This window comes from Dyella lutea, assembly GCF_024158035.1.
Lineage (GTDB): Bacteria > Pseudomonadota > Gammaproteobacteria > Xanthomonadales > Rhodanobacteraceae > Dyella_A > Dyella_A lutea.
The window spans coordinates 1-57458 of the sequence record NZ_JAMZEK010000005.1 but is presented as its reverse complement, the minus strand read 5'-3'; the positions used below and the strand labels follow the sequence as shown (position 1 = coordinate 57458).

The 57458-nt window shown below is 68.4% G+C and carries 50 protein-coding genes (1 of these 50 running past the window's edge); 24 read left to right on the top strand and 26 right to left on the bottom strand.

The features are described 5' to 3' along the window. Both NC595_RS19025 and NC595_RS19020 read right to left on the bottom strand, forming a co-directional pair. Window positions 1-2180, bottom strand: the 5' portion of a protein-coding gene (locus NC595_RS19025; protein ID WP_253568966.1) for a TonB-dependent receptor plug domain-containing protein. Its footprint begins 742 nt before the window's first position; only the first 2180 of its 2922 coding nucleotides appear in the window; its start codon is at window positions 2178-2180; its stop codon lies off the left edge, out of view. A gap of 215 nt (window positions 2181-2395) precedes the next feature. Beyond that, complete coding sequence (locus tag NC595_RS19020) at window positions 2396-3184, bottom strand: AMP nucleosidase (protein ID WP_253568965.1); 789 nt, start codon at window positions 3182-3184, stop codon at window positions 2396-2398. A gap of 256 nt (window positions 3185-3440) precedes the next feature. On the opposite strand from NC595_RS19020, the gene NC595_RS19015 reads away from it, so the two are divergent. Continuing rightward, window positions 3441-4385, top strand: coding sequence for a DegV family protein (locus NC595_RS19015; protein ID WP_253568964.1), 945 nt, complete (start codon window positions 3441-3443; stop codon window positions 4383-4385). 44 nt (window positions 4386-4429) lie between these two features. Next, on the top strand, window positions 4430-5077 hold the full coding sequence (locus tag NC595_RS19010; protein WP_253568963.1) for a DUF4124 domain-containing protein: 648 nt from the start codon (window positions 4430-4432) through the stop codon (window positions 5075-5077). A gap of 223 nt (window positions 5078-5300) precedes the next feature. On the opposite strand, the gene NC595_RS19005 is transcribed toward NC595_RS19010, so the two are convergent. After that, window positions 5301-6083 (bottom strand): SDR family oxidoreductase, encoded by a 783-nt coding sequence (locus NC595_RS19005; protein WP_253568962.1) that lies wholly within the window; start codon window positions 6081-6083, stop codon window positions 5301-5303. Between the two features lie 99 nt (window positions 6084-6182). Here NC595_RS19005 and NC595_RS19000 point away from each other — a divergent pair, with 99 nt between their 5' ends. Both NC595_RS19000 and NC595_RS18995 read left to right on the top strand, forming a co-directional pair. Then, window positions 6183-6407, top strand: coding sequence for a hypothetical protein (locus NC595_RS19000; RefSeq protein ID WP_253568961.1), 225 nt, complete (start codon window positions 6183-6185; stop codon window positions 6405-6407). Beyond that, complete coding sequence (locus NC595_RS18995; RefSeq protein ID WP_253568960.1) at window positions 6404-7222, top strand: ABC transporter ATP-binding protein; 819 nt, start codon at window positions 6404-6406, stop codon at window positions 7220-7222. The genes NC595_RS19000 and NC595_RS18995 overlap by 4 nt, the downstream gene beginning before the upstream one ends. Before the next feature lie 4 nt (window positions 7223-7226). Here NC595_RS18995 and sppA read toward each other — a convergent pair whose 3' ends face one another. After that, the gene (sppA, locus tag NC595_RS18990) at window positions 7227-9095 is read right to left on the bottom strand and encodes a signal peptide peptidase SppA (RefSeq protein WP_253568959.1); all 1869 of its coding nucleotides are present in this window, start codon (window positions 9093-9095) and stop codon (window positions 7227-7229) included. 28 nt (window positions 9096-9123) lie between these two features. Then, window positions 9124-10551, bottom strand: coding sequence for an MATE family efflux transporter (locus tag NC595_RS18985; protein ID WP_253568958.1), 1428 nt, complete (start codon window positions 10549-10551; stop codon window positions 9124-9126). Between the two features lie 111 nt (window positions 10552-10662). On the opposite strand from NC595_RS18985, the gene NC595_RS18980 reads away from it, so the two are divergent. The 3 genes from NC595_RS18980 (at window position 10663) to tal (ending at window position 15509) form a co-directional block, all read left to right on the top strand. Then, window positions 10663-11871, top strand: a complete 1209-nt coding sequence (locus NC595_RS18980) for a DUF3667 domain-containing protein (RefSeq protein ID WP_253568957.1) — start codon at window positions 10663-10665, stop codon at window positions 11869-11871. Between the two features lie 438 nt (window positions 11872-12309). Beyond that, window positions 12310-14490, top strand: coding sequence for a primosomal protein N' (locus NC595_RS18975; RefSeq protein ID WP_253568956.1), 2181 nt, complete (start codon window positions 12310-12312; stop codon window positions 14488-14490). Window positions 14491-14555: 65 nt separating this feature from the next. Next, entirely contained in the window at window positions 14556-15509 is a 954-nt protein-coding gene (gene tal / locus NC595_RS18970; RefSeq protein ID WP_253568955.1) for a transaldolase, read from the top strand. 79 nt (window positions 15510-15588) lie between these two features. Here the strand turns inward: tal and rpoH are convergent, their stop codons facing one another. The 6 genes from rpoH to NC595_RS18940 all read right to left on the bottom strand — a co-directional run bounded on the left by rpoH (window position 15589) and on the right by NC595_RS18940 (window position 21841). Next, window positions 15589-16452, bottom strand: coding sequence for an RNA polymerase sigma factor RpoH (gene rpoH, locus NC595_RS18965; RefSeq protein WP_017463713.1), 864 nt, complete (start codon window positions 16450-16452; stop codon window positions 15589-15591). 199 nt (window positions 16453-16651) lie between these two features. Beyond that, window positions 16652-17362 carry a uracil-DNA glycosylase gene (gene ung, locus NC595_RS18960; RefSeq protein ID WP_253568954.1) on the bottom strand — a complete coding sequence of 237 codons (711 nt, stop codon included), beginning with the start codon at window positions 17360-17362 and terminating at the stop codon, window positions 16652-16654. Beyond that, the gene (locus tag NC595_RS18955) at window positions 17352-18203 is read right to left on the bottom strand and encodes a response regulator (RefSeq protein WP_253569115.1); all 852 of its coding nucleotides are present in this window, start codon (window positions 18201-18203) and stop codon (window positions 17352-17354) included. The genes ung and NC595_RS18955 overlap by 11 nt, the downstream gene beginning before the upstream one ends. 148 nt (window positions 18204-18351) lie before the next feature. After that, a complete protein-coding gene (ftsX, locus tag NC595_RS18950; protein WP_253568953.1) occupies window positions 18352-19332 on the bottom strand; it encodes a permease-like cell division protein FtsX in 981 nt (326 codons plus the stop codon). Next, the gene (gene ftsE / locus NC595_RS18945) at window positions 19329-20006 is read right to left on the bottom strand and encodes a cell division ATP-binding protein FtsE (RefSeq protein ID WP_253568952.1); all 678 of its coding nucleotides are present in this window, start codon (window positions 20004-20006) and stop codon (window positions 19329-19331) included. The genes ftsX and ftsE overlap by 4 nt, the downstream gene beginning before the upstream one ends. A 104-nt stretch (window positions 20007-20110) precedes the next feature. After that, on the bottom strand, window positions 20111-21841 hold the full coding sequence (locus tag NC595_RS18940) for a DEAD/DEAH box helicase (protein WP_253568951.1): 1731 nt from the start codon (window positions 21839-21841) through the stop codon (window positions 20111-20113). A gap of 424 nt (window positions 21842-22265) precedes the next feature. On the opposite strand from NC595_RS18940, the gene trxA reads away from it, so the two are divergent. The 3 genes from trxA to NC595_RS18925 all read left to right on the top strand — a co-directional run bounded on the left by trxA (window position 22266) and on the right by NC595_RS18925 (window position 26101). Next, window positions 22266-22592: a thioredoxin TrxA gene (gene trxA, locus NC595_RS18935; RefSeq protein ID WP_253568950.1), complete on the top strand. Its 327-nt coding sequence runs from the start codon at window positions 22266-22268 to the stop codon at window positions 22590-22592. 151 nt (window positions 22593-22743) lie between these two features. Continuing rightward, the gene (rho, locus tag NC595_RS18930) at window positions 22744-24516 is read left to right on the top strand and encodes a transcription termination factor Rho (protein ID WP_253568949.1); all 1773 of its coding nucleotides are present in this window, start codon (window positions 22744-22746) and stop codon (window positions 24514-24516) included. A gap of 217 nt (window positions 24517-24733) precedes the next feature. Beyond that, window positions 24734-26101: a glutamate--cysteine ligase gene (locus tag NC595_RS18925; RefSeq protein ID WP_253568948.1), complete on the top strand. Its 1368-nt coding sequence runs from the start codon at window positions 24734-24736 to the stop codon at window positions 26099-26101. A 166-nt stretch (window positions 26102-26267) separates the two neighbouring features. On the opposite strand, the gene dcp is transcribed toward NC595_RS18925, so the two are convergent. The 3 genes from dcp to bioD form a co-directional block, all read right to left on the bottom strand. Further along, the gene (gene dcp, locus NC595_RS18920) at window positions 26268-28505 is read right to left on the bottom strand and encodes a peptidyl-dipeptidase Dcp (protein ID WP_253568947.1); all 2238 of its coding nucleotides are present in this window, start codon (window positions 28503-28505) and stop codon (window positions 26268-26270) included. Between the two features lie 102 nt (window positions 28506-28607). Next, window positions 28608-28961, bottom strand: coding sequence for a hypothetical protein (locus NC595_RS18915; protein WP_253568946.1), 354 nt, complete (start codon window positions 28959-28961; stop codon window positions 28608-28610). 61 nt (window positions 28962-29022) lie between these two features. After that, complete coding sequence (bioD, locus tag NC595_RS18910) at window positions 29023-29706, bottom strand: dethiobiotin synthase (protein WP_253568945.1); 684 nt, start codon at window positions 29704-29706, stop codon at window positions 29023-29025. 168 nt (window positions 29707-29874) lie between these two features. Between bioD and NC595_RS18905 the strand changes: the two genes are divergently transcribed. Next, the gene (locus NC595_RS18905; protein WP_253568944.1) at window positions 29875-30591 is read left to right on the top strand and encodes a hemerythrin domain-containing protein; all 717 of its coding nucleotides are present in this window, start codon (window positions 29875-29877) and stop codon (window positions 30589-30591) included. Here NC595_RS18905 and NC595_RS18900 read toward each other — a convergent pair whose 3' ends face one another. Both NC595_RS18900 and NC595_RS18895 read right to left on the bottom strand, forming a co-directional pair. After that, window positions 30592-31938 carry a GAF domain-containing protein gene (locus NC595_RS18900; RefSeq protein WP_253568943.1) on the bottom strand — a complete coding sequence of 449 codons (1347 nt, stop codon included), beginning with the start codon at window positions 31936-31938 and terminating at the stop codon, window positions 30592-30594. Then, on the bottom strand, window positions 31935-32423 hold the full coding sequence (locus tag NC595_RS18895; protein WP_253568942.1) for a pyridoxamine 5'-phosphate oxidase family protein: 489 nt from the start codon (window positions 32421-32423) through the stop codon (window positions 31935-31937). The genes NC595_RS18900 and NC595_RS18895 overlap by 4 nt, the downstream gene beginning before the upstream one ends. A gap of 80 nt (window positions 32424-32503) precedes the next feature. Between NC595_RS18895 and NC595_RS18890 the strand changes: the two genes are divergently transcribed. Further along, window positions 32504-32995: a GAF domain-containing protein gene (locus NC595_RS18890; protein ID WP_253568941.1), complete on the top strand. Its 492-nt coding sequence runs from the start codon at window positions 32504-32506 to the stop codon at window positions 32993-32995. A 15-nt stretch (window positions 32996-33010) separates the two neighbouring features. Here the strand turns inward: NC595_RS18890 and yihA are convergent, their stop codons facing one another. After that, on the bottom strand, window positions 33011-33649 hold the full coding sequence (gene yihA, locus NC595_RS18885; protein ID WP_253568940.1) for a ribosome biogenesis GTP-binding protein YihA/YsxC: 639 nt from the start codon (window positions 33647-33649) through the stop codon (window positions 33011-33013). 117 nt (window positions 33650-33766) lie between these two features. On the opposite strand from yihA, the gene NC595_RS18880 reads away from it, so the two are divergent. From NC595_RS18880 to NC595_RS18860, 5 genes are all read left to right on the top strand, one after another. Beyond that, window positions 33767-34534: a c-type cytochrome gene (locus NC595_RS18880; protein WP_253568939.1), complete on the top strand. Its 768-nt coding sequence runs from the start codon at window positions 33767-33769 to the stop codon at window positions 34532-34534. 85 nt (window positions 34535-34619) lie between these two features. Further along, the gene (locus tag NC595_RS18875) at window positions 34620-35498 is read left to right on the top strand and encodes a thiol:disulfide interchange protein DsbA/DsbL (RefSeq protein WP_253568938.1); all 879 of its coding nucleotides are present in this window, start codon (window positions 34620-34622) and stop codon (window positions 35496-35498) included. A gap of 67 nt (window positions 35499-35565) precedes the next feature. Next, entirely contained in the window at window positions 35566-36222 is a 657-nt protein-coding gene (locus NC595_RS18870; RefSeq protein ID WP_253568937.1) for a thiol:disulfide interchange protein DsbA/DsbL, read from the top strand. Between the two features lie 100 nt (window positions 36223-36322). Then, entirely contained in the window at window positions 36323-37123 is an 801-nt protein-coding gene (locus tag NC595_RS18865; RefSeq protein ID WP_253568936.1) for an endonuclease/exonuclease/phosphatase family protein, read from the top strand. Continuing rightward, complete coding sequence (locus tag NC595_RS18860) at window positions 37123-37542, top strand: hypothetical protein (protein WP_253568935.1); 420 nt, start codon at window positions 37123-37125, stop codon at window positions 37540-37542. Before NC595_RS18865 ends, NC595_RS18860 begins: the two co-directional genes overlap by 1 nt. Here the strand turns inward: NC595_RS18860 and NC595_RS18855 are convergent. Beyond that, window positions 37462-39054 carry a glycoside hydrolase family 17 protein gene (locus tag NC595_RS18855; RefSeq protein WP_253568934.1) on the bottom strand — a complete coding sequence of 531 codons (1593 nt, stop codon included), beginning with the start codon at window positions 39052-39054 and terminating at the stop codon, window positions 37462-37464. The two genes, NC595_RS18860 and NC595_RS18855, sit on opposite strands and share 81 nt — an antisense overlap. Before the next feature lie 134 nt (window positions 39055-39188). Here NC595_RS18855 and NC595_RS18850 point away from each other — a divergent pair, with 134 nt between their 5' ends. Beyond that, on the top strand, window positions 39189-41252 hold the full coding sequence (locus NC595_RS18850) for a transglycosylase SLT domain-containing protein (protein ID WP_253568933.1): 2064 nt from the start codon (window positions 39189-39191) through the stop codon (window positions 41250-41252). Between the two features lie 19 nt (window positions 41253-41271). Next, on the top strand, window positions 41272-42210 hold the full coding sequence (locus NC595_RS18845) for a complex I NDUFA9 subunit family protein (protein WP_253568932.1): 939 nt from the start codon (window positions 41272-41274) through the stop codon (window positions 42208-42210). 12 nt (window positions 42211-42222) lie between these two features. On the opposite strand, the gene NC595_RS18840 is transcribed toward NC595_RS18845, so the two are convergent. Beyond that, the gene (locus tag NC595_RS18840) at window positions 42223-43890 is read right to left on the bottom strand and encodes a trehalase family glycosidase (RefSeq protein WP_425493173.1); all 1668 of its coding nucleotides are present in this window, start codon (window positions 43888-43890) and stop codon (window positions 42223-42225) included. Between the two features lie 100 nt (window positions 43891-43990). On the opposite strand from NC595_RS18840, the gene NC595_RS18835 reads away from it, so the two are divergent. Both NC595_RS18835 and NC595_RS18830 read left to right on the top strand, forming a co-directional pair. After that, entirely contained in the window at window positions 43991-45220 is a 1230-nt protein-coding gene (locus NC595_RS18835; protein WP_253568931.1) for a multifunctional CCA addition/repair protein, read from the top strand. A 61-nt stretch (window positions 45221-45281) separates the two neighbouring features. Next, on the top strand, window positions 45282-47498 hold the full coding sequence (locus tag NC595_RS18830; RefSeq protein WP_253568930.1) for a sulfatase-like hydrolase/transferase: 2217 nt from the start codon (window positions 45282-45284) through the stop codon (window positions 47496-47498). Here the strand turns inward: NC595_RS18830 and NC595_RS18825 are convergent. The 3 genes from NC595_RS18825 to NC595_RS18815 form a co-directional block, all read right to left on the bottom strand. Further along, window positions 47475-47882: a VanZ family protein gene (locus tag NC595_RS18825; RefSeq protein WP_253568929.1), complete on the bottom strand. Its 408-nt coding sequence runs from the start codon at window positions 47880-47882 to the stop codon at window positions 47475-47477. The genes NC595_RS18830 and NC595_RS18825 overlap by 24 nt on opposite strands. Then, complete coding sequence (locus NC595_RS18820; RefSeq protein ID WP_253568928.1) at window positions 47879-49072, bottom strand: class I SAM-dependent methyltransferase; 1194 nt, start codon at window positions 49070-49072, stop codon at window positions 47879-47881. Before NC595_RS18820 ends, NC595_RS18825 begins: the two co-directional genes overlap by 4 nt. Before the next feature lie 127 nt (window positions 49073-49199). Further along, window positions 49200-51356, bottom strand: a complete 2157-nt coding sequence (locus NC595_RS18815; RefSeq protein ID WP_253568927.1) for a TonB-dependent receptor — start codon at window positions 51354-51356, stop codon at window positions 49200-49202. A gap of 176 nt (window positions 51357-51532) precedes the next feature. On the opposite strand from NC595_RS18815, the gene NC595_RS18810 reads away from it, so the two are divergent. From NC595_RS18810 to NC595_RS18800, 3 genes are all read left to right on the top strand, one after another. Further along, window positions 51533-52171 carry a hypothetical protein gene (locus NC595_RS18810; protein ID WP_253568926.1) on the top strand — a complete coding sequence of 213 codons (639 nt, stop codon included), beginning with the start codon at window positions 51533-51535 and terminating at the stop codon, window positions 52169-52171. Between the two features lie 53 nt (window positions 52172-52224). Continuing rightward, window positions 52225-52971: a pteridine reductase gene (locus NC595_RS18805; RefSeq protein WP_253568925.1), complete on the top strand. Its 747-nt coding sequence runs from the start codon at window positions 52225-52227 to the stop codon at window positions 52969-52971. A gap of 143 nt (window positions 52972-53114) precedes the next feature. Beyond that, a complete protein-coding gene (locus tag NC595_RS18800; protein ID WP_253568924.1) occupies window positions 53115-53990 on the top strand; it encodes a lysozyme inhibitor LprI family protein in 876 nt (291 codons plus the stop codon). Window positions 53991-54114: 124 nt separating this feature from the next. On the opposite strand, the gene NC595_RS18795 is transcribed toward NC595_RS18800, so the two are convergent. From NC595_RS18795 to folB, 4 genes are all read right to left on the bottom strand, one after another. After that, window positions 54115-54969, bottom strand: coding sequence for a DUF6159 family protein (locus NC595_RS18795; protein WP_253568923.1), 855 nt, complete (start codon window positions 54967-54969; stop codon window positions 54115-54117). A gap of 58 nt (window positions 54970-55027) precedes the next feature. Next, window positions 55028-55528, bottom strand: coding sequence for a 2-amino-4-hydroxy-6-hydroxymethyldihydropteridine diphosphokinase (folK, locus tag NC595_RS18790; protein WP_253568922.1), 501 nt, complete (start codon window positions 55526-55528; stop codon window positions 55028-55030). A gap of 3 nt (window positions 55529-55531) precedes the next feature. Next, entirely contained in the window at window positions 55532-56797 is a 1266-nt protein-coding gene (locus NC595_RS18785) for a mechanosensitive ion channel family protein (protein WP_253568921.1), read from the bottom strand. Window positions 56798-56922: 125 nt separating this feature from the next. After that, entirely contained in the window at window positions 56923-57282 is a 360-nt protein-coding gene (gene folB, locus NC595_RS18780) for a dihydroneopterin aldolase (protein ID WP_253568920.1), read from the bottom strand. Window positions 57283-57458: the final 176 nt, after the last annotated feature.

Genomic DNA, 57458 nt, shown 5'->3' with positions numbered 1-57458 from the left:
ACCTTCCAGATGTCGGCACTGAACGACAGGCCCGGCACGTAGCTCGGCGAGTACACGAAGCCCCAGTCGAACGACTTGCCGCGCTCCGGACCCAGCGGGAAGTTCGCGTACTGCGAACCGGAGATCACACCCTTGATCTGCTGGCCGAGGGCCACGTCGCGATTGACGAAGCTGCCGTCGGTCGGCACGCCCACGCAGGCCGGGTTGCCGGCGGTGGTGGTGTGGTCGCAGGGATCGCTGGCGAGCTTCGGCGCATCGCTGATCGGCGAGTTGTACACGTCGCCGATGGTCGGCGCACGGAACACCTTGGAGACCGTGCCACGCAGCAGCAGGTCGGAGATCGGGCGGTATTCCACCGCGAACTTGGTGTTGTTGGTGCTGCCGAAGGTGCTGTACTTGGAGTAGCGGTCACCGATGGTGACGTTCAGCGCCTGCACGCCCGGCAGGTCGCTCAGCACCGGGATGAACGCCTCGGCGTAGCCTTCCTTGACGTTGTAGCCACCACGCAGCGGCGACGAGCACTGGCTGCCCAGGGTGCAGTTGCCGGTGGCCGGGTCGATCAGCAGCAGCGGATCGATCTCCGAGCGGGTGTACTCCTTGCGGTAGGACACGCCCGCCGCCAGCTGGACCGTGCCGGCCGGCAGTTCGAACAGGCCGCCGTTGACGTCGGCCGAGTAGGTGCGCTCGATCGAGAACTGATTGCTGATCGCCGGGACGGCGGCGGCCTGCAGGGCGGCGACCGAGTTCGGATCGAACAGGTTGAACGGGTTGAACGGGGTGCAGCCGTTGGCGCCGGAGTCGCAGACCACCTTGCCGGTGGCCGGATCCAGGTGCGACGGACCCAGGTCGGCGTTCAGCATGGTCTGGTTCGGCAGGCCGCGGGTGATGGTCTGGCGCGAGAAGTGGCCGTAACCCATACCCACGTCCCAGTTCCAGTCGTGGTCAAGGAAGGTGAAGTCGCCCTTGAAGCCGGTGTGGATCTGGTCGGTGCTGGTGCCGTAGTTGGCCGAGCGGTTGCCGGCCGCGACCAGGCGTGCGCGGTAGTCATTGCCGGCCGGGGAGAAATCGACACCGAACGGGTTGTAGTACGAATCCTTCGAGATCACCGCGCCGTACGAAACACCGAGAAGCGCCGGAGCCAGCTGGAAGCCCGAGCTGGTCTTGTTGTGGTAGCCGTCGAAGTAGGCCTGGACGTGGTCACCCAGGTTGTAGGTGCCCTTCAGGAACATGCTGGTGCGTTCCTGCGGGGTCTGGATCAGGTTGACCGTCGCGTAGTTGTACTTGTCGGCATTGGTGAAGCAGTGGTAATCCGTCGCCGGGTTCTGGCCGCTGGCGCCCGGGTTCAGCGCAACGTTCGTGCAGCCGTACTGGGCCTGCAGGCCGGCCGGCAGCTGGATGTTGCCGTAGGCCGGGTAGCTGGAGCCGCCGACGTAGCTGTAGACCGGGGTCTGGCTGCTGCCGTACACCGACACCGAGTTCTTCGAGAAGTCGCGGTTCTTCGCGAGCACCGCCTCGGTCTTGTTGTAGTCGATGCCGCCCATGATGCTGCCCTTGTCCGACGTCTGGCCGAACGTGAAGGTGTAACCCTTCGAGCGGCCGTCAGCATGGCCGGACTGGCCGTAGTTCACGGTGAACTGGGCACCCTGGTAGTCCTTCTTCAGGATGAAGTTGACCACGCCGCCGATCGCGTCGGAGCCGTACACCGAGGACGCGCCGTCGGTCAGCACTTCGATGCGCTCGATCATGTCGGCCGGGATCGAGTTCGGATCGCCGTTGATGATGCGCTTGCCGTCGATCAGGATCAGGGTGCGCTGGCTGCCCAGGCCGCGCAGGCCCACGCTGCTGCCGCCGGTGCCGCCGGCGTTGTTCACCTGCGGGTTGACGTTGCCGCCGGTCACCGCCGGGAGCTGCTGGACGATATCGCCCAGGGTCAGCTTGCCGGTGGCCTTGATCTGGGCCGCATCGATGGTGACCACCGGGTTGGAGGTCTCCAGGTCCACGCGACGGATGTGCGAACCGGTGACGGTGATGGTCTGAAGCGTGGTGGCGTCCTTCTGGTCCGCCGGCTTCTGGTTGGCATCCTGCGCAAACGCAGGCATGGCGACGCCGGCCGCAATCACGGCGCCGATGGTCAGGGCCGTCCGCACGGACGTGGCCAGTTTGTTCGTATTGATATTCACAACAACCCTCCCAAGAAAGGCAACACAAAAAAAAGGGGTTTTACGTGGGGATACATATGGTTGCGCAAGAACTTACAGTCTCCTTCTGAAGTTCGAGACTCCCCTTTATCACGTTTTTCTTACATCCGGTCAACGGTTGATTTGTGAATCCGGACGAGGCAGGAGGGGGAGCGACCCTGCCGAAAACCGCGCCAGAACGCCATTCTGGCGGCGTTTCAGGGCTCGATATCTTCCTCGAAGCGCAGGTGCTTCACGCTGCGCCCGTGCCGGCGCACCAGTTTCAGCGCCTCCACGCCGATGCGGATGTGCCGCTCGACGAACTGCCCGGTGACTTTCTGGTCGCTGGCTTCGGTCTTCACGCCCTCGGGGATCATCGGCTGATCGGACACCAGCAGCAGTGCGCCGCAGGGGATGCCGTTGGCGAATCCGGCCGCGAAGATCGTGGCAGTCTCCATGTCGATCGCCATGCAGCGGGTGCGCCGCAGGTAATCCTTGAAGCCGTCGTCGTGCTCCCAGACCCGGCGGTTGGTGGTGTAGACGGTGCCGGTCCAATAGTCGTAGCCGAGGTCGCGGATCATCGTCGACACGCCGCGCTGCAGCTGGAACGCCGGCAGGGCTGGCACCTCCGGCGGCAGATAGTCGTTCGAGGTGCCCTCGCCGCGGATCGCGGCGATCGGCAGCACCAGGTCGCCGATCTGGTTCTTCTTCTTCAGGCCACCGCACTTGCCCAGGAACAGCGCTGCCTTGGGCCCGATGGCACCGAGCAGGTCCATCACCGTGGCGGCGTTCGGGCTACCCATGCCGAAGTTGATCAGGGTGATGCCGTCGGCGGTGGCATTGGGCATGGGCCGGTCGCGGCCGCGTACCTCCACGCCGTGCCATTGTGCGAACAGGTCCACGTAGTGGCCGAAGTTGGTCAGCAGGATGTGCTGGCCGAACTCCTCCAGCGGCGTGCCGGTGTAGCGTGGCAACCAGTTGGAGACGATTTCTTGCTTGTTTTTCATGGGACCTCGGGAGGTCGGCACGGCCAGGACGGCTGCGCGTTACCGGCGACGCCACGCCGGCAAGATGCCAAGTGTCATGGCGCGGCATTCTAGGCGGGCGGCCACCGCGACCGCCAGTGAGGGGCCGCTCAAGACGCCCGGAGCTGAGCCGATATTCCGAAGACGAGGTTCCCACCGGGCGCATGGATGCGAGGTACGTCACGGTACCGGGGGCCGTGTTATGTTCGGCGCGCCTTCCGGGAGGGTTATCACGACTATGCGCATGGGTCTTGCAATCGACGCATCCTGCGACCTGCCGCAGGCGTTCATCAAAGAACATGACATCGCGGTAATGCCGATTGCCGTGCATGTCGACAAGGACACGTTCAAGGACGACCGCAACCCGGCGGAGATCCAGCGCTTCCTCGACCAGAAGATGGGTAGCCGGAGTCACTCCGCGTCGACCGAGCCCTGTTCGGTGGAAGACGTGCAGAAACTGTTCCTCGAGAAGCTGGTGCTGGAGAAGGACTGCGTGTTCTGCCTCACCATCACCGCCACGCGTAGCCCGATCAACGACCACGTCATCAAGGCCAGCTTCGCGGTGCTCAAGCACTACCGCGACGTGCGCGACCAGACCACCATGCCCGGCCCGTTCCTGATGCGGGTGATCGACACGCGCACGCTGTTCGCCGGTGCCGCCCCGGCGATCGTGGAGGCGACCCGCCTGTTCAAGAGCGGCGAAGCGCCGGCGGCGATCCGCGAACGACTGACCTACGTCGCCAACAATTCCTACGGCTACATGCTGCCGCGCGACCTCTATTACCTGCGCGCCCGCGCCAAGACCAAGGGTGACCGCAGCGTCGGCCTGTTCAGCGCGGTGATGGGTTCGGCGCTGGACATCAAGCCGCTGCTGCGCGGCTATCGCGGAGAGACCGCCCCGGTCGGCAAGGTGCGTGGCTTCGAACATGGCGCCGAGACGCTGTTCGACTATGTGAGCAAGCGGGTGCATGCCGGCCTGCTGGTACCGGTGGTCTGCATCAGCTACGGCGGCGACCTCGCCGACGTGCCGAAACTGCCCGGCTTCGAGGCGCTGAAGGCCGCCTGCGAGGAATGCAAGGTGGAACTGATGATCGCCCCGATGAGCATCACCGGCATGGTCAACGTCGGTGAGGGCGCCCTGACCGTCGGCTTTGCCGCGGAAGAGCACGTCGTCGAGTTCTGACCCGACACCGCCCGACCCAGACCCGCGCCTGCACGGCATTCGCCATGGTCCCCCGCCGCTCGCTGCTGATCCTGGTCGCCGCGCTGTTGCCGGCATCGGTCACGGCGGAGACCGCCTACAAGTGCACGACCCCCAACGGCCGGGTGAGCTACCAGGACGCACCGTGCCCTGCCCGGGCAAGGCAGCAGGCGATCACGCTCGCCGCCCCCGGACCGACCGCTCCGCCACCGCCCGATGCCGCGGTCCCGGTGCCGCCTCCGGTGGCCGCCGCGACGCCTGCCGCGGCACCGCCACCTGCCGCGCCCCTGCCCATGCTGTACCGCTGCCAGAAAGCGACGGACGGCACCATCTACACGAGCGCGAGTGGCCAGCCGGCAGCCTATGCCGTTCCGTTCGGAGTGCTCGGAGCGGCAAGCCAGCCGCTGGGGTCGGTCTACGGACTCGGCGGCGCGGGTGCCTCGGCGCCGGAGCTCAACAGGGGCAAGGTGACCGCGGGCCTGGTCGCCAACAACTACGTGTGGGTGCGCGATGCCTGCCGCCCCCTCGACGCCCGGGAAACCTGCGAGGCATTGCAGCAGCAGTACGAGGAGAACGAACACAAGCTCCACCAGGCCTTCGAAAGCGAGCAGGCGCCTTTCGTCAAGCGCGAGGCCGAACTCGAGGCACAACTGGCGAGTTGCAGCGGGCGCTGAGCGATTCCTGCGCAAGGTGATGCAAGTCGCTGCTGTGCGGGCCTTTGCCGACGCAGACACACAGGCTTGTCCACAGGCGATCCCCAGAAGCTGTGGAAAACGCCGACCGGCGCTGGTCAGAACATCGTCGATCCGCTGAAAAACCTTGTGTGACGGGGTGTTGCCGAGCCCGTCCACAAGCTTGTCCGGAAGCTATCCACAGCCGCTGTGGACAACCGCGGCCTCAGAAGCCGTAGCTGACGAAGCCCCCGTCCACCGCCAGCACCTGGCCGGTGATGTAGCTGGCGGCGGGCAGGCACAGGAAGGCGATCGCCGCGGCAACCTCCTCCGGTTCGCCGATGCGCCGCAGCGGCGTGTGATCGAGCACTTCCTCCAGGTAATCCGGATCGGCCAGCGGCCCGTCGGTGCGTTGGGTGCGGATGTACCACGGCGCAACCGCGTTCACGCGGATGCCGTCGGCGGCCCACTCGACCGCCAGGTTGCGCGTCAGCTGGTGCAACGCCGCCTTGGTCATGCCGTACGGCGATCCGGTGCGCACATGGGTCATCCCGGACACCGAGCCGACATTGACGATCGCCGCGTTGCCATGCTCGGCCAGATGCGGGTGCGCCAGCCGGCACATCTCGAAGGCGGAGAAGAGGTTCTGCTCGAAGATCGTTCGATAGTCGCCGGACGCATAATCCAGCGTGGGCTTCGACTGGTTGCCGCCCGCGTTGTTGACCATCAGCGACAACGGCACCTCCAGGTCGCGTACCCAGTCGAACACGGCCAGCCGGTCCTCCGACTCGGCCAGGTCGGCGGCGAAGGCGAGGACCTGGATGTCCGGGAAATCGTCGGCCAGGTCGAGCCGGACCTGCTCCAGGTAGTCCTCGTCGCGCGCGACCAGCAACAGGTCGGCCCCCAGACCGGCCAACTCCCGAGCCGTGGCATAGCCGATGCCCTTGCTGGCCCCGGTGACCAGCGCCGTGTGTCCGTGCAATTGCCAGGCGTCGATACGTGCGTTCATGGGGCGAGCTTAAAGCGCGGTCCGCACGCCGTGCCAGCGACCTTGCCGCTGTCGCCGATGGGCGGGACACTGATCGCATCCACGCCGGGAGTCGATGCCATGAAACTACGTCCGATGATCGTTGCGCTGTCGGCAGCACTGATGCTCGCTGCCTGTTCGGGCAAACCGCCTGCGCCCCGCGCTGCACAGGACGCCCACGCCAAGCGTGTGGCCACGCCGTGGGACGGCATGAAGAAGGACGAGCAGCGCGCCAAGGACGTCCAGAAGGTGGTCGACGAGCAGGCCGCCGAGCAGCGCAAGCAGATCGAAGCCGACAGCCAGTGAGCGGGGCGGCCACGGAGATCGAGCGCGAATCCCTGCTGGAGATCGACGACGCCACCGTGCTGCGGGGCGATCATGCGGCGCTCGATCGCCTGACTTTGCGCATCGACCGCGGCGAGCACACCGCCATCCTCGGCCGCAACGGCTCGGGCAAGTCCACCCTGGTGCGCCTGGTCGCGCGCGAGCTGCACGCACTGGCCCGCAACGGACCGTCGGCACCGGTGCGCGTGCTGGGGCGCGACCGCTGGAACATTGCCGAGCTGCGCGGGCAACTGGGGATCGTCTCGCCCGCCCTGCAGCAGCAATTGGGGAATGAAGCCGGCAGCGAAGTGCTGACCTCGGTGGAATCGGCCTTCTTCGCCGCCCACGACACGTGGGACCGTATGGTGACCCCGACCATGCGCCGGCGCGCGCTGGAGGCGCTGGAACGGGCAGGCGCCTCGTCACTGACCGGTCGTCCGCTGGCCAGCCTGTCCACCGGCGAGGCGCGCCGGGTGCTGATCGCCCGGGCCCTGGTGCACCGCCCCGTGGCGCTGTTGCTGGACGAGCCCTGCGCCGGCCTGGACATGACCGCCCGGCGCGCCTTCCTGGAGCAGCTGCGTGGGCTGGCCCGGAGTGGCACGACGCTGCTGATGGTGACCCACCACGTGGAGGAGATCGTGCCCGAGATCGGCCGCGTGGTGCTGCTGCACCGCGGCCGCGTACTGGCCGACGGCCCGTGCGACCGGGTGCTGCGCGATGAGCCGCTCAGCGCGGCATTCGAGGCGGCGGTATCGGTCGGTCGGCGCGACGGCTGGTACAGCGCCGCGCTGGCCTGAACGGTCAGCGCGGCGTGCAGAAGCAGTAGGCGTAGACGTTCGGCCGGCCCGGCCGCGCATCGCGCAGCAACTGCAGCTCGGGCATCGCCCGCGGCAGCTCGGCCATCCAGCGCGGCAGATGCACGCCGTAGGACAAGGCCGCCTGCACCATCGCGGTCCGGTTGAGACCGACCACGAACTGCTCGAAGCCGCCCAGCGGCTGCTCGATGTAGCGGACCGGATAGCCCTTGGCCAGGCCGGCCTTCTTCGCCGCGTAGGCGACCGCTTCGTCCAGGCCACCGAGCTGGTCGACCAGCCCGCGGTCCAGCGCCTGCTTTCCGGTCCAGACGCGACCCTGGGCGATCGCATCGATGGCGTCGTAATCCTTGCCGCGCGCCTTGGCCACGCCGCCGACGAAGTCGCGGTAGCCCTTGTCGATGATCGCCTGGATCACCTGACCCACCTTCGGATCGAGCGGGCGGGTGATGTCGAACGCGCCGGCCATCGGCCCGGTCGCCACGCCGTCGCTCTGCACGCCGAGCTTCGCCAGCGTGTCGGGGATCGAGTAGTACATGCCGAAGATGCCGATCGAACCAGTGATGGTGTTCGGCTCGGCGAAGATGCGATCGGCGTCCATCGAGATCCAGTAGCCGCCACTGGCCGCCACGTCGCCCATCGACACCACCACCGGGATGCCCGCCTTGCGGGTCAGCTCGACCTCGCGGCGGATCTGCTCGGCGGCGTACACCTCACCGCCGGGCGAGTTCACCCGCAGCACCAGCGCCTTGGTCTTCTTGTCCTCGCGCGCGGCGCGGATCAGGGCGGCGGTGGACTCGCCACCGATCCAGCCCTGCGGCTGCTTGCCGCCGCTGATCTCGCCCTCGGCCACCACCACTGCGACGCCGGGCTTGAACAGCGCGCCGCTGTCGTCCGGCAGCTGAGCGACGTAGCGCGACAGGCCGACCGAGCGGAAACCCTTGCCCTGGCGCCCGGCCGGCACGCCCTCGCGACGCATCATGGCCTCCACATCGGCCTCGGTGGCCAGGCCGTCGACCAGATGCTCGTTGAGCGAGAGCTGGGCCAGGTTGCCCTGGGTGCTGGCGATGTGGTCCGGCAGGTGGTCGACGTCGTCGCGCAGCGTGGCCGGATCGAGCTTGCGCAGTTTGGCGACGGTATCGAGGTAGTTGTCCCACAGCCCGCCCATCCAGTAGCTGTCGGCTTCCTTGGACGCATCCGAGGCGTGGTCGAGGATGTACGGCTCGGCGGCGCTCTTGAACTGGCCGACACGGAACAGGTGCACCTGCACGCCGAGCTTGTCCAGCAGGTCCTTGTAGAACAGCCGATAGTTGGCCAGGCCGGTGATCATCACCCCGCCCTGCGGATCGACCAGCAGGCGGTCGGCATGCGCGGCGAGGTAGTACTGGCCCTGGTCGTAGTTCACGCCCCAGGCGATCACCGGCTTGCCGGCGGCGCGGAAGCGGTCCAGCGCCGCACCCACCTCGCGCAGCGCGGCAAAGCCGCCGGCCTGCAACTGGTCCGGCAGCAGCAGGATGCGGGTGATGTGCTTGTCGGTGGTCGCGGCGTCGATCGCGTGCACCAGGTCGCGCACCTGCACCTCCTTCGGCTCGTCGCCCGACAGTCCGGACAGCACCCGCTGCAGCGGCGCCACGCTGTACTGCTCGACCAGTCGCCCTTCGGGCTTGAGCACCAGCACCGAGTCGGCATCGATGCCCATGCCGGCATGTCGCCCGGCCATCACACCGATCGCCAGCAACAGCACGATAAACAGCAGCGTGAAGAACACCGCATTGATGATGACCAGCCGCACCACGTTGAGGCCGCGCCCGAAGACACGAAGAAAGGCCCAGAAGCCATTGGGGCGCGAAGCGGTCATGCAGCCGTCCTGTTCGGAAAGTGGGAAGTCACGGGTCGAGGGGCAGCGTACCGGCTTGCACCGGCGCGGTCATGTGTGGTTGGTCAGGCTGCCGCGCGCCGACCCAGCGGCCACGGCGGGCGCTGCGCCAGAAGCGGGTGAAAAGCAGGATGGCCGAGGCGCTGAGTCCGGCGATCAGTCCCATCCACATGCCGCGCGCGCCCAGTCCCTGGTGAAAGGCGAGCCACCAACCGACCGGCATGCCGACGCCCCAATAGGAGAACAACGTGATGGCCATCGGCACCCGGGTGTCCTTCAGCCCGCGCAGCGCACCGTTGGATGCCACCTGGACGCCGTCGGAAAACTGGAACACGCCCGCCAGCAGCAGCAACTGCGCAGCCAGGTCGATCACCTCCCGCTGGTGCGTGTAGAGCCCGGCAATGCGATGCGGCAGGCCGAACATCACCGCCGCCGACACCAGTTGCGTGACCAGGCTCAGTCCGATCCCGCAGAAGCCCGCATAGCGCACACCGACCGCATCGCCGCGCCCCACCGCGTTGCCGACCCGCACGGTGATTGCCATGGCGAGGCCCAGCGGGACCATGAAGAACAGAGAAGCCACGTTGATCGCCACCTGGTGGCTGGCCATCACCGTGTCGCCTAGCCGACTGATGCCCAGCGCCACCGCGACGAACAGGCCGGCCTCGGCCAGCAGGCTCACCGCCATCGGCCCGCCGACATGTAGCAGCTCGCCGATGCGACGCCAGTCGGGCCACTCGAAATGATCGACCAGCCCCAGCCCCCGGTAGTTGGGATGGCGCAACACGTAGATCGCGAAGCCGGCCAGCTCCAGCCAGAGCGCCAGGGCCGTGGCCATGCCACAACCGCGCGCGCCCTGCGGCGGCAGGCCCAGCCTGCCGAACATGAACACGTAGCCCAGTGGCACCAGCAGCACCAGCCCAGCCAGGCTGAAGAACATCGACGGCCGGGTCAGCGACAGGCCCTCGGACAGACCGCGCAGGGCGAAATAGCAGGTCAGCGCCGGCGCGCCCCAGCTGATCGCGTGCAGGAAAGCATCCACGTCGGCGCGCAGGTCCGGGGTGACGCCGATCCAGGCGAACAGGGGACTGGCATGCCGCACCGCGAACCACAGCACCACCCCGGTGAGCAGCGCCAGCCAGAGCGCCTGGCGGAACAGTGCGCCGACCTCGTGGCGACGCCGGGCGCCGTCGAGCTGAGCCACCGAGGGCGGCACGGCCATCATCAGCCCGATTCCGGTGACGATGGCCAACGACCACACGTTGGCGCCCACCGCCACCGCACCGAGGACGTGGGTGCTGTAGTGACCGGAAAGCACCGCATCGATCACGTTGGAGCCGATCGCCGCCAGTTGGGCGGCGATCAGCGGCAGGGCAAGGCGTACGGTGGCGCCGACTTCGTGCGCGACGCGCGCGCGGTCGGGACGGAAAGCGGTCATGGCGAGTTCGTTCGGATCGGCTGCGCATTTTAGCGGACCGGGCCTCACCGCAGGGCTGCCTCGACCGCGCCCTTGTGACACCATCCCCCGCTTCCAGGGGAGGAGCCATCGATGGACCAGCTCGACCACGCCAGCGTCGTGCACTGCGCCAACTGCGGCACCGTGATGGAGGGTGAGTTCTGCCATCACTGCGGGCAATCGGTCCACAGTGTGCTCAAGCCGGTGCACCACATGCTTGAGGACGGCCTGGACATGTTCCTGCATGTCGACGGCCGCATCCTGCACACCCTGCCGCCACTGGTCACCCGGCCGGGGTTCCTCACGCTGGAATACTTTGCCGGACGCCGCCAGCGCTACGTGGCACCGTTCCGCCTGATGTTCGTGCTGTGCCTGCTGAGCTTCTTTGCCTTCCACCTCGTGGCCGACAGGCTGCTCGACCACGCCGGCAACCCGGCGGTCGCCGGCAAGCGGGGCCACCAAGACACACCGAATCCGTTTGCCGCCGACGCCACCGCGGCGGACGTGCGCCGGCACCTGGACCGCGAACTGGCCAGTCTGCACACCGCCCAGGCCAGCACAGGAGGCATCCCGGGCGTGGACCAGGGGCTGGAGGTCGCCGAGCGCAGGTTGCGCGGATCGGCCGACAAGCGACTGGTCGAGCTGAAGGGGGGCTCTGCTGCCGGCGCGGCATCGTCCAGCAGCACCGGTACGACACCCGTGCCGAACCGCAGCCAGAGCTCCGCCGACCCGGACGAGGCCGAGTGGGACCGGGTCGAACCGGTCCACATCGCCTGGTTGCCGGAATTCGCCAACGCGCGCCTGACCGAATTCACGCGCCACCTCAAGCTCAACCTCAAGACGGCATTCCACAGCCGCGACGCCAGCGAGCGACAGGAGGCGCGCGAGCGGATGGTCGCCGGCTTCTTCAGCGTGCTGCCGCAGAGCATGCTGGTGATGATCCCGCTGTTCGCGCTGCTGCTGAAGGTGTTCTACCTGTTCCGGCGCAGGCTCTACATGGAACACGTGATCGTCGCCCTGCACAGCCACGCCTTCCTGTTCGTGGCCCTCCTGCTGGTCCTGATGGTCGGCATGCTGTCGACCTGGCTGCACCCCGTGGCCCCATGGATGGCTTATCCACTCGGCGTCGTGCGGTTCGCGCTCATCGTGTGGATGTTCGCCTACTTGCTGGTGATGCAGAAGCGCATCTATCGGCAGGGCTGGGGGATGACGCTGGTGAAGTACTGGTTCGTGGGCTGGTGTTACTTCTGGCTGCTGTCCACGGTGCTCGGCGTTGCCCTGGTACTGGGTGCCGGGCATTGAGACCGCGGTGCGCCGCCAACCGTGACGCTCATCACATCCGGTCATATGACGCGAGCGGCGGCAGCGGGTTTTGCACAGCGTCATCGGAGTGTCAACCCGCGCGACGGTTTCATGGCATCGGCGTGAAGCACAGTTGAATGGTCAATACAAATCACTGAAAAACATCATGTTTTTCTGATGGCCAAATCTTGCGCAGAGTGTCGTGAAGGCCGCCGTGACGGGCCTCAGGGGCCCCCTTCCCCGCTCCATCCACAAAGTTATCCACAGCAGCTGTGGATAAGCGGAAAAATGCCCGGATAGGGGGCACTTATCCCGCCTTCCTAGAGTCGGGCGAAGCAATCCACGGCAACGAACGGACCCACGATCGCTTCCGCCGACGATGCGGCCTGAGCGGGGTCCGGCCGCCGGCCGGCTACACTGGCGCCCCCCGAGGTAGCCATGTCCACCGCCGTCCGCGTAGCCCTGCCCGTCCCCCTCCCGACCCTGTTCGACTATCTGCCACCGGCCGACGGCCAGGTGGTGGTGGCGGGCCAGCGCGTGCTGGTCCCGTTCGGGCGGGGGCAGCAGGTCGGCCTCGTGGTCGACGCGGTCGTGACATCGGAACGGGATGAGTCCCGGCTCAAGCCGGTGCTGAAAGTGCTGGATCACGAGCCGCTGCTGGACGGCGAGCTGCTGCGCACGCTGACCTGGGCCGCCGATTACTGGCTGGGAGCGCCGGGGGAAGCGTTCGCCCAGGCGTTGCCGCTGGCGCTGCGCGAGCCGCGACCGCTGCCGGACATCGCCGAGGAATACTGGCAGCTCACACCGGCCGGGCAACAGGAGCACGGCGCCGGCCGCCGGCGAGGCGGCAGCAGGGACCTGCTTGGCCTGCTGATCGAAGGGCCGCGCCACGCGGACGAGCTGACCGCCGCGCTGCCCGCGTGGCGGACCGCGGCACGTCGACTGGCCGCCGCCCATCTGGTCGAGCGCTGCCCCCCGCCAGCTGCACCACCCCGGCGACAGCCGCCACCTCCCATGCCGCTGAGCGCTGAGCAGCGCGATGCGGTGACCGCCGTCGCTGAGGCATTCGGACGTTTCCAGCCGTTCCTCCTCGATGGCGTCACCGGCAGCGGCAAGACCGAGGTGTACCTGGCATTGATCGAACAGGCACTCGCCGAAGGCCGGCAGAGCCTGCTGCTGGTGCCCGAGATCGGCCTGGCGCCACAGACCCTGCGCCGGCTGCGCGAGAGGCTGGGCGTGCCGGTGGAAGTGCTGCACTCCAACCTGGCCGAGGGCGACCGGGCGCGGGCGTGGCTGCGCGCACGCAGCGGCGAGGCCAAGGTGGTGCTGGGCACCCGCTCGGCGGTGTTCACACCGTTACCGAACGCCGGCCTGATCCTGGTCGACGAGGAACACGACGCTTCCTACAAGCAACAGGAGGGCTTCCGCTACCACGCCCGCGATCTGGCCCTGGTCCGTGCCCGCGACATGGGCGTACCGATCGTGCTGGGCAGCGCCACGCCCTCGCTGGAGACGCTGGCCAATGCCGCCAGCGGCCGGTTCCGGACGCTGCGCCTTCGCAGCCGACCGGGTGCCGCGCGCCCGGCGCCGCAGGTGCAGATCGTCGACGTGCGCGCGCAGTATCTGGACCATGGGTTGTCGCCCGCGCTGCTCGCTGCGGTGAGCGAGACGGTGGCACGGGGCGAGCAAGTGCTGGTATTCCGCAATCGTCGCGGCTATGCGCCGGTGCTCCTCTGTCACGCCTGCGGGTGGCACGCCGACTGCCCGCGCTGCGAGCGCCCGATGACCCTGCACGCCGGGCAGCGCCAGTTGCGATGTCACCATTGCGACCTCCACGCACCGGTGCCGTCGTACTGCCCGGCCTGTGGCGCCGGGGCCCTCTGGCCGCAGGGCCACGGCACCGAGCGACTGGAGGAGGCGCTCGGCGCGCTGTTCCCCGACGTGCCGGTCAGGCGCATCGACCGGGAGACCACCCGTCGCCGCGATGCCTTCGAACATCTGCTGGACGAGCTGCAGCAGGACGGACCGGCGATCCTGGTGGGCACGCAGATGCTGGCCAAGGGACACGATCTGCCCCGGCTGACGCTGGTCGCCATCGTCGGCGTCGACGAAGGCCTGCACAGCGTGGATTTCCGCGCCGGCGAACGGCTCGCCCAACTGCTGGTACAGGTTGCCGGGCGGGCCGGCCGGGCTGACCGGACCGGCCGGGTGCTGCTGCAGACCCATCATCCCGAGCATCCGCTGCTGCGCACCCTGCTCGCTTCGGGCTACGGCACGGCGGCGGCGGCGCTGCTCGCCGAGCGCCAGGCGGTGCAATTGCCTCCCTACAGCCATCAGATCCTGCTCCGCGCCGATGCGCACAGCTGCGACGAGTTGGATACCTTCCTCGCCGCTGCAGCCGCGGCGCTACCGAACGATCCGGAGGTGCAACTGGCAGGGCCGATGCCGGCCCCGATGCCGTTGCGCGCAGGCCGGCATCGCGGCCAGCTGTTGCTGGAGTCCACCCTTCGTGCCCGACTGCATTCGGCCGCACGGCCGTGGCGGCTCCGGCTCGGCGCCCTGCCGTCATCACGGCGGGTGCGCTGGTCGCTGGACGTGGACCCCATCGACCTCTACTGAACCTTGCCCTCACGGCAGAACGACCAGCGGGCCTTATAATTTGCGGTCAACCCGAAGGAGGCTCCATGGCATCGCAGCTCGAACAACTCCGCCAGTACACCACCGTGGTTGCCGACACCGGTGACATCGAGGCGATCGCCCGCTACAAGCCGGTCGACGCCACGACCAATCCGTCGCTGCTGCTCAAAGCTGCCGGCATCCCGGCCTACGCTTCCCTGCTTGACGAAGCCGTGGCGTTCGCCAAGGACCGCGGCAATGACCGCGAGCGGCAGCTCGCCGACGCCAGCGATCACCTCGCCGTCGCGGTGGGGCGCAAGATCCTCGACCTGGTGCCGGGTCGCGTTTCCACCGAGGTGGATGCACGCCTGTCCTTCGATACCGACGCAACCATCGCCAAGGCCGAGCGGTTGATCGGCCTGTACGAGGATGCCGGGGTGAAGCGCGACCGGATCCTGATTAAGGTCGCATCCACTTGGGCCGGCATCCGCGCCGCCGAGCAACTGGAGCGCCGCGGCATCCAGTGCAACCTGACCCTGCTGTTCTCGTTCGAGCAGGCCGTGGCCTGCGCCGAGGCCGGTGTGTTCCTCATCTCGCCGTTCGTCGGCCGCATCTACGACTGGTACGTCGCCAACACCGACGCGAATGGCTTCGAGCCGCACGAAGACCCCGGCGTGAAATCGGTGCGCCGCATCTATGACTGGTACAAGCGGCACGGCTTCGGGACCGTGGTGATGGGAGCCAGCTTCCGTAACACCGGGCAGATCCGCGCACTGGCCGGCTGCGACCGCCTCACCATCAGCCCTGAGCTGCTGGAGAAGCTCGATGCCAGCCACGATCCGCTGCCGCGCGTGCTTGAGGACGGCGGGCAGCAGGCAACGCCGCCGGATCCCCTCAGCGAACCGGCTTTCCGTTGGGGCCACAACGAAGATCCCATGGCCACGGACAAGCTGGCCGATGGCATCCGCAAGTTTGCCGCCGATCAGCTCAAGCTGGAAAAGCTGCTCGCCGACAAGCTTTAACACAGGCCCCGGACGACGCAACGAAAAACGGCCCCTGAGGGGCCGTTTTTTCTTTCTCCCGATTCGCCCGACCGGCGGATCAGGCCGCGGCGGCGAACAGGCCGCGCATCTTCTTCATCGCGTTCGCCTCGACCTGGCGGATGCGCTCGGCAGAGACGCCGTACTCGTCGGCCAGATCCTGCAGGGTTGCCTTCTCGTCGTTCAGCCAACGCCGCTGGATGATGTCACGCGAACGGTCGTCCAGCTTCTCCAGTGCCGCGGAGAGCGTCTCGAGTTCGTTGTCGGACTGGTCTGCGTCGGACACCGTGTCGTACGGATCGGCACCGTCGTCGACCAAGAACGCAGCCGGGGCCGGCTTGGCGTCCTCGTCGGCATCGACTGGGGCCTCGAAGCCCACGTCACGGCCAGACAGGCGCGACTCCATCTCGCGCACCGTGGCCTCGGGCACGCCGAGATCCTTCGCCACCGTGCGCACTTCCTCGGCATTCATCCAGCCCAGGCGCTTCTTGCTCTTGCGCAGGTTGAAGAACAGCTTGCGCTGCGCCTTGGTGGTGGCGACCTTGACGATGCGCCAGTTCTTGAGGATGAACTCGTGCATCTCGGCACGGATCCAGTGCACGGCGAAGCTGACCAGGCGCACGCCCTGGTCCGGATCGAAACGCTTCACCGCCTTCATCAGGCCGATGTTGCCTTCCTGGATCAGATCACCCAGCTGCAGGCCGTAGCCACTGTAGCCGCGGGCCACGTGTACGACGAAGCGCAGGTGCGACATCACCAGCTTGCGGGCGGACGACAGGTCGTTCTCTTCGAGGTAGCGACGCGAAAGCGCCTGCTCCTCTTCCTGGCTGAGCACCGGGATGCGGTGCACCGCCGAGATGTAGGCATCCAGGCTGCCGACGACGCTGGGAACCGGGATGTTGGCGGTGACCAAAGCTTGGGACATGGACGGAACCTCCTGATGAGGGGCAGCTTAGCACTCGCATCATTGGAGTGCTAAAGCCACCGCAAAGTTCCGGCGCGGCGAATCGGTCGCCGCGTCGACTTAATGAACCAAATGGTACAGAAACTGCGCCGCACTGTCCAGTGCTCCGGGGCAGGCCCGCCATTGTGCACGCTCGGTGTGCGGCGCCCGTGAAACCGGACTAAGCGTAAGCGCCCAGCTGGGCCCTTGGTGGCAGCGACCAGTCGATCGGAGCCTGGCCATGCTGGTCCAGCCAGGCGTTGGCGGCGGAAAAGTGCCCGCAGCCGATGAATCCGCGATGCGCGGACAGCGGGGAAGGGTGTACCGCGGTCAGCACGCGATGGCGCCGGGTATCGATCAGCCGCCCCTTGCGCTGGGCGTAGCTGCCCCAGAGCATGAACACCAGCCCGTCGCGCTCCCGGTTGAGGGCATCGATCGCGGCGTCGGTGAAACCTTCCCAACCCTTGCCCTGATGCGAACCGGCCAGGCCTCGCTCGACCGTCAGCACCGCGTTGAGCAGCAGCACCCCGCGATCGGCCCACGGGGTCAGGCAGCCATGATCCGGCCGCGGCAGCCCGAGGTCGCGGCTGATTTCCTTGAAGATGTTGTCCAGCGACGGCGGGATCCGCACGCCTGGACGCACCGAGAAGCACAGGCCGTGGGCCTGCCCGGGGCCGTGATACGGATCCTGACCGAGGATCACCACGCGCACCGCGCCGAACGGGGTGTGGTCAAACGCCGCGAAGATCTCCGGCCCCGGGGGATAGATCACCTTCCCGGCGCGCTTTTCCTCCCTCAGGAACGCCGCCAGCGCCTGCATCTCGGGCCGCTCCAGATAGTCGCCGATACGGGCTTTCCAACCCGGCTCCAGGCGCACACGGTCACCGCTCATGCGACGGATCGTTGAGCGAGCGCATATGCTGGGCCACGCGCAGCTGGAACAGCAGCTTGGTGATGAGCAGGCTTTCCTCGACCGGCTTCTCGACCAGATCGTTGGCGCCCGCCTTGAGCAGGGCGGCCTGGTTGGCGGGATTCTCGTCACCGGTCATCACCAGCACGGGCAGCCGACCCTTGCCGTAACCGAAGACGGTGCGGATGTGCTCGAGCAGATCACCTCCGGTGAGCTTGCCCTTGAGACTGACATCGGTAAGGACGACGTCCGCCCCGACCCAGCCCAATTCCCGGTCGGCCTCGAGCAACGCGATCGCATCCTCCACGCTGACCACGTGGCGCACGGTCAGCCCGCAACGCTCCATCATGCGACGGGTAGCAAGGGCCACGACGCGGCTGTCTTCCACGTAAAGCACGGTGCCCGTGGCCGTGGCCTCCGGACTGACATAGCCGCGAATGAAGGCTCCCAGGGCGGGAAAACCCAGCGACTTGTCGAAATAGTCGGTGACATGTTCACCAAGCGCCCGACGATGCAGTCGGTCGTCGACGTCGCCGGAAACCACCACGATCGGTACATAGGCCTGCGGCGCCGACTCGCGCACGTAGCGCGCCAGTTCCAGGCCATCCATGTCGGGCAGGCGCAGGGCAACGGTGATGAAATCGAAGGCGCCGGACTGCAGTTCGCGCTGGGCTTCCTCGCCCGTCGCACAACCAACCACTTCGGCGGCCGGCAGCTCGGCGGCCAGAACCCGGGTGATCAGCTGGCGAACCACTTTGGAGCCGTCGACGACGAGCACGCGAGGCGCCTCACCGATACTGCGGGTGCTGATACTGGTATTCATGCGGACACTCCGCGCCACCGGGTCGTCGTCCACGGTTTCCCACTCACGATCTTTCCCGCCCCCGTCGCCGTTGTCGCAGCCACCGATCCTGCCTTATCGATGCATCTACTGGCTGCGACCGCCATCACCGCAGTGCGACACCGGCGCATCAGGCCACCCGCCGCAACTGCCATGCACTGACCAGCCGTGCGCCAATCCAGCCCAGCAGCGCTGCCGCGACCGGAGTGGCCAGCAGTAGCCACAGCGGCAGTCCGCCGATCGAAAGCTTGCCGGCATAGGCGGCACTCAGGCGCTCGACGGGCGCCACCAGCGAGAGCTCGATCGCCACCGCCACCAGCGACGCGACAACGCCGCCAAACAGCCCGTACCAGAGGCCGGCATACAGGTAAGGACGTCGCACGAACGGCCGGCTGGCGCCGACCAGCATCAGCACGCCGATTTCATCGACGCGCCCGGCGATATCCACGCGTACCGTGTTGCCCACCACCAACACGGCCGCCAGCGAGAGCAACAGGGCGAGCACGGCGACGATGCGGTTGCCCAGCCCCAGCAGGGCATCCAGCCGCTGACGCCAGCTTCCGCTGTCCTGCACCATGTCGACACCGCGCTGCTCGCGCAGGGCAGTGACCAGATCCTGCACCGCACCGGCATCCAGCGAGTCCTTGGGCATGACCTCGAGGACGTAGGGCAGCGGGTTGTCATCCAGCGCATGCAGTGCACCACTGAAGCCCTGCATCGCGGCCAGTTCGTCCATCCCCTGCTGTGGGGTCTTGACCACCACCCCGGCGACATCCGCCCGTTCGCCGATATCCTTGGCCAGCAGTTGCGCAACCGCCTCGCCCTGCCCGGGCTTGAGGAACACGCTGACCGCCTGTCGCTGCCCCATCGCATCGCCCATCCGCTGCACGTTGCCGAGCAGGAGATAGAAGGCCAATGGCAGGGCCAGCGCCAGGCCGATCACGGTGACAGTCATCAGGGTGCCGAAAGGACGACCGAGCAATCGGCGCAGGCTCGCCGCGGCACTCCAGCGATGGTGCTCGGCCCAGCCTCCGACGCGCCGGGTTTCGCTGCGTCGACTGCGCGCATCGCGCACGGCGGCCTCGGCCGCGACGTCGGAACGACGGCTCACAGCACCTCCTGCGCCGGCACGTCGGCCACCAGGCGACCGTGGTCGAGCACGACCACCCGCTTCTTCATCCGCTTGATCAGGGGCAGGTCATGGCTGGCCACCAGCACGGTTGTGCCGACCTGCTGGAATTCGGCGAACAGCCCCATGATCTCCACTGCCAGTTGCGGATCGAGGTTACCGGTAGGCTCGTCGGCGATCAGCAGCGCTGGGCGCGCCACGATGGCCCGGGCAATGCCCACGCGCTGTTGCTCGCCAGTGGAGAGCGTGTCTGGCAACTGGCGCTCGTAGGCCAGCAGGCCAACCTTTTCCAGCGAGGCACGCACGCGCTTGGCGCGTTCGGCCGGCGCCAGCCCACCGATCACCAGCGGCAGCTCGACGTTGTCGAAGACGGTGCGATCCATCAGCAGCCGATGATCCTGGAACACCATGCCGATGCGTCGGCGCAGCTTCGGGATAGCCCCGCGGCCGACCGTGCCCAGGCTCTGGCCATCGAGATGGATCTGCCCGTGGGACGGACGCTCGATCAGCGCGAGCAGCTTGAGCAGGGTGCTCTTGCCGGCACCGGAGTGCCCGGTGACGAAGGCCATCTCGCCGTCGCCCACCTCGAATGACAGCTGCGATATGGCCTCGTGGCCGCTTTCGTAACGCTTGCTTACCTGGTCAAAGCGGATCACCGCATTCCCCGACGTTGCCGTCCCACCAAGCAGCAAGGATACGGGATGCGCAGCGCAAGTTGGGGCACCCCGGACAACCGGGGTAGCCCGCCTGCGGGGCACGCTCAGCGGCCAGTGAACAACCGGGTCAGTCGACGGAAAAAGCCGGGCTTCTTCTGTACCGGCGTCTCGCTCGCCACCCCCGACTGCAGCGCAACCTGGCGCGACGGGCGCGGCGTGGACTCGTTGCCATGTCGCTCGCGCGGCGGACGGCGGCTGCCGCGCTCGCCATGGGTACCGGCACCCGGCTTCGGAGGCGCGGTGGCCGGCGCGGCTTCGGCGGACGCCGCCTCGCCATCGCGACGCCGGTTGCGCCCGCCGCGCCGACGCCGACGTTTGCGCGGCGCACCGGTGGCATCGGTCGGCGTGCCGTCCGGAGCGGCAGCCGGCTGGGCATCGACCGGGGTCTGCACTTCGTCCGTGGCCGGCGTCTCGACTATCGGCCGCGCCTGCCGCGGCGGACGCGGCCCGCGGCTCTCGCCGCGACCACCCTCGCGACGGCCACCACGACCACTTTGCGAAGACCGCTTGTCGCCATCGCGCGATTCGACCCGATCGCCGAATGCGGCGCTGTCGGCCGCAGCATCGGCGGCAAACTGCGGATCGAGCGCCTTCGGCTGCGGCATCACCAGGAGCTCCGGCTCCACCGTGGCCACCGGGATCTTCTGGCCGATGTAGGCCTCGATGTCCGGCAGACTCATCGCGTAGAGGTCGCAGGCGAAGCTGATCGCATCGCCCTCGGCGCCCAGTCGCGCGGTGCGGCCGATGCGGTGCACGTAGTCCTCGGCGTCCTGCGGCAGGTCGTAATTGAAGACGTGGCTGACCGCTGGAATATGCAGGCCGCGGGCGGCCACGTCGGTGCAGACCAGGATGTCGAGCTGGCTGTCCTGGAACCGCTGCAGCAGCTTCTGGCGCTTCAGCTGCGGCACGTCGCCGGACAGCGCGCCGACGCGGTAGCCCTGGCGCTTGAGCCGGTCGGTGATGCGCTCGGCCGCAGCCTTGGTGTTGACGAACACGATGCTGCGCTCGGCCTGGGTGCGCTCGAGCAGGTTGAGCAGCAGCGGCATCTTCTCTTCCTTGGCGGGGAAGTAGACGACCTGCCGCACGCGGTCGGCGGTGACGTTGTCGGTCTCCACCACGAGCTTCTCGGCCTCGTGCATGTGCTCGTAGGCCAGCTCCAGCACGCGGTGGCTCAGCGTGGCGGAGAACAGCAGCACCTGGCGCTGCTCGCGCGCCGGCAGGCGGCGGAAGATGAAGCGCACGTCCTTGATGAAACCGAGATCGAACATGCGGTCCGCCTCGTCGATCACCATCACCTCGACGCTGTTGAGTCCGAACACGTTCTGCTTGTAGTAGTCGAGCAGGCGGCCGGGCGTGGCGATGATGATGTCGCAACCGTCCTTGAGCTGCTGGCGCTGCTTGTCGTAGTCGACGCCGCCGTAGATCAGCGCGGTGCGCAGGCCGGTGTGCTTGCCGATCGCGCGGGCATCCTTGTCGATCTGGATCGCCAGCTCGCGGGTCGGCGCGATCACCAGCGCGCGCGGGTCGGAATCCTTGCGGTCCGCCGCGGCCGGCTGGGTCAGCAGGCGGTTCATCATGGCGACCAGGAAGGCGCAGGTCTTGCCGGTGCCGGTCTGCGCCTGGCCGGCGACGTCGCGGCCGGACAGGGCGACCGGCAGGGTCAGCTCCTGGATCGGCGTGCAGCGGGTGAAGCCGGCTTCGTCCAGGCCCTGCTTGAGCAGCGGATGCAGGTCGAAGTTGGTGAAGAAGGTATCGGTGAGAACGGTTTCGGACATGTCGGATAGCAGTCTCTGGCGGGCGGCGCGGGGCGCCAGCCCGGTCCCGCCGCCGCGTGGCCTTGGGACAGGTGGTGGTACGGCGCGGGAGGGGGGCGCGGGCGCCGGGCGGACCTGAGGTGCGCGCAGCGCCGTTGCGCACCGTGGCGGGCGCCGGCGTGGGGTGGCCCGGGCCGGCAGCTCCGCTGGCATAGGCAAGGGTGGGCGGTGTGCCAGACCCTTGCCTATGTCAACGGAACCGCCTGCTGGCCGGTGCCTTGAATCGCTTGAATCGCGCCCCGAGTTAGGCTGGAATGGAAATGCGCCGCAACGGCGATCCAGCTTCCCCATTACGGAACGACCCGCGCTTCATGGGCGCCCCAGTGTAGCCGATGCAGGCCGCGCGGTCGCCCTCACCCCACCGTCTACCCTCGGAGAACCCCCGGTGAGCGATCTCATTACCCACGTCAGCGACGCTGCTTTCGAGCAGGAAGTGCTCCAGTCCGACACCCCCGTCCTGCTGGACTTCTGGGCCGAATGGTGCGGCCCCTGCAAGGCCATCGCGCCGGTGCTGGACGAGCTGGCCAGGCAGTACGAAGGCAAGCTGCGGGTGGTCAAGCTTAACATCGACCAGAACCAGCAGACCCCCCGCACCTACGGCGTGCGCGGCATTCCTACCCTGATGATGTTCAAGAACGGCAAGGTCGAGGCGACCCAGATCGGCGCCGTCGGCAAGGGCCAGCTGACCCAGATGATCGACAAGGCGCTCTGACGCGCCCCCGACACCCGCCGCCGCGCTTTACGGGGCCGCGCGGCGGGTGCTAGATTCGTCGCCCTGCACGGAACGGTCCCGTTCCGCCGCGCGCACCGCGCGATGCCTTCCCTTCCTTCCTGTACCAACGGCGCCCCGACGAGGTTTGCCCGTGTCTGATATCGAAAGCAAAGCACCGAACGACGCCGACGGCGCCGAGAACCGGCCTGCCAGCGAGCCCCGCCAGCGTGCACCACGCAAGAATGCGGCCGCCAAGTCCGCAGCCGCCGAAGCATCGGCGAACGCACCGGCGTCTGCCGCACCCGCGCCCGCACCGGCGGCACCGGCCCCGGCCGCGCCGGTCCAGGCCAGCCTGCCGGTGGATCGCCCGGCGTCAGCGAACTCCACCCCTTCGGCGCAGTCCCAGGCCGCTCCGGCCACGAGTCCCGCGCCGCCCCCCCACGGTGGCGGGCAGTCGCAGGGCCAGGCGCCCCAGGCGGGCGGTAATGGGGGAGGCGGCGGCAATCAGGGCAGCAACGAACGTCGCAATGACCGCAACGACCGCGGCCGGCGCCGGCGCCACGAGCGCGGACCACGCGGCAACCAGGGCGGCGGCCAGCGCAATCCGAACGGCCTGCCGATGGACGACGACGAGACGGGCGACGTCGGCAGCAACGACAACCTGATCAACCTCACCGAACTCAAGCGCATGAAGGCGCCGCAGCTGCTGGCCTTCGCCGAATCGCTGGGCATCCAGGAAGGCGTGGCCCGCCAGCGCCGCCAGGACGTCATCTTCAACATCCTCAAGGCGCACGCCCGCGCCGGCGGCGGCATCTGGGCCGAGGGCGTGCTGGAGATCCTGCAGGACGGCTTCGGCTTCCTGCGCTCGGCCGACGAAAGCTACCTGGCCGGCCCGGACGACATCTACGTCAGCCCCAGCCAGATCCGCCGCTTCAACCTGCGCACCGGCGACTACATCACCGGGCGCGTGCGGCATCCGAAGGAAGGCGAGCGCTACTTTGCCATGCTGCGCGTCGACGACATCAACGGCGATCCGCCGGAGGCGTCGAAGAACAAGATGCTGTTCGAGAACCTCACCCCGCTGTTCCCGCGCAAGGCATTCAAGCTCGAACGCGGCAACGGCTCGAGCGAGGACATCACCGGCCGCATCCTCGACCTGGTCGCGCCGATCGGCAAGGGCCAGCGCGGCCTGATCGTCTCCCAGCCCAAGTCGGGCAAGACGATGATGCTGCAGAACATCGCCCAGGCGATCCAGTACAACCACCCCGAGGCGCACCTGATCATCCTGCTGGTCGACGAGCGGCCGGAGGAAGTGACCGAGATCGCCCGCACCGTGCGCGCCGAGGTGATCTCCTCGACGTTCGACGAGCCGGCGGTGCGCCACGTGCAGGTCGCCGAGATGGTGATCGAGCGCGCCAAGCGCCTGGTCGAGCACAAGAAGGACGTGATCATCCTGCTCGACTCGATCACCCGCCTGGCGCGTGCCTACAACACCGTGGTGCCGAGCTCCGGCAAGGTGCTCACCGGCGGCGTCGACGCCAACGCGCTGCAGCGGCCGAAGCGCTTCTTCGGCGCCGCGCGCAACGTCGAGGAAGGCGGCTCGCTCACCATCATCGCCACCGCGCTGATCGACACCGGTTCGAAGATGGACGAGGTGATCTACGAGGAGTTCAAGGGCACCGGCAACATGGAAGTGCACCTGAGCCGCCGCATCTCCGAGAAGCGCGTCTACCCGGCGATCGACATCAACCGCTCCGGCACCCGCCGCGAGGACCTGCTGATCGACCCGGATCTGCTGGCCAAGATCTGGATCCTGCGCAAGCTGCTGCACCCAATGGACGAGCTGGCCGCGATGGAGTTCATGCTCGACAAGATGAAGAGCACCAAGTCCAACGACGAGTTCTTCAACTCGATGAAGCGCTGAGCCTCCTCCGGAAGCCAGAACGCAACAAGGGGCCGGCGCAAGCCGGCCCCTTGCGTTTGCCGGCACGGAACCGGATACGGGCCGACGCCTGCCGCACCGGCGAGTTCCTGCCCGCCGAACTATTGAACCATCGCGTACAATTATCCTCTCCACTCCTCTTGGGGCGCGGGCGACCGTCCCCATAACCGCTGCTTCGAACGAATCAAGGTCCTCCCACGTGTCCATCCCCAGTGCCGTCAAGGGCACCCCGATCACGGGGCGCCAGCAGCTCGTCGACTACCTCGCCGCCGGGGAGAAGCCGCGCGAGGCGTGGCGCATCGGCACCGAGCACGAGAAATTCGGCTTCCGCACCGATGACCTGCGGCCACCGACCTACGAGGGCGACCGCGGCATCCGCGTACTGCTGGAACAGCTGGCCTCGCGCTACGGCTGGGAAGTCGCCCGCGAAGGCGAGCTGCCGGTGGCGCTGTCGCGCGAGAAGGCCTCGATTACGCTGGAGCCGGCCGGCCAGCTGGAGCTGTCCGGCGCACCGCTGGAAACGATCCACGAGACCTGCCGTGAAGTGAACGCCCACCTGGCCGACGTGCGCTCGGTCGCCGACGAACTGGGCCTGGGCTTTCTCGGCATGGGCTTCCAGCCGAAGTGGCGCCGCGACGAGATGCCGTGGATGCCCAAGGGCCGCTACAAGATCATGCGCGAGTACATGCCCAGGGTCGGCTCCCTCGGCCTAGACATGATGACCCGCACCTGCACGGTGCAGGTCAACCTCGACTTCGACAGCGAGGCGGACATGGTGAAGAAGTTCCGCACCAGCCTCGCCCTGCAGCCGATCGCCACCGCGCTGTTCGCCGACTCGCCGTTCACCGACGGCCAGCCCAACGGCTACCTGTCCTATCGCTCCCAGGTATGGACCGATACCGACGCCGACCGCACCGGCATGCTCGACTTCGTGTTCGATGACGGCTTCGGCTACGAGCGCTACGTCGACTACATCCTCGATGTGCCGATGTACTTCAGCTACCAGGACGGCCGCTACATCGACCTGGCCGGCCAGGACTTCAAACGCTTCATGGTGGGGAAACTGCCCGCTGTCCCCGGCACCCGCGCCACCATGAAGGACTGGGCCGACCACCTAACCACCGCGTTCCCCGAAGTGCGCCTGAAGCAGTATCTGGAAATGCGCGGCGCCGACGGCGGCCCTTGGAACCGCCTGTGCGCGCTGCCGGCGCTGTGGGTGGGCCTGCTGTACGACGGCGAGGCGCTCGATGCCGCCTGGGATCTGGTGAAGGATTTCTCGCTGGCCGAACGCCATGCCCTGCGCGACGGCGTGCCGAGGGAGGCACTGAAGCTGCCGTTCCGCGGCGGCACCGTACGCGACCTGGCCCGCGAGACGCTGAAGATCGCCGCCCACGGACTGAAGCGTCGCGGCCGGCTCAATGCCGGCGGTGCCGACGAGCGCACCTTCCTCGAGCCGCTGCTGGAGATCGTCGAGTCCGGCCAGACCCCGGCCGAGCGCAAGCTGGAACTGTTCCACGGCGCCTGGGGCGGCAGCGTCGATCCGGTGTTCCGCGAATTCGCCTACTGACCGATTGTCGTAGGAGCCCGCTCGCGGGCGATGCTCCTTGCTCCGATGCCAAATCAGAGCCAAAAGCATTGCCCGCGAGCGGGCTCCTACCGGGGCGGCGTTGGCGATGAGGTGCAAGAAAAAGGCCGGCTTGCGCCGGCCTTTTTCGTCGCTGCACGCAGCGCGCTTACTTGCCCTTCGGTGCATCCTTCAGGCCGCGGTCGATCAGCATCGGCTCCACGCTCGGCGCCTTGCCACGCCACGCCTCGTACATCTTTTCCAGATCTTCGGTATTACCACGGGACAGGACCATGGCGCGGAAGCGGTCGCCGTTGGCGCGGGTCAGGCCGCCATGCTCCTTGAACCACTCGAAGCCGTCGTCGGCCAGCATCTCGGTCCACAGGTAGGCGTAGTAGCCGGCGGCGTAGCCGTTGCCCCAGATGTGCTGGAAATAGCTGGAACGATAGCGCGGCGGCACGTAGCTCAGGTTGATCTTGTCGTCCTTCAGGGTCTTGGCCTCGAACGCATCGGCGTCCTGCTTCGGCGCATCAGCCGGCAGCGAGTGCCAGCCCATGTCCAGCAGGGCTGCCGACACCAGCTCGGTCATGTCGTAGCCCTTGTTGAAGTTGCGGGCCTTCTTGATCTTGTCGACCAGTTCCTGCGGCATCGGCTTGCCGGTCTTGTAGTTCACCGCGTAGTGCGCGAACACCTTCGGATCGGTGGCCCAGTGCTCGTTGAACTGCGAGGGGAACTCGACGAAGTCGCGCGCGGTATTGGTGCCGGAGAGCGTCGGGTATTCCTCGTCGGCGAACATGCCGTGCAGCGCATGGCCGAACTCGTGGAACATGGTGATCACGTCATCAAAGGACAGCAGCGCGGGCTGGCCCGGGGCTGGTTTGGTGAAGTTGGCGACGTTGTAGATCACCGGCTTGGTGCCCAGCAGCTTCGACTGGCCGACGAAGTTGTCCATCCAGGCGCCGCCGCCCTTGTTGTCGCGCTTGAAATAATCGCAGTAGAACAGCGCCAGCGACTTGCCGTCCTTGTCGAACACCTCGAACACGCGCACGTCCGGCTGGTACACCGGGATGTCCTTGCGCTCCTTGAAGGTCAGCCCGTAAAGCTGGTTGGCGGCGTAGAACACGCCGTTCTTGAGCACATTGTCGAGCTCGAAGTACGGCTTGATCTGGTTCTCGTCCAGATCGTACTTGGCCTTGCGCACCTGCTCGGCATAATGCTCCCAGTCCCAGGCCTGCAGCTTGAACCCACCCTTCTGCTGGTCGATCACCGACTGGATGTCCTTCGCCTCGCGCTCGGCACGCGCCGTGGCCGCCGGCACCAGGTCCTGCATGAACTTGATCGCGCGCTCGGGCGTCTTGGCCATCTGGTCGTCGAGCTTCCACGCGGCGTAGCTCGGGAAGCCCAGCAGCTTGGCCTGCTCGGCACGGATCTGCGCCAGCCGTTCGATGATGGCACGGGTGTCGTCGGCATTGCCCTTTTCGGCGCGATCCCAGGAAGCCTTGAACAACGCCTCGCGGGTGGCGCGGTCGGTCAGGTCCTGCAGCGCCGGCTGCTGGGTGGTGTTCTGCAGCGCGATCACCCACTTGCCGTCCAGCCCGCGGGCCTTGGCCGCCTGCGCGGCGGCGGCGATATCGCCCTCGGAGAGACCGGCGAGCTTCGACTTGTCGTCCACCACCAGCGCGCCGTCCTTGGTGGCGGCAAGCAGGGTATTGGTGAACTTGGTGCTGAGGGTGGACTCTTCCTCGTTCAGCGCCTTGAGCTTGGCCTTGTCGGCGTCGGACAGCTTGGCGCCGTGATGCACGAAGTTGCGATAGACCACCTCGACCAGGCGCAGCGATTCCGGATCGAGCTTCAGCGAGGCGCGCTGGTCATAGACCGCCTCGACCCGCTGGAACAGCTTGCTGTTGAGGTAGATGGCATCCTCGTGGGCGGCCAGCTTCGGTGCCTCGTCCTCCTGCACCTTCTGCAGGGTGTCGTCGGTGTTGGCGCCGGTGACGCCGTTGAAGACCATCATCACCCGGCTGAGCAGCGCGCCGGACTTCTCCATCGCCACGAAGGTGTTGTCGAAGGTCGGTGGCTCCGGGTTGTCCGCGATCTTCTGGATCTCGGCGAGGTGCTGGCGCATGCCCTCCTCGATCGCCGGTTGGTAGTCGGCATCGGTGATCTTGTCGAACGGGGGCGCCTGGAAGTCCAGCGTGCTGGCCTTGGCGAACGGGTTGGCGTCGGTGAACGGCGCCGTGCTGGCCGTGCTGGCCGCCTTGGCCGGCGCCGTGCTGGCCGGCGCGGGTGCGGGTGCGGATGCGGGTGCGGGTGCGGGTGCGGAGGATTTGGCGGGTTCGTTGCCGTGCTGTGAGCAGGCGGCGAGAGCGATGGTGGTGGCCATGGCGAGGGTTCGAAGTCGGAGCATGCAGATTCCCTGGAGAACGCGCCCTGGGGCAGGCGCACAAAAGTGACAGTTTCCGACTCTACCGAGTCCGCCCCACCGCTTCCAAGCGGCGGTGCGCCATGCTCAGGCGGCGCGCATGTCGCGCAAGGTCCAGTTCGCGCCGATCAGCAAGTTCATGCGATGACGCACGACACTCATCGGCAGCGAGGTCACCAGGTCGACGTCGACACGCAATATGTCGCCGAGCACGGCGCGCACCGTGGCGGCCGGATCGGTCTCGCCCAGTGCGGGATCGACCTCGTCCGGCTCGCTTTGCATGGCGCGCCAACGTTCGAACAGCGCAGGCGTCTGCAGTGCCTCGCGCAATGCAGCGGCGAAATCGTTGGGACCGGCACCGTCGTAGGCGAGCTCGGCAATCGGCCCGCGGGCATGGGCCAGATCGTCGATGGAGAGGTAGTAATGGTTGCGCAGCGGCATGGATGCGGTTCCTCTGCTGGAGGGTGCCGGAACGCGCAGCATGACACGCCCGGCGATCCGATCATCCCAGCGCGGCCACCGCGGCGGCCAGATGCCTTGCGGCAGATGCGGCCGGCTCGCCATGCGGCAAGACACCCAGACAGGGCGCCGGAATCAGCGCACGCAGCGTCGCCAGGTTGTCTTCGACGGCCTCCATCGCCGGATCGATGCGGTTACCGACCCAGCCGAGCAGGCGGCAGCCGTCCGCAACGATCGCCCGCGCGCTGAGCAGCGCATGGTTGAGGCATCCCAGCCGCAGTCCGATCACCAGGATCACCGGCAGCTCCCACGCCTGGGCCAGAGCGGGCGTCACCAACCCGGGCGCCAACGGAACCAGCCAGCCACCGACACCCTCCACCACGACCGGCGCGTGTTGCTCGCGCAACCGCTCGAACGCCTCGGTGAGCGGTGGCAGCGTCACAGTCACGCCATCGCGGGCCGCTGCCAGGTGCGGCGACAGCGGCGCCCGCAGGCTGACCGGATTGATCGCCGCATACGGCACGCCGGCCGGTCCGGCTGCCTGCAGCGCGAGTGCATCCTCGTTGCGCAGTCCCGCGGGCGTCTGCTCGCAGCCGCTGGCGACCGGCTTCATGCCCACCGCATCCCGGCCCGCCGCGCGCAGCGCGTGCAGCAGCGCGCACGAGACATGGGTCTTGCCGATGCCGGTATCGGTGCCGGCAATGAACACGCGATCGAGGGATGTCATCGAAGCCGTCCTGGGAACTACGGGGGGTGCATGGTCGTCACGCAGGGCATCGCAGGCAAGCCTCCCGCGCCTTTAGCAAGAAATTAGGAAACGCCGAGCAGGGATTTAGCAAACGCGCGCGCGGGGGCTTTCTAAGATGCCAGCCACCCCACTCCCACAGGAACCATCATGCATTCCCTCGAGCACGCAGCCGGTCCGGCGACCGCCCCCCGCCACAACATGTACGGCTTCATCCACAAGGCGATGCGCGCCTTCATGGCCGATACCCTGGTACGCATCGGCCGCCTCGACGCGAACGACCCCGTCGACGTGGAAGCCGGCCTCGACCAACTGCGCGAGCTGCTCGACCTGTGCCGCCATCACCTGGCGCACGAGAATCGCTTCGTGCACCCGGCAATGGAGGCGCGCGCCCCCGGCTCGAGCAGCCAGGTCGCCGGCGAGCACGTCCACCACGAAGCGGATATCGATGCCCTCGACGAAATGGCCGACGCGCTGGCGATGGCTTCGGCAGGTGCGGCCCGCACCGCGGCAGCGAACCGGCTGTACCGGCAGCTCGCCGTGTTCGTCGGCATCAACTTCGAGCACATGGACTACGAGGAGCACGAGCACAATGCCGTGCTGTGGACGCACTACAGCGATGCCGAGCTGTTCGGGATCGAGGCCGGGCTGCAAACGGCGCTGTCGCCGACGGAACGCGCGCAGGGCCTGCGTCTCATGCTCGGCGCACTGGATCACGGCGAGCGGGTGAAGCTGCTCGGCGGCATGCGCGCCCACGCCCCCGCCGCCGTCTTCGAAGGCGCGCTTGCACTGGCGCGCAGCCTGCTCGCCGAGCGCGACTGGCAGAAACTCGAACGCGCCCTGCGGCCGGCGGTCGCCGCGGCGTGATCAGCCGGCGCGCTCGCTCGGCATCTCGACCAGCTTCAGCGGACGCCGCACGCACAGGCGCAAGCGCCCGCGACCGGCCTTCTCGATCCGGATGCACGCATCGCGCTCGGCCAGCCGCCGGGTCAGCAGGATCAGCCGCGCCTCCAGGTTGTCGCTGAGCTCGGGCAGCCGGATCCGTGGATCCAGCCGCAGTTCGCGGTTGGCGAACACGGTCCGGCCGTGCTCGACGTGATCGCGCAGCAGGGTCCACAGGATCGCCCCGGCCACGCCCTTGATCAGGTAGTCTTCGCCGACGAACACGCTGTCGGTGCCGGGGTGGTGACGGATCATCACCGGCGCGCCGTCCGGCGGCGGAATCGGCTCGGCCGGTGGCAGATCGCCAGATGCATCGGCACGCAAGGCGCAGATCGCCATGCCGAGCTGGGCGCCCAGCGCGACCAGTGCATCCTCGTCGTCGTAGCCGAAGCGCAGATCCTGCGGGCTCTCCACGTACAGCACCCCGGAGAGGCGGCCACCGCCGACGATCGGCACCGCCAGCTGGCTGCGCGACTCGGGCAGCCCCGGCAGCGGAATCGCGGTCTCCAGGCGATCGGCCAGCGCGCCATGCGCCATCGCCTCGCGCACGGCCTGCCCGTAGGCGTACTCGCCGGTCATGTGGGCGATGCGGATCGGCGTGCGTTCGCGCGCGGCCACGCCGATCACGCCGTCGCCGACGGCGATCTCCGAGCCGATGCCGGACTCGCCATAGCCGCAGCTGGCCACGGTGAACAGCTTCTGGCCGCCGCCGTCCAGCAGCAGCACCATCGCGTGGTGGATGTCGAAATCCTGCCGCAGGCCGGTCAGCAGCGCTTCCAGCGCAGCATCGAGATCCGCCGCATCGGCAAGCCGGAGCGCGACGGCCCGCGTCGCCTCCAGCAGGTTGCGGCGCGGCGGGGTGACCGGCAGCGGCTGGCCGGGTACCGGCTCGATCGCCTCGACCCGGTAGACGTCCGAACCCTTGAGCTGGAACACACCGCTCATGCCGGTGTGCGAGGCGATGCCGGCGAGCTTGGCGCGCATCCGCTCGAACAGCGGCCCCTCCGACTCGGTGCGCAGGTAGCGCAGGGTCAGGCGGTACATCGCCGCGGTCTTCGGATGCATCAGCAACAGCCGCGCCTGCGGATTGGCCAGGATGTTCTGCCGGGTCTTGTTGAAGAACTGGAACGACAACGCGAGATGGGCCGGGTCGATGTACTCGACCTGCGACAGGTAGGCGACGTTCGGCGTGCCATCGGGCGCGCAGGTGGCCATCACGCCAGGCTGGCTGCCATCCAGGCAGTCGCGGATCGCATCCAGCCCCGGCGTCACCGCGGCATCTCCAGCACGCGGCCGGCATCAGGCCCCGGCGTCTGCACGAACGCCGACGTCGGCGAGAACGCGATCGCCACCAGCTCGCCCACCCCTGCCAGCAGCGCGCGCACGCGCGCTTCGGGCACGCCGATCAGGGCGAGTTCGGCCACCATCGCGTCGCGGTAGCCCGCGGCCAGTGCGAGGTCCTGCGCCGACGCGGCAACGATCCGCGCGTCCTCGCCCTTCACCTGCACCGAGCGGTGCGTGCTCGGCCGGGTGAACACCACCGCCACTCGACGGTTGTCGCGGATGTCATCGAGCAATTCGGTGGCCTGGTCGGCCACCACCAGCACGGTGAGGCCAGCGCCGCCGGGATCCACCCGGCACCCCTGCGCGCGCACCAGCGCCGGCCGGTGCTCGGCATTGCGGGTGGCGGCGATGATCGATACCGCTCCCTGGATGAAACCGGCGGTCTCGTCGTCGATGCGGGCGTCTGCGGGCACGGCGATCCTCGACTGGCGGGGTGGAAACGGCGCGGGGCGATCCGGGCGCATAATAATGCGCCCGCCACCCTGGAAGACCCATGTTCGAACTCGCTTCCTCCACTCCCGCCAGCAAGGCCGAGCACTACGCCGAGCTGTTGCAGCAGGCGCAGGGCCTGCTTGCCGGCGAGCGCGACCTGATCGCCAATGCCGCCAATTTCAGCGCCCTGCTGTTCCACAGCCTGCCCGACCTCAACTGGGCCGGCTTCTACCTGTTCGACGGTACCGAGCTGGTGGTCGGCCCGTTCCAGGGCAAGCCGGCCTGCATCCGCATCGCGCTGGGGCGCGGCGTGTGCGGCACCGCGGCGCAGACGCGGCAGACCCAGCTGGTGGTCGACGTGCACGCGTTCGAGGGCCACATCGCCTGCGACGCCGCGTCCAACTCCGAGATCGTGGTGCCGCTGGTGAAGGCGGACGGCACCCTGCTCGGCGTGTGGGACGTGGACAGCCCGCTCACCGGCCGCTTCGACGACGAGGACCGTGACGGCATGGAGGCGCTGTGTGCGCTGTTCATGCAAGCCGTCGACGCCTGAGCGTCCGCCCGGGCGTCAGCGTTCGCGCGGCGTCCGCAGCAGCTCGACCACGCGTGTGCGCGCCTCCTCCACACCGGTGCCGGCGGTGGAGGAGAACACCTGCGCGGTGGCATGCAGGCCATCGCGAAAGCTCTTGCGCATCGCCGCCAGCGCCTGCGTGGCCTGGCCGCGCGACAACTTGTCTGCCTTGGTCAGCAGCAGATGACACGGCAGCCCGGTGGTGAAGCAGAACTCCAGCATCATCCGGTCGAACTCCTTCAGCGGATGACGGATATCGGCGATCAGCACCACGCCGCGCAGACTGGCGCGGTGGTGCAGGTAGGCATCGATCTCCAGCTTCCAGTGCTCGCGCAACTCCTCCGGCACCTTGGCGTAGCCGTAGCCCGGCAGGTCGATCAGCCGCGCCTCCAGCGGCGACTCGCCCTCGCCCTGGGCCAGCGGCGGCAATGCGAACGACACCATCTGCTGGGTGCGGCCGGGCGTCTTGGAGGTGCGGGCCAGGCCGCGATGGCCGGTCAGCGCGTTGAGCGCACTGGACTTGCCGGCATTGGATCGACCGGCGAACGCCACCTCGGCACCCTCGTCGGCGGGCAATTGGCGGACACGATGGGCGGCGAGCGTGAACTGCGCGCCCTGGAGCGGATTCGGGGACATGGGAGCGGTTTGACCGGTCAGGGTGCCACGGGGATAATCCTGCGGTTTCTGCCAGTCGCGCGCGAGGTGCGGCTGGCTTGGCGGCAGTATCTGCAAGGTCTTTCGGGAGACAAGTGTATGAGTTTTCGGCTCGCCGATTTTCGGCACGCTGTGCTTGGGGCGACTGCTGCCCTCATATTCGCGCTGTCTGCCAGTGCGGTGACCGCCCAGGAAGCCAAGCCCGCAGCGGCTGCGAGCGCCGCTCCGGCAGCGTCCAGCGCCCCGGCTTCCGCCCCAGTGGCCACCGCCGAGGTGAAGCCCGGTGACGCCACCGCTGGCCAGGGCAAGGCCGCCGTCTGCGGCGCCTGCCACGGCATGGACGGCAACTCCGCCGATCCGCAGTACCCGAAGCTGGCCGGCCAGCACGAGTCGTACATCGCGCGCCAGCTGACCAGCTTCAAGGCGGGCAAGCGCCAGAACCCGATCATGCTCGGCATGGCCACGCCGCTGTCCGAGCAGGACATGCACGACATCGGCGCCTACTTCGCGTCCCAGACCGTGCGTCCGGGCGTCGCCGACGATGCGGTGGTCAAGCAGGGTGAGACGCTGTACCGCGAGGGCGATCCGACCCGCGGCATCCCCGCCTGCATGGCCTGTCACCTGATCGACGGCCGCGGCAACCCCGGCGCGATCTACCCGCAGCTCGCCGGCCAGCACTCGCAGTATGTGGAGGCCACGCTGAAGTCCTGGCACGACGGCACCGTCTGGGGTACCGACGCCCACGCGCAGATCATGCCGGCGATCGCCAAGAAGCTCGACGCCAAGGACATCACGGCGCTGGCCAGCTACATCGAGGGCCTGCACCCAGCCGATACCGGCGACACGGCAGCCGCCTCGGCTCCGTGATCCCCCTCACGCCGACCCCCGGGTCGGCGTGATCGTTTCCAGCTCGCGATTTTTTGCGCCCGCTGCTGATCAGAAGGACATCCCCATGCTGAAGCGCCTGCCGTTCCTGTGTACCGCCCTGCTCGCCCTGGCTGCCTGCAGCCACTCCAACGACAGCAGCACGCCGACGGCCCCCTCCACTCCCGCGCCGACCGCGGCGCCGGCCACCTCGGCACCGGCAACGACACCGGCCACCACCGGCAGCGCAGCGGCGACCCCGGCACCGGCGGCGAGCGCGCCCGTCTCCGCCGCCACTGCCGCGGCTGCTCCCGCGGCCCCGACGAAAGCCAGCGCTTTCGTCGAGGATCCGAAGTGGGTGGAAGGCAAGAACTACTTCCGCATCGAGCCGGCGCAGCCGAAGGTCTCCAACACCGACAAGATCGAAGTGGCCGAGGTGTTCTCCTACGCCTGCCCCTCGTGCAATGCCTTCCACCCGATGGTCGACCGGCTGGCCAAGAGCCTGCCCTCCGATGCGGTGATGGCCTACCTGCCGGTTTCGTTCATGCCGCAGGAAAACTTCCCGATGTTCCAACGCGCGTTCCTCACCGCGCAGGCGCTGGGCGTGGCCGACAAGGCCAATGACGCGATGTACGACGCGGTATGGAAGACCAAGGAGCTCAGCTCCGAGAACGCCAGCGGCCAGGGCCTGAAGCCGATGTCCGAGCTGCCCACGCTGGCCGACGCGGCGAAGTTCTACGCGAAGTACGGCGCCGACCCGAAGGAATTCCTGGCGGTGGCCAACTCCTTCAGCATCAATACCCAGGTCAAGCGCGCCGACGAGCTGGTGAAGGCCTACGGCGTGGAAGGCACGCCGACCATCGTGATCGACGGCAAGTACCGTATCGACCTGCGCGCCGCCGGCGGCTATGCGCAGATGGTCGAACTGGCGAAATATCTGGTGGCCAAGGAAGCGGCTGGCAAGTAAGTCCTAGTTGGCACCTTTCGCGCCCGGCGTGGTCTTGCCTGTTCCTGTTTCGTTGCGGAGTCGTTCCATGCTCAAGCACCTCTCCCGTGTCCGGCTGTTCGCCCTGGTCGGCGGCCTGCTGCTGGCCACCGCCTGCTCGGCCGGATCCGGCCGGGATCCGTCGGCGCCCTACACCGACGGCGTCGAGTACGCCACCATTCCCGGCCCGGCGCAGCGCTACAGCCCCGAGGGCAAGGTCGAAGTGGTCGAGGTGTTCTCCTACGGCTGCATCCACTGCGACCACTTCGCCCCCTATGCCGAGAAGCTGCGCCAGGCGCTGCCCAAGGGCGTGGTGTTCAAGCTGGTGCCGGCGCCGTTCAGCGCCGAATGGCTGCCGTTCGCGCGCGCCTTCTACGCGGCGAAGAAGCTGGGCGTGGTCGACAAGACCCACCTGGAGCTGTTCAAGGAGAAATTCGACCAGCACTACCCGATGAACACGCTGGACGAGCTGGCCGATTTCTATGCCCGTGAGGGCGTGAACCGCGAGGAGTTCCTGCGCATCGCGACCTCGGATGCAGTCACCCAGCAGATGAAGAGCGACCTGGCGCTGATCCAGAAATGGGGCGTCACAGGCACGCCGACCATCGTGGTGGACGGCAAGTACCGCAGCGCCGACGTCCACAACTTCGACCAGCTGTCGGCACTGACCCAGTGGCTGGCCAAGCGCGAACTGGCCGCCAAGTAAGCCTGCGTCACGGCAGTCGCCAGGCGGCTGCCGTGACGTTCACGCGGCGCGCGGCATGCTGTCGATCGTTTTCCCTCCCGCCGCAGTGCCCGACCCCGCCATGACCGGATCCGCCCCTCCTGCTCCCGAGCGTCGCCTGCGACTGCTCAGCTGCAACATCCTCGCGGGCGGAAGCGTGCAGAAATACCGTGAATACGTCACCCGCAGCCTCAATGCGGTGCTGCCCGGCCGCAGCAAGCTGGACAACCTCGATCGCCTCGCCGAACTGCTGCCGCAGTTCGACGTGATCGGCCTGCAGGAAGCCGACGCAGGCAGCCTGCGATCGGGCTTCCTCAACCAGACGCGCTACCTCGCCGAGACCGCCGGCATGCCGTTCTGGAGCCACCAGCCGAACCGCCCGGTGGCCAAGCTCGCGCATTCGGCCAACGGATTGATCAGCCGGATGGAGCCGCACAGCGTCTACGACTACCCGCTGCCCAGCCGCATCCCCGGTCGCGGCGCCATGCTGGCGCGCTTCGGCGAAGGCGACGATGCGCTCGCCGTGATGATCGCGCACCTCTCGCTCAGCGCCCCGGCCCGTGCCAGGCAGTTGGCCTTCATCGGCGAACTGCTGGCCGATTTCCCGCACGCGGTGCTGATGGGCGACCTCAACACCGAGGCACACAGCACGGAAATGCGGCACCTGTTCGCCAAGTGCCGGCTGCAGCCACCGGAGCAACCGACGCCCACCTTCCCCAGCTGGAAGCCGCGCCGGGCGCTCGACCACATTCTCACCTCCGCAGACATCCACCTCGACAAGGTCTGGACGCTGCCGCAGGCGTTCTCCGACCACCTGCCCATCGCCGCCGAGGTGCGTCTGCCCGCGCACGTGGCGCCGCGGCTGCAGCGGGTGCGACGCTGATGCGCGCTCAGCGGGGTCGGGCCGCCTTCGCCTGGATCGTCGTCCTGTTTGCCGGCGCGATCGCTGCTGCGCTGCGCTACGGCCTGGTCGAACCGCCCGGTCTGGGCGACCGATGTGCCGCCGGCGGCCCGGGGGCGCCGGCCTGGTGCGGCTTGCGCGACCTGGTCGTACAGGGCTTCCTGCATGATGTCTACGGTGCAGCGGCGCTCCTCGCGGCAGCTCTCGCCCTGCTGTACCGGCGCCGCTGGAGTGCCGCCTTCGCCGCTGCGCTGGGTCTGCTGGCGATCGAGCTCTACTGCTATGAGAGTGGCGCGCTGGCCCTGCTGGTCGGCGCCCTGCTACTGGTGCGGGCGAACGATCCGGCGCGGACGGGCGAACCAGCCCGGCGCGGCCAGCAGCACGTTCAGGCCGAACCATAGCCAGGCTGCCGGGCTGAGCCCCAGTTCCTGCGCCAATACCGCCGCACCGAGCACCAGCAGCAGCATTCCCAGGAACCGCTCCTCGCGCGTGGACGGGACCAGGGCCGCACGACCGAGCAGCGCAAGCAACGCGTAGCCCACTGCCGGCAGGGCAAACAGGCCGAGCGGAAAGTCGCGATAACGGCCGTCGAACACCAGCAGCAGGCCGTAGTAAGCCAGCGCGAACAGCCAGCCAAAGCGCAAGCGAGCGCCCGCCGGCAGCGCCGCCGCGCCGGCCAGCCATGCCGCCAGCGCGCGGGCCAGCACCAGTGCGGTGCCCAGCGCCAGCAGGCAGGCCACGAGGCTGATCGCCCACTCCCACCAGGGACCGCAGGCATAGATCATCTGCCGCACCTGCCACGCCAGCGCCGTGCCCGATCCGAGTCCCGCGCCGCTCAGGGCCAGCCAGCCCCGCCCACCGCGCCAGTGGCGACGCCAGCCGCCGACCATGACGAACAGTCCCGCCATCGCCAGCGCCGCCAGAGGGCCCAGCCACCAGCACGGGATCTCGGTCACCGGCCCCTGCATCGGAAATTTCGGCTGGGCGTGGGCGTCGAAGATGCCCCAGTAGCCGCCCACCGTGCCTTCCTGCTCGCGCTTCCAGGCCTGGTCGAAAGCCTCGATCACGTTGTACGGCATCTGCACCGTGGCGGCATAGCGCAGGAATTCGCGCAGGTAACGCGCTTCGTTGACCAGGCTCGCCGTGGCCGCCTCGCGTGGCCTGCCGGCACTGGGCCAGCCGGTCTCGCCGATCATCACCGGCTTGCCGGGAAACGCCGCGCGCACCCGCGCATACACGTCGGCCACATGCTGCACGGCGCGCTGCGGCGGCACCGGATCGTCCTCCCAGTAGGGCAGCACGTGGATGGTGATGTAGTCGACCGAGCTGGCCAGTTCCGGGTGGCGCAGCCAGAACTCCCACACATCGGCGTAGGTCACCGGCACGGCCGGCGGCAGTAACGCCCGCGCCTGTCGCAGGTAGCCGGCCAGCGCCGCGGAAGACTGCTCGCCGCGCAGCAGCACCTCATTGCCGACGATGACTCCACGGAGCACTTCGGGATGCGCCCGCGCCGCAGCCGCTGCCAGGGCGATCTCCCTTTCGTTGGCCACGGGGTCACGACCGATCCATATGCCCAGCAGCACCTTCATGCCGTAGCGCCCGGCGATCGCCGGCACGGCGTCCAGGCCCTGGCCTTCGGAGTATGTGCGCACGCAGTCGAAGCGACGCGACAGCGCGCGCAGGTCGGCATCGATCTGCCGGGGCGAGATGAAGGTCGCCGGGTCGTAGGGTGTCTGCCCCTCGCGGCGATAGGGCGAGTAGGACACGCAAGCGATGCGCGCGGACGGCGCATCCGGCAGCGCCACCGGCCGGCCGGCCGCCCACCACCACCACAGGCCCGCCGCGGCAGCGAGCCAGAGCCCCAGCCAGACCGGCCAGTGCGGGCGCGTCGAAGACGTGGTCGCGGAGGTCATGACGATCCGGGAGAGGGACGAGCGCGCGAGTGTATCAGCGCCATGCACACACTCATCGCAGGCGCCCCTTCACGCTGTTGGCCGCCGTTCGTAAGCGCTGCACTACACTCGAAACGTTGCACGCAGGAGATCCAATGCACGCCGCCCGTCCCCCGTCGCGCCCGTTCCGCCTCGCTCCCCGCCTTGTCGCCCTGATCCTGCTCCTCGCCGCCGCCCGGGGCAGCGATGCCGCGCCGAATGCCGACGCCCAACGCGAAGCATTCAGGCAGGCCTATGCAACCGCCCAGCAGGGCGGCGATGCCTGGCGTACGCAGGCACGCGGCCTGCAGCACTACATGCTGTACCCCTACCTCGAGGCGGCTTCCCTCGAGCACGACCTGCAGCAGCTCGATACATCCCGCGTGCAGGACTACCTCAAACGGTACCCCGGGCTGATTCCCGCCGACGACCTGCGCCGCGCCTTCCTCGGCGAACTGGCGCGCCGGCAGGACTGGACCGGCTTCATGGCGCTGTACCGGGACGGCCTGGGCGATGCACTGGCCTGCGACGAACTGCAGGCACGAATGGCGCAGGGGCATCGGCTGGACTTCGACAAGGACCTCGACGCGCTGTGGCAGAAGGCCTCGCTGCCGAGTGCCTGCGATCCTTTGCTGCAGGCCGCACACGACGCCGGCCTGCTTACGCCGACCCGGTTGTGGGCGCGGATCGATCGCGCCATGGCGGCAGGTGCCGGCGGCACGATCGCCTCGCTGGCGGCCTGGCTGCCGAAGCGCGACGCCGTCGCCGCGCAACGCCTCGCGCTGGCCCTGCGCGATCCCGCCAAGGCCGTGAAGGAGGCCGCACACTGGCCGGACACGCCGCGTCATCGCGAGGCTGCCGCGCGCGCCCTGCAACGGCTGGCGCGGCGCGATACGAACGCGGCGGATACGGGCTGGCTGCACCTGCAGCGGCGCTTCCACTTCAGCCAGTCGCAGCGCGACGACGTGCTCGCCGCACTGGCGTTGTTCCACGCCACCGACTTCGACGACCACGCGCTGCAGCGGCTGCGCGAGCTGCCGTCCGACGCGCAGACCGATGCCACCCGCGAGTGGCGCGTGCGCGTGGCACTGGCGCGGCAGGACTGGCGCGCCGTGCTGCAGGCCATCGATGCGCTGGCACCGGACCAGCGACAGGACGGCGAGTGGGACTACTTCAAGGCACGCGCGCTGGCCGCGCTGGGACGCACCCGCCAGGCCGACGCCTTGTTTGCGCAGCTCGCTACCGAGCCCACCTACTTCGGCTTCCTCGCCGCGGATCGCAGCGGCAATGCCTATGCGATCTGTCCGGACTCGATCGGCGACGATCCCGCGATTGCCCGCAGCCTGCTCGCCGAGCCCGGCATGCAGCGCGCCTTCGAGCTCTATGCGGTGGGCCTGTCCCGCGACGCGCGGCGCGAGTGGGCGCGCGCGCTGGCTGGCAGCAGCGTGGCGACTCGGCGCGAAGCCGCGCTGCTGGCCAACCAGCGCGGCTGGTACGACCGCGCCGTGTTCACCTTCTCCAGCGGCGACGCGCTGCGCCTGTACGACCTGCGCTTCCCGCTGGCGCGGCAGGACCACATGGTCGAGCAGGCCTCGCAGGCAGGCATCGATCCGGCCTGGGCCTACGCCATCGCCCGTGCCGAGAGCGCGTGGATGACCGACGCCCACTCCGGCGCCGACGCACGCGGCCTGATGCAGCTGCTACCGGCCACCGGCGCGCAGGTCGCCCGCGCCTATGGACTGCCATGGGCCGGCGGCGAATCGCTGTACGACCCGGTGGTGAACGTGCAGTTGGGCACGCGCTACCTGGCGCAGATGGCGCAGCGCTTCAACGGCGCGCCGTGGCTGGCCAGCGCGGCCTACAACGCCGGCCCGATGAAGGTGGACCAGTGGCTGGGCGAGCGCGGCTCGCTGCCGCCGGATCTGTTCACCGCCACCATTCCGTACAAGGAGACCCGCGAATACGTGGCGCGGGTGATGGCCTTCAGCGTGATCTACGACTGGCGACTGACCGGTCGCGCGGTGCCGCTGGATGCGCGGATGACGCCGATCGGACAGGCTTACGTACCGCCCGGCCCCGGAACGGTGCGCAAACCGGTCGGCTGTCCGGCTACCACGGCGGCGGAGTCGCCGGCCGATAGCGCCACGGTCGCGGCACCGCCCAGCCCCGGCTCATCCTGATCATTCAAGGAACTCCCGCATGACCGTCCAGGCCCTTGTCGTTCTCGGTGGCACCGGCTTCGTCGGCAGCCATCTGCTGCCCCGGCTCGCCCGTGACGGTCATCGCATCACCGTACTGACGCGCAATCGGGAACAGCACCGTGCCCTCGCGGTGACGCCGGGCGTGCGGCTGGTGAATGCCGACGTGCACGAGACGGACCGATTGCGTGCCGCGTTCGCCGGTGCCGATGCCGTCATCAACCTGGTCGGCATCCTCAACTGCCAGGGTCGCCAGACCTTCCAGCGCGTGCACGTGGAGCTGACCGGCAAGGTGATCGAAGCCTGCCGCGCGGCCGGCGTGGCACGCCTGCATCAGATGAGCTCGCTCAAGGCGGGCCAGGGACTGAGCGAGTACCTGAAGACCCGCGGCGAAGCCGAGGCGCGGGTGCGCCAGTCCGGACTGGACTGGACGATCTACCAGCCCAGCGTCATCTTCGGCGACGGCGACGGCCTGGTCGGGCGCTTTGCGAAGATCCTGAAGATGACGCCGCTACTGCCGCTGGCCCGCGCGCAGGCGAAGATGGCACCCACCTGGGTCGGCGACGTGGTCGAGGCGATCGCCCGCTGCGTCGCCGGCGAAGCGCCGTCGCACCAGCGCGCCTTCGAACTGTACGGCCCCGAGGTGCTCACGCTGGGCGCGATTGTCGCCGCCATCCGCGACGCGGCCGGCCTGCACACCCGGATCCTGCCGCTGCCCGATGCACTGGGCCGGCTGCAGGCACAGGTCGCCGAGTGGCTGCCGGGCAAGCCGTTCTCGCGCGACAACTTCCTCTCGCTGCGCACCGATTCGGTGGCGAAGACCGACGGCTACGCCGCGCTGGGCATCGTGCCGCAGCCGTTCACGCCGTGGCTGCCGCGGCTGGTCGGCGGCCTGCCGCGGCAGCGGCGGCTGGACGCCGCCCGCCGCCACGCACGCTGAGCACCGCCGCGATCAGGGCGTGACGGCGGCGGTTTCGTCCTTGCCCGCCGGCGCGCGGTCGAGCAGCTGATGCAGCTTCAGCCACACGCCGTTGGTCCAGCCGAAGCCGATCACGTTCTCGGTGTAGCCGGCGGTGATCTGCACGTCGGCATTGCCGCTGACCATGTTGTATTTCTCGCGGATGGTGCCGTCGGCGGCCAGGCTGCGATCTACCGTGCTGGCGAACTTCGCGGCGATGCGTCGCGCGTCGTCGTGGAAGCCGTAGTCGTCCAGCCCCTTCACCGCCAGCCAGTTGGTCGGCGCCCAGCCGAACGGCTGGTCCCACTGCGCGCCACTGGCATCATCACTCATCGCCAGGCCGCCCTTGCGCTCGAACAGCGCCAAGCGGTCGCGCACCGACTTCGCCTGCGCCGGCGTCGCCAGCCCGGCCCACAGCGGATAGAAGGTGGTCAGGTAGGGATCATCCGAAGGCTGGCCGGTAGTGGTGTCGTAATCCATGAACAGGCCGCGGTCGGCCCGCCACAGGTACTTGTTCATCGCTGCCTTGCGCAGCGCCGCCAATGCCGCCCAGTGCGCCGCCTCGGCGGGCTTGCCCAGGCGCAGGGCGAAATCGTGTAGGTCACGCTCGTAGCGATACAGCAGGCTGTTGAGACCCACCGCGGCGTAGTGGTGGGTCGCGGCACCGTAGGGACCGAAGTGGAAATTGGTGTCGAAGCCGGACTCGCGCATCGCGCGGTCGCCGGCGTAGTAGTCGGCGCTGAGGCGGTAGCCGTCGGCCCAGGCGTCGGCACAGATGGGCGAGGCGGCCAGATCGCAGCTGCGGGTCTTCAGGCGCGCCGCTTCGGTCGCATCCGGATGCTCCGACGCCTTCACCAGGTAGCCGCGGTTCTTCGCCGGATGCTTTTCCAGGTAGCGGATCACGCCCTTGAGGTAATCGGCGTTGCGCATCTCCAGCACCGGACCGGCGCCCAGATCCATGTAGCGTGCCAGGCCGGTGTCGCCGGCCTGATGCGGCTTGCTCAGCCAGATCGCATGGTCCTTCACCGCCAGCGGATAAGCCTTGCGCAGCCAGGCGGTGGCGGCATCCGCGCTGGGGAAGCTGGCCGGGTCGTCCAGCACCGCGCGCATCATCTCGCCGAGGAACGGCGGCTGCGAACGGCTGAAGTAGTAGCTGCGGTTGGCGTTGAGTACGCCGCCGTAGTGGTCGATCTCGTAGAGGAAGTTCTCGACCATGCCGCGCGCCAGGTCCACGCGATGATCGGCGATGAGGCCCAGCACGATGAAATAGCTGTCCCAGCCGTACATCTCGTTGAACATGCCGCCCGGCACCACGTAGGGACGCGGCAGGTACAGCAGACCCTGCACCGGCAGCGTGCGCGCGTCGATCTGGCCCAGCGCGGTCACCACCCGCGGCAGCCGCCGCACGTCGACCTTGCAGCGATGCCGCGTGGCCTCGAGCGACCCGGGCATCGGCACGTCGGCGGGCAGGTACAACACCGGCTCGGTGGCCACCTTCGGATCGACCAGCGACGCACAGTCGTCAGTGGCCCGGGTCAGCGTGGTCCAAGCCTTGTCGATATAGGCGCGGGTCGCGGCCGGATCGGCCTGGGCGGCGGCAACGGCGGTGCTGGCCAGCAGCAGCATCGCGGCGAGGACGGGGCGGAGACTACGACGCTTCACGGCGTTCCCTCGGGCGGCGGACGGATCGCACGAGGATAACGCCCGACGTCCGGCGATGCCGTTGCGGGGGCGTGAAGGAACGTCATGGCAGAATGCCCCGATGCGTATCTATCTCGTCGGCGGCGCCGTCCGCGACCAACTGCTCGGCCGGCCCGTGGTCGACCGCGACCATGTCGTGGTCGGCGCGCGGCCGGACGAACTGGTCGCGCTCGGCTATCGACCCGTCGGCAAGGACTTCCCTGTCTTCCTGCACCCGGACAGCGGCGAGGAGTACGCGCTGGCGCGCACCGAACGCAAGACCGGCCGCGGCTACCACGGCTTCGCGTTCCATGCCGATCCCGAGGTGACGCTGGAAGAGGATCTGGCCAGGCGCGACCTCACCATCAACGCCATCGCGCGGGACGAGGCTGGCACACTGGTCGACCCCTACGGCGGCAGGCAGGATATCGAGGCGCGCGTGCTGCGCCACGTCTCGCTGGCGTTTGTCGAGGATCCGGTGCGCCTGTTGCGCGTGGCACGCTTCGCCGCGCGCTTCGCGCCGCTCGGCTTCACTGTCGCCACCGAGACGATGGCGCTGATGCGCCAGATGGTGGCGAACGGCGAGGTGGACCATCTGGTGCCCGAGCGCGTGTGGGCCGAAACCCGGCGCGCGTTGGCCGAAGCGCGGCCGTCGGCCTTCCTGCGCGTGCTGCGCGAGAGCGGCGCGCTGGCGATCCTGTTTCCCGAGGTGGACGCACTGTACGGCGTACCGCAGCGCCCCGAGTTCCACCCGGAGATCGACACCGGCACCCATATGGAGCTGGTGCTCGACGCGGCTGCCACGATCGCGACCGGCGATGACCTGGTCGGCTATTGCGCGCTCTGTCACGACCTGGGCAAGGCGCTCACGCCGACCGAGGCGCTGCCACGGCACATCGGCCACGAGCATGCCGGCGTACCGCTCGTGCGCGCGCTCTCGGCCAGGCTCAAGGTACCGACCGAGCACGCGACGCTGGCCGAACACGTCTGCCGCGAACACCTCAACGCGCATCGCGCGCTGGAGCTCAAGCCGGCGACCGTGCTCAGGCTGCTCACCGCGCTGGACGCCCTGCGCCGACCGGAGCGGCTGGAGACCTTTCTGGCCGCCTGCTGGGCCGACAAGCGCGGGCGACTGGGGCATGAAGACGATCCGTATCCCGCCGGCGATTACCTGCGACAGGCCCGTGCGGCGGCCGCGGCGGTGACCGCCGCCCCCTTCATCGAGAACGGCCTGCGCGGCCCGGCCGTTGGCGCCGCGATGGATGCCGCGCGCGTCAGCGCCATCGGCGATGTGAAACAATATAACAATTGACCTTTCGCGCCGACGCCAACGCCTTCGCGCTGGTGCGGCGGTCCATGTTCCGGAGTCGCCTGTGTCCCTGAGCCATCCTTCCTCCTCGCCCTTGCGCCAGCGCCTGCGCCCACTGGGCTGGCTGGCCGCCACGTATCTGGTGATCGGCGTGATCACGCGCATCGCGCTGCTGGTGATGACCGGCAAGGGCGTGAGCCCGAACCCGCTCAACTACCTCTACGCGTTCGGCGTGGGCGCGATCGCCGACCTGGTGACCTTCGTCTACGTCGCCTGGCCGCTGGTGCTGTTCCTGTGGATCGTGCCGACCGAGCGCCCCGCGGTGCGCAGCCTGGCCGGCTGGCTCGGCTGGATCGCCGCCCTGCTGGCCGGGTTCGGCTTGTGCTGGGGCCTGCTGTACCTGAAGTGGCAGGCCAGCCTGCACGAGGTGTGGCCGCTGGCGATCCTGGCGATCTACCTGCTGCCGCTGCCCGCGCTGGCGTACAACCGGCGCAGCGGTCGCGGCTACCTGTACGGATTGGCCCTGGCGATGCTGTTCGGTCTGATGTTCGTGGGCGCGGCCGAGCTGGTGTTCTGGAACGAGTTCGGCGTGCGCTTCAACTTCATCGCGGTGGACTACCTCGTCTACACCACCGAGGTGATCGGCAACATCCGCGAGTCCTACCCGATCGGTACCTGGCTGGCCCTGCTGGCCGTCGGCGCGGTGCTGGTTCTGTGGCTGAGCCGGCGGCGCGTGTGGCGCCGCGACGAAGGCTCGCGCTTCGGCACCCGCAGCGTGCTGGCGCTGACGTGGCTGGTGCTGAGCGTGCTGGTCACCGCCGGCTTCACCGCCGACATGAAAGACCGCACCGACAACAACTACGTCAACGAGCTGGCCGGCAACGGCATCTTCCAGTTCTTCGCCGCGTTCCGCTCCAGCCACCTCGACTACGCCAAGTTCTACCGCACGCTGCCGCAGGACGAGGCCTATGCGCGCGTGCGCAAGCTGCTGAAGACACCGGAAGCCACCTATCTCAACGACAGCCCGCACGATCTCACCCGCGAGATCCGCCACAACGGTCCGGAGGAGCATCTCAACGTCGTGCTGATCAGTGTGGAAAGCCTGTCGGCGGACTACCTGGGCGTGTTCGGCAACAAGCAGCACCTCACACCGCAGCTCGATGCGCTGTCCCGGCAGAGCATGTTCTTCGAGAACGCCTACGCCAACGGCACCCGTACCGTGCGCGGGCTGGAGGCGCTTTCGCTGTCGATCCCGCCGACCCCGGGCGATTCGGTGATCAAGATGAAGGGCAACGAGAACCTGTTCTCGCTGGCCGACATCTTCAACGACCGGGGCTACGTGTCCGAGTTTGTCTACGGTGGCTACGGCTACTTCGACAACATGAACTACTTCTTCAGCCACAACGGGTACCTGGCGGTGGACCGCAAGGACTACCCGAAGGGCGCCATCATCCACCACGAGAACGTATGGGGCGTGTCCGACGAGGACCTGTACACCATGGCGCTGGCGCAGATGGACCGGATCCATGCGCAGGGCAAGCCGTTCTTCCTGCACATCATGACCACCTCCAACCACCGGCCATACACCTTCCCGGCCGGGCGCGTGGATTTCCCGCAGGGCTCGCGCTCCGGCGCGGTGGCCTACACCGACTGGGCGATCGGCGACTTCCTCAAGCGCGCCAGGGACAAGCCGTACTTCAAGGACACCGTGTTCGTGATCACCGCCGACCACGACGCGGCCAGCGCCGGCAAGGCCAGCATCCCGATCAACCGCTACCACATCCCGCTGTACATCTACTCGCCGGCGCACATCCCGCCGCAGAAGGTCGAGCGCCTCACCGCGCAGATCGACGTGCCGCCGACCCTGCTGGGCCTGCTGCACTTCAGCTACCGCAGCCGCTTCTTCGGCTACGACGTGTTCCAGCTCGAGCCCGGCCGCGAGCGCGCCTTCCCCGCCACCTACGAGAAGCTCGGCTACCTGCGCCACGGCCTGCTGACCGCGCTGGAACCCGGCCGCAAGATGGAGCAACTGGTCCCCGACTTCGCCACCGGCGACGCGACGGCGGCGCACCCGGTCGACCAGGCGCTGGTGGACGAAGCGATCGCCTACTACCAGGTGGCCGCGAACCTGTTCAAGCACGGCGAGCTGGCGCGGCGCCCCGAGGACAGCACGCCGGTACAGCCGCTGCCGCCGACCCCGGCAGCAAGCGGCGATATGCCGGCGGCAACCGGTTCGGCCAACACGCCCGCAAGCGCCTCAAGCGCGCCGGCGGGCCACTGACCAGGCTTCGACCCGGGCCAACACGCGGGACAGCGGCGTGCGCAGCAGTAGTGCGGCCACGCCGATGCCCACGGCATCGGCGAGCACATCGAAGGCATCGGCGTCGCGCGGTGGATCCAGCCACTGCGCGAACTCGATGAAGACGCCGAACGCGAGACATCCGAGCGCCGCCCAGGCCCGCGCGCCGCGCGAGGCGTAGACGTTGCCCCACCAACCCATCAGGCAGGTGAAGGTGACCGCGTGCAGCAGCTTGTCGCCGTCCGGCACCGCCAGCGTGATGCCGGGATCGGGGCGCAACGCCATCCACAGCGTCCAGGCCATGATCGCCAGGCCCAGCGCGACCCAGCGGCGATGCCAGCGCAGGTGCGCGGGGCTTGCGCTCACAGCCGCGCGGCCGGGCGCTCGCCGACCAGGTCCTCGTCGATGGGCAGCGGGACGAGGCCGCGCGCGAACAGCATTGCCTGGAAGCGCTCGCCCATCTGCTCGGGCAGGGTCAGCCGCTTCACCTGCTGGGCCAGCCGGTAGCGCGCGGCCTCGTCGGGTGCGGCGGCGAATGCCGCTTCGAACGCCCGCGGCAGGCCCGACGCCATCAGGAAGGCGGACTGCGGCAGATAGTTCACCAGCGTGAAGCCGGCCCGCTCACCCGCCTCGGCCAGCGCGGTGAAGTCGACCGATGCGGTGAGGTCGTTGAGCCCCGGCAGGTACAGCGGGTCGGCATGGGCGCGGTGGCGATAGTGCGCCATCAGGGTGCCGTCGCGCCTTCCGGGCAGGTAGTACTCGCGGCGGGCGAAGCCGTAGTCGACCAGCAGCATCGCCCCGGCCTCCAGCGGGGCGGCGATCGCGGCGATCCACGCGGCGAGCTGCGGCAGCAGCTCCGAGCGATAGCCGTCAGCGAACGGTGCGCCGAGCTCGTGCTCCAGCGCGCGCACGGCCTGTTCGGTGCCCCCGCTGGCCGGGTGATCCTGGCGCACCAGCCGGCCATCGGTATCGACGGCGACGACCTCCTCGAAGACGGCGCTGTCGCGGATCGCAAAACGCACCACCGGCAGCGCGTCGACCACTTCGTTGGCGAACAGCACGCCGCGCCACGGCGCGGACGGCGGCCGGTCCAGCCACTGCACGCGCGCGACCACGTCGGCGGGCAGCGCCGCAAACAGGCGTTCGCGCTGGCGCTCGCGCAGGTCCGCGCTGGGCTCCAGGATCAGGTAATGACGGGGCGGCGCATCGGCCTCGTCCATCGCCCGCAGGGCGACCTCGGCGAACGCGCCGCTGCCGCCGCCCAGCTCGAGGAAGTCGGCCGCGTCGCCGCACGCGGCCAGCACCGGGGCCATCGCCTGCACCACGCAGCGGGCGAACAGCTCGCCCAGTTCGGGGGCCGTGGTGAAGTCACCGGCCTCGCCGAACTTGGTGGTGCCGGCGCTGTAGTAGCCCAGCCCGGGGGCATAGAGGCAGCGCTCCATGTAGCGGTCGAACCGCATCGGGCCGTGCGCGGCGATCTCGTCACGCAGCATCGCGACGAGGCGCGCGGAGTGCGCGCGTTCGTCGGCGGAAGGTTCGGGGAGTCGGTCCTGCATGGGCGCGTCGTCGGTTGGTTGAGCGCGCAAGGATACCGGGTCGGTCGGGCCGGAACGGATCGCGGCGAGGGGTGCGCCGCGACCATCTGGCACCCCGCTCCGGGTGTGGCGGGGCGACCGGATCGCGTCAAAAGTCCTTCTGTAGCGTCAGGTACAGTCCGCGCCGCGGACCGAACTGCGGCGCACCCACGCCGATGCCGCTGCCGTCGCGCAGCTCGTACACGCGGTCGAGTGCGTTGATCAGCGCCAGTTGGGTATGCAGCTTGCCGGTGCTGGCGAAGTCAAAGTCGTGCGACACGCTCAGGTTGAGCTGGAAGTAGGCCGGCAGCGAGGCGCCGTTCGGGACGGCACCGTCCCTGCGCAGGCCGCTGCCGAACAGATAGTTGGCGCCGACCCGGGTGTCGTCGCCGAAGGCGTAGCTCACGCCGCCGGACGAGGAGTACGCCTGGTCGTGGTCGAGGAAGATCCAGTGGTCGGCAACGTAGGCGAGGTCGTCCGGCGCGAAGTTGTACTGGCTGGTGATGACGTGCGTGCCCATCGCGCGGCTGGCGGCGAGGTTGAAGTACGCACTGAGCGGACCGTTGTCATAGTTGGCGGTGAACTCCACGCCCTTGATGCGGCCCTTGGCGTAATTGAAGGTGGAGTACACCAGTGCGGCGCCAAACTGGCCCTCATCCTGCAGGCGCTGCACCCTGCGGTAGTAGGCGTCCAGGCCCAGCGTGAGGTGGGCGCCGACGTTCTGCGAGATGCCCGCGTCGAAGTAGTCGGCGCGCTCGGACAGCGGCGTGTTGTCGCCGTTGTCGGGCAACTGGTTGGTGGTGCCGTTGAACTTGGCGATGTTGGCGGTGGTGATCGCCTCGGTCGCCGGTGGCGTGAAGTAACGCGCGTAGCCGGCGTGCAGCACGGTCGAGTCGCTGGCCTGGTAGACCGCGCCCAGGCGTGGGCTGAGCTGGCTCTCGGTGCGGAAGGCCTTGTACTGGTCTCCGCGCAGGCCGTAGTTCACCGTCAGCCTGTCGCCGATGCTCCACTCGTCCTGCACATAGGCCGACCAGGTCTTGGCGGTGATGCGGTTGCCGTCGAGGATGTTGATCGGCGCGTTGCTGATGGGGTTGCCGTTGGCATCGGCCGGGAACACCCACGCGTTGTTGCTGCTGGGCGCCCGCTCGAAGCTGCCGTAAACGCCGTAGCGCAGGGTGTGATGGTCGCCCAGCGGGGTGGAGAAGTCAGCCTGCAGGGTACTGGCGCGATTGCTGCGGTCGATGGTCGAGGCGACCCCGTTGAACATCAGGTCGCCGATCAGGTCTGGCGTGAATTCGAGGCTGGAATAGCGCTGGCCCAGCGCCACCTGGTAGTCGGTCTGGCCCAGCCTGCCCTGCAGCGACAGCACGCCGAAGCGGGTGGTTTCGCGCTGGCGCTCGTTGAGATTGGCGGAGTTGAAATCGGTCTGGGCGAGGTAGCCGAAGCTCGGCTGCTGGTCCGGGTTGTTCGGGATCTGGAAGCGGCTGTTCGCCGCGCCGAACATGAAGCTCAGGCGCGTATCGTCGTTGATCAGGTAGGAAACATCGCCGAACGCCTTCACCTGGTTGGTGTGGTCGTGGATCGGCTTGCGGCTGGCCGTGGGATTCTCCACGCCGACGTCGCTCTCCAGATAGTTCGCGGTGAGGAACCAGCTCCAGCGGTCCTTGCTGCCCCAGATCGAGGCATTCGGGTTGAGCGTGCCGAACGAGCCACCGGTGATACCGACGCTGCCGCCATTGCCCAGGTCGTGGCCGTTCCGGGTGGTGATGTCGACCACCGCGGCCGTGCGCAGGCCGTACTGGGCGGGCAGCGCGCCATCGAGCAGCTTCACGTTCTCGATGGTTCGCGTATCCAGCGTCTGGCCGAAGCCGGAAATCGACTCGGGGATGATCACCCCGTTGATGCGGTACTGCAGGTTGGCGTGGTCGCCACGCACATGCAGCCCGCCGTAGGAATCCTGCACCACGCCCGGCGCCTGCAGCACCACCTGGTTCAATGGCGTGGCCGCGCCCAGCGGCAGCTGGGCGATCGCCTTCCGGTCGATCACGTACTGGCTGGAGCCGGTATCCGGCGACAGGGCGTTGCGCGCCTGGTCGAGCGCGGCGCTCACGTCCACCGAACCGAGCTGCTTGACCTGGACCGGCTGGTTGCGGGCCGCCGGCGTGTTCGATGGCGCGTCATCCGGCGCAGCGGGGGCATCGGCGGCGAATGCGGAAGATGCGCCCAGGGCGCAGGCCAGGCTGAGGGCAAGCAGGCGAGGAGTCATCAAACGTCCAGTAAGCGGAAGGGAAGGAAGCGGCTATGCGCAATTGATACGTTATAACATTGCGAGGTGGAGCGGAAGCCTTACATCCCGGAAGTCATGCTCCGGGCAATGTCGTTGGCGGCGCTTCATCGGCGGGTGCCGACACTTGCGTCCTGCCCGAAGTCCGAGGAGGCACGATGAACACGCCCGACCGCTCGCTGCCGGTGCCCTACCAGCCCGGCGCCCACGACCGGGTCGCCCAGGCCTTGCTCGACTTCGTCAGTCGCATTCCGGCGGCCGAGGTCGAGCCAAGCGCCGACCCGCTCGCCGACGCGCGTGCGCTCGGTCAGCGAGCGGCGCGCCGAGCCGCGGTCACCGCCGGTTCGCTGGCCCTGCCGCCGGGACCGCTGGGCTGGATGACCGTACTGCCGGAGCTGATCGCGATCTGGCGGATCCAGGCGCAGATGGTCAGCGACATCGCCGCCAGCTTCGGCAAGCAGGCCTCGCTTGGGCGCGAGCAGATGCTGTGGTGCCTGTTCCGCCACACCGCCGCGCAGGCCTTCCGTGACCTGGTGGTGCGCATGGGCGACCGCCTGCTGTTCCGCCGCGTCACCTACACCGTGGTCGAGCGCATCGCCAAGCAGGTCGGCGTGAAGGTGGGGCAGCGCGCGGTCGGCGCCGGCGTGTCGCGCTGGCTGCCGGTGGTCGGTGCGGTCGGCGTCGGCGCGTACGCTTACTACGACACTCGCCAGGTCGCGGCGACGGCGATCGCGCTGTTTGCCGCCGATGCGGGCTTCGTCGATGCGACGGACGCGAGCGAGGCCGCGACCCGATGAACTGTCACGCGGTTTGCGGCAAGCTGGTGCGATCCAGCTGAGCGGAAGCGCCCATGAGTCCACCCCTTCCCCGTCCGGTTGCGCTGATCACCGGCGGCGGTCGTCGCGTCGGCGCGGTGATCGCCCGCACCCTGCATGCCGCCGGCTACGACCTGGTGCTGCACTACCGCCATTCGGCTGACGCGGCCGAGGCGCTGGCCGCCGAACTCGAGCAGCAGCGGGAGCAAAGCGTGCAACTGGTGCACGCCGAGCTGGCGGCAGTGGATATGCTGCCCGAGCTGGTCACCGCCGCACTGTCCCGGTTCGGGCGGCTCGATGCGCTGGTCAACAACGCGTCGGCGTTCTACCCGACGCCGGTCGGCAGTGCCACGCAGGCACAGTGGGACGAGTTGTTCGCTTCCAACGCGCAGGCGCCGTTCTTCCTCGCCCAGGCGGCCACGCCGGCGCTTCGCCGGGCCGGCGGGGCGATCGTCAATCTGGTGGACATCTACGCCGAATGGCCGCTGGCCAACCACCCGATCTACTGCATGGCCAAGGCCGCGCTGCTGGCGATGACCCGCGCGCTGGCGCTGGACCTGGGCCCGCAGGTGCGGGTCAATGCGGTGGCACCCGGCGCGGTAATGTGGCCCAGCGAAGGCAAGTCCTACGACGACAAGCAGGCCATGCTCGACCGCACCCCGCTCAAGCGCGCCGGCTCACCGGAGGACGTCGCCAGCGCCGTGCTGTGGCTGCTGCGCGACGCCCCGTTCGTCACCGGCCAGGTGATCCGCGTCGACGGTGGGCGCACGCTGTCGGTGTAGCGCCCGGGCCGGAGTACGGCGGCTCCTTGCGGCCGGCTCGTATCCATCACCACGGACGCCCCCGCTCGCCTCCTGCTGCCCGAGCGGATAGGTTTGTTGCCCCGGCACAGCTGCCGTGCCGGGACAACTCAAGGAGCGACACCATGAAGGAACGCGTTTCTACGGCGATCTTTTGCCTGTGGATGGCCGCCACGCCCGCCGCGGCCATGCAATGTGCCCGGGCCAGCACCCCGCTCGAGAAGACTCTCTGCAGCGACGGGCAACTCGCCGCCGCCGACCGGGCCATGGCAAAGGCCTACTTCACGCTGCTGCACAAGGTCGATGATCCGTCCATCCGCACCAGCCTGATCGCCAGCCAACGGCGCTGGCTGGCGGCACGCGAGCGCGATCTGGGGGAGCTGGACCGGGCCGACGGCATGGACAAGCGGACCCAGCGGAGCATCCTGCTTGCGGTGACGCGCCAGCGCACCCGCGATCTGCAGGCGCGTACCGAGGGTCAACCGCAGTCTGTGGCCACCGCGCTGCGTCAGCGCGCACTGACGAGCGCCTACTCCGGCGGCCCGTTTGCCGGATACCGGGTGGAGTGCGGTTTCATCCCCAGCCAGCGCGATGATCACAAGATGTACTACAGCTGCTTCGGCGGCCACGCCTACCAGCAAGATGACCGGGTCTGCTCGCAGAGCGAGGATTTCGCCAGCTATACCGTCGTGACAACGCGTGCCGTAGGCCGCGTGGAGAACGGCCATCTCAAACCAGTGGCCACCTGTGATTTCGGTGGCAGCGACAAAAGCTGCCCCGACGACGATGCCGATCGGCTCCAGGCGTGGAACACCCGCCCGACGACAGAGCAGTTCCAGTCCGGCTATGGCGACGGACCGCGGCTGGAGGTGGATCCGGATCTGGATACCGGCGACGAGGATCCAGATTGGCTCTCGCGCTGCCTTACCGCGCCCTCCTATCCGCCTTCAGCCACCGGCGGCCGCGCATCCGCAGAAGGCGCTCAACCGCTCCATCGATGATCGATGGCCTCGGCGCTGCGGCGGTGGGCACCATCGTGACTGGTGTGATCGCCGCCGCCTCGCCGGTGCCTGTGGCTGGCCGCTCGTGCGTCCGACCCGCGGCCGCACGCTCTCGGTGTGACGCTCAGCCCTTGGTGCGGAACGCCTGCTCCAGCAGGGCCGGCGGGAAACCGTCGCCGGCCTCGCCTTCCTCCGCATAGCGATACAGCGCAGCGGCATAGATGCCCTGCAGCGAGGACTGCACCAGCGCCAGCGTGATGAAGCCCAGCACCACGATGCCGATCGCCGCCACCACGGCTGCGATGGAGTGCGTGGAAAACGCGCCGCCGACCAGCACGATGGACACCAGCACGAACACGAATCCGATCACGCCGAACACCACGCTGAGCCCGGCGTTGCCGATCAGGTTTTCGCCCCAGGTGCGACGCAGCAGCTCGACCGAGCGCTTCACCGCATCCACCGGACCCACGCCTTCGCCGGCCAGCACCGGCACCACCAGGAAGGTGGCCACGGTCCAGGCCAGGCCGATCAGGCCCACGATGAAGCGGCCGATCAGCCCCAGCCGCTCCTGCACCATGCGCAGCAGCAGGCCCACAGTGGCGGCGATCAGCGCGTAGCCGAGGATGGCGCCGAAGCGCGAACCGGCCAGCGCCAGGCCGTCGCTTACCCCCGCCGCCTCGCCGCGCAGGCGCTTGAGCGCCACGCCGGCCAGCGCGGTGTTGAAGAAGAAGATCACGAAGTACTGCACGAGGTAGAAGAAGAACAGCAGCGTCCACGACGCCGTCGACAGCCCGTGCTGGTAGTGCACCCCCAGCCGCTCGCCCTCGATCGTCATCGCCGCCACCGGGATCAGGAAGCTGGCCATCACCACCAGGCTGCAGATGCCCGACAGCAGCGGAAACACCAGCAGCGACTTGTCCGACCGCAACACCCCGGCGCTGGCCTTCATCAGGTCCCAGCTGCGCGCAAACTTGCCCATGGATTCCCCTCCCCGGTTGATGCCGCCATGGTGGCGCAACGCGGCCGCATGGGGAAGATCAGCCCGCGGACGACTCCAGCCACGACGCGACCGTCATCGGCGCAGTCTCGGCCGGAAACGCCGCCCACAGCTCGGCCATGGTGCGGCCGGTCACCGGGTGCACGAACTGCGGCGCGATATCGGCGATGGGCCGCAGCACGAACGCGTGCTTGAGCTCATCGCGCGGGATCTGCAGGTGGCCTGGCCCCTCGGTGACGAGGCGGTCGTAGAACACGATGTCCAGGTCCAGCGTGCGATCGGAAAACCGCGGCACGTCGCGGCGGCGGCCCTGGCGATCTTCCAGCGCGTGCAGCCAGTCGTTGAGCTCCTGCGGCGACAGGTCGGTATCCAGACCCACCGCAAGGTTCACGAAATCCGCGCCATCGAAACCCACCGATCGGGTGCGGTACGCCGGCGACACCGCCAGCGCGCCGAAGCGCTCTCGCAGCTCGTCCAGTGCGGCGGTCAGATGACGCTGCGGCTCGACGTTGGAGCCGAGGCTCAGGTAGACACGGGCCATGAATCAGTCTCGGGCAAGGGCGGGTAGCGGATGATCGCCGCCCCGCGGCGCCGCGCCCAGCCCCACGCGCAGGTCGTTCCCGGTCGGCGGCTGGTACAGCGCCAGCCCGAACTCGGGCAGCAGCGCGTAGAGGTGATCGAATATGTCGCTCTGGATGCCTTCGTACGCGGCCCAGTCGGTGGTGTTGGTGAAGCAGTACAGCTCCAGCGGGATGCCGTGCGCGTCGCTGGCCAGCTGCCGCACCATGCAGGTCATCTGGTGATGGATCCGCGGGTGCTCGCTCAAGTAAGCGGTGACGTAGGCGCGGAAGCTGCCCAGGTTGGTCAGCCGGCGCCGGTTCACCGCCTGCTCGCCGGCCTCGCCCAGGCTGCGGTTCCACTCGGCCAGCTCGGTGTGCTTGGCGCCCAGGTACTCGCGCAGCAGGCGGAAGCGGCCCAGCCGCTCGAGCCCCTCGGCATCGAGGAAATGCACGGTGGCCGCGTCGATCAGCAGCGCGCGCTTGATCCGCCGCCCGCCCGACTCGGCCATGCCGCGCCAGTTCTGGTAGCTCTCGGAGATCAGCTTCCAGGTGGGAATGGTGACGATGGTGCGGTCGAAGTTGCGCACCTTCACCGTGTACAGCGTGATGTCGATGACGTCGCCGTCGGCGCCCGCACCGGGCATGGTGATCCAGTCGCCGACCCGCAGCATGTCGTTGGAGGCCAGCTGGATACCGGCGACGAAGCCCAGGATGGTGTCCTTGAACACCAGGATCAGCACCGCCGACATCGCGCCCAGGCCCGACAGCAGCAGGCCGATCTTCTTGTCGGTGACGGTGCCGATGATCACCAGCACGCCGACGATGAGCAGCAGCAGCTTGCCCAGCTGGATCACGCCCTTGATCGGCCGCTGCGCGCTGCCCGGCGTGGCGCGGTACATGGTTTCCATCGCGGTGAGCGAGGCGCTGAGCGCCAGCACCAGGAACAGCACCATCAGCCCCAGCGCCAGGTTGCCGACCAGACGCTCCACCTCCGGCGGCAGACCCGGCACCAGGGGCAGACCGAACTGCACCACGACCGCCGGCACCAGCCGCGCGATCCAGCGGAACACGCCCGCGCGGAACAGTTCGTCGTCCCACTTCCACGCCGTACGCACGGCCATCGCCCGTACCACGCGGAACAGGATCAGCCGCGCCAGCAGGCCGGCCAGCCATGCCACCAGCAGCAGAGCGACGGCGGCGATGGCGGTATGCATCACGGGCGTGCGGGCCCAGTCGGGCAGGGAATCCAAGACGAAGGGTCTCCTCGTGCAGGCCGCGCCAGGGCCCATAGGCGTATGGCGCAGCGGCAGTCGCGGGCAAGCACGCGAGGCCCGGCCTCAGCGCGCGCGGCAGCCTTGCATGCTAACAGGCCGCCCTACTGCGGCCGGACGCCCCGCTCGATCCGCACGCCGACCGCCTTCGCGCCGCGCACGGCGCCGGGCTTGGACAGTTTCAGCCGCACCCAGGCTACGCCGAACTCCTCGCGGATGATCGCCGCGCAGCGCTCGGCCAGCGTTTCCACCAGCCCGAAGCTGGACTCGCCCACGTAGGCGATCAGCCGCTTGGACACGTCCTTGTAGTTGAGCGTGTCGGCGATGTCGTCGCTGGCGGCCGGGCGCGTGTTGTCGAACGCCATCTCGATGTCGAACGACAGCGTCTGGCGCACCCGCCGCTCCCAGTCGTAGATGCCGATGACGGTGTCGATGCGCAGATCTTCGATAAAGACGATATCCATCGCGTAAGCGTCGGGCACCGCGCGCAGCGGCGCAAGCGGCCTGCTGCCGCAGAGGTAGATACCGTCTTACTTACCCCCCGACAAGGGCACGATTGGGATCGAACGGCAGGCCGGAACGCACCACTCCCCAAGCGATATGCAGCAGCTTGCGCATGGCTGCGCCCAAGGCCAGCTTG

Excerpts from the sequence above, each read along its gene's own strand:
- NC595_RS19005 (WP_253568962.1), bottom strand. The coding sequence starts at position 6,083 with ATGAACGCACGTATCGACGCCTGGCAATTGCACGGACACACGGCGCTG.
- NC595_RS18800 (WP_253568924.1), top strand. The coding sequence starts at position 53,115 with ATGAAGGAACGCGTTTCTACGGCGATCTTTTGCCTGTGGATGGCCGCC.
- NC595_RS18805 (WP_253568925.1), top strand. The coding sequence starts at position 52,225 with ATGAGTCCACCCCTTCCCCGTCCGGTTGCGCTGATCACCGGCGGCGGT.
- NC595_RS18845 (WP_253568932.1), top strand. The coding sequence starts at position 41,272 with ATGACCGTCCAGGCCCTTGTCGTTCTCGGTGGCACCGGCTTCGTCGGC.
- NC595_RS18810 (WP_253568926.1), top strand. The coding sequence starts at position 51,533 with ATGAACACGCCCGACCGCTCGCTGCCGGTGCCCTACCAGCCCGGCGCC.
- NC595_RS18870 (WP_253568937.1), top strand. The coding sequence starts at position 35,566 with ATGCTCAAGCACCTCTCCCGTGTCCGGCTGTTCGCCCTGGTCGGCGGC.
- NC595_RS18860 (WP_253568935.1), top strand. The coding sequence starts at position 37,123 with ATGCGCGCTCAGCGGGGTCGGGCCGCCTTCGCCTGGATCGTCGTCCTG.
- NC595_RS18940 (WP_253568951.1), bottom strand. The coding sequence starts at position 21,841 with ATGTCCGAAACCGTTCTCACCGATACCTTCTTCACCAACTTCGACCTG.
- NC595_RS18905 (WP_253568944.1), top strand. The coding sequence starts at position 29,875 with ATGCATTCCCTCGAGCACGCAGCCGGTCCGGCGACCGCCCCCCGCCAC.
- dcp (WP_253568947.1), bottom strand. The coding sequence starts at position 28,505 with ATGCTCCGACTTCGAACCCTCGCCATGGCCACCACCATCGCTCTCGCC.
- NC595_RS18815 (WP_253568927.1), bottom strand. The coding sequence starts at position 51,356 with ATGACTCCTCGCCTGCTTGCCCTCAGCCTGGCCTGCGCCCTGGGCGCA.
- NC595_RS19020 (WP_253568965.1), bottom strand. The coding sequence starts at position 3,184 with ATGAAAAACAAGCAAGAAATCGTCTCCAACTGGTTGCCACGCTACACC.
- NC595_RS19015 (WP_253568964.1), top strand. The coding sequence starts at position 3,441 with ATGCGCATGGGTCTTGCAATCGACGCATCCTGCGACCTGCCGCAGGCG.
- NC595_RS18890 (WP_253568941.1), top strand. The coding sequence starts at position 32,504 with ATGTTCGAACTCGCTTCCTCCACTCCCGCCAGCAAGGCCGAGCACTAC.
- NC595_RS18985 (WP_253568958.1), bottom strand. The coding sequence starts at position 10,551 with ATGACCGCTTTCCGTCCCGACCGCGCGCGCGTCGCGCACGAAGTCGGC.
- NC595_RS18875 (WP_253568938.1), top strand. The coding sequence starts at position 34,620 with ATGCTGAAGCGCCTGCCGTTCCTGTGTACCGCCCTGCTCGCCCTGGCT.
- NC595_RS18795 (WP_253568923.1), bottom strand. The coding sequence starts at position 54,969 with ATGGGCAAGTTTGCGCGCAGCTGGGACCTGATGAAGGCCAGCGCCGGG.
- folB (WP_253568920.1), bottom strand. The coding sequence starts at position 57,282 with ATGGATATCGTCTTTATCGAAGATCTGCGCATCGACACCGTCATCGGC.
- NC595_RS18835 (WP_253568931.1), top strand. The coding sequence starts at position 43,991 with ATGCGTATCTATCTCGTCGGCGGCGCCGTCCGCGACCAACTGCTCGGC.
- NC595_RS18820 (WP_253568928.1), bottom strand. The coding sequence starts at position 49,072 with ATGCAGGACCGACTCCCCGAACCTTCCGCCGACGAACGCGCGCACTCC.
- NC595_RS18865 (WP_253568936.1), top strand. The coding sequence starts at position 36,323 with ATGACCGGATCCGCCCCTCCTGCTCCCGAGCGTCGCCTGCGACTGCTC.
- NC595_RS18915 (WP_253568946.1), bottom strand. The coding sequence starts at position 28,961 with ATGCCGCTGCGCAACCATTACTACCTCTCCATCGACGATCTGGCCCAT.
- NC595_RS18880 (WP_253568939.1), top strand. The coding sequence starts at position 33,767 with ATGAGTTTTCGGCTCGCCGATTTTCGGCACGCTGTGCTTGGGGCGACT.
- NC595_RS18980 (WP_253568957.1), top strand. The coding sequence starts at position 10,663 with ATGGACCAGCTCGACCACGCCAGCGTCGTGCACTGCGCCAACTGCGGC.
- yihA (WP_253568940.1), bottom strand. The coding sequence starts at position 33,649 with ATGTCCCCGAATCCGCTCCAGGGCGCGCAGTTCACGCTCGCCGCCCAT.
- ung (WP_253568954.1), bottom strand. The coding sequence starts at position 17,362 with ATGAGCGGTGACCGTGTGCGCCTGGAGCCGGGTTGGAAAGCCCGTATC.
- NC595_RS18855 (WP_253568934.1), bottom strand. The coding sequence starts at position 39,054 with ATGACCTCCGCGACCACGTCTTCGACGCGCCCGCACTGGCCGGTCTGG.
- sppA (WP_253568959.1), bottom strand. The coding sequence starts at position 9,095 with ATGACCGCTTCGCGCCCCAATGGCTTCTGGGCCTTTCTTCGTGTCTTC.
- NC595_RS19000 (WP_253568961.1), top strand. The coding sequence starts at position 6,183 with ATGAAACTACGTCCGATGATCGTTGCGCTGTCGGCAGCACTGATGCTC.
- NC595_RS18975 (WP_253568956.1), top strand. The coding sequence starts at position 12,310 with ATGTCCACCGCCGTCCGCGTAGCCCTGCCCGTCCCCCTCCCGACCCTG.
- NC595_RS19010 (WP_253568963.1), top strand. The coding sequence starts at position 4,430 with ATGGTCCCCCGCCGCTCGCTGCTGATCCTGGTCGCCGCGCTGTTGCCG.
- folK (WP_253568922.1), bottom strand. The coding sequence starts at position 55,528 with ATGGCCCGTGTCTACCTGAGCCTCGGCTCCAACGTCGAGCCGCAGCGT.
- rpoH (WP_017463713.1), bottom strand. The coding sequence starts at position 16,452 with ATGTCCCAAGCTTTGGTCACCGCCAACATCCCGGTTCCCAGCGTCGTC.
- bioD (WP_253568945.1), bottom strand. The coding sequence starts at position 29,706 with ATGACATCCCTCGATCGCGTGTTCATTGCCGGCACCGATACCGGCATC.
- NC595_RS18955 (WP_253569115.1), bottom strand. The coding sequence starts at position 18,203 with ATGAATACCAGTATCAGCACCCGCAGTATCGGTGAGGCGCCTCGCGTG.
- NC595_RS18850 (WP_253568933.1), top strand. The coding sequence starts at position 39,189 with ATGCACGCCGCCCGTCCCCCGTCGCGCCCGTTCCGCCTCGCTCCCCGC.
- tal (WP_253568955.1), top strand. The coding sequence starts at position 14,556 with ATGGCATCGCAGCTCGAACAACTCCGCCAGTACACCACCGTGGTTGCC.